The 57,671-nt window shown below is 59.9% G+C and carries 30 protein-coding genes, 19 pseudogenes and 1 other annotated feature (2 of these 50 only partly in view); of the genes and pseudogenes, 26 read left to right on the top strand and 23 right to left on the bottom strand.

The window, feature by feature from the left end:
• The 4 genes and pseudogenes from HU230_RS40435 to HU230_RS40420 all read left to right on the top strand — a co-directional run.
• On the top strand, positions 1-162 hold the end of the coding sequence (locus tag HU230_RS40435) for an acyl-CoA dehydrogenase family protein (protein ID WP_176396267.1). 1,428 nt of this gene lie to the left of the window's left edge; the window shows 162 of its 1,590 coding nt (coding positions 1,429-1,590); its start codon lies beyond the left edge, outside the window; it ends in the stop codon at positions 160-162.
• A 212-nt stretch (positions 163-374) separates the two neighbouring features.
• Positions 375-1,064, top strand: coding sequence for a hypothetical protein (locus tag HU230_RS40430; RefSeq protein WP_176533552.1), 690 nt, complete (start codon positions 375-377; stop codon positions 1,062-1,064).
• 1 nt (position 1,065) lies between these two features.
• The gene (locus HU230_RS40425) at positions 1,066-1,950 is read left to right on the top strand and encodes a hypothetical protein (protein ID WP_176533553.1); all 885 of its coding nucleotides are present in this window, start codon (positions 1,066-1,068) and stop codon (positions 1,948-1,950) included.
• A 125-nt stretch (positions 1,951-2,075) separates the two neighbouring features.
• Positions 2,076-2,491 (top strand): annotated as a pseudogene (locus tag HU230_RS40420) (IS110 family transposase); the annotation flags it as partial.
• On the opposite strand, the pseudogene HU230_RS40415 reads toward HU230_RS40420, so the two are convergent.
• A pseudogene (locus tag HU230_RS40415) lies at positions 2,474-3,378 on the bottom strand (IS3 family transposase); the annotation flags it as partial. The pseudogenes HU230_RS40420 and HU230_RS40415 sit on opposite strands and share 18 nt — an antisense overlap.
• Positions 2,977-3,094, bottom strand: a sequence feature (AL1L pseudoknot). (Overlaps the previous pseudogene by 118 nt.)
• A 529-nt stretch (positions 3,379-3,907) precedes the next feature.
• On the opposite strand from HU230_RS40415, the pseudogene HU230_RS40410 reads away from it, so the two are divergent.
• Positions 3,908-7,960 (top strand): annotated as a pseudogene (locus HU230_RS40410) (Ulp1 family isopeptidase).
• 59 nt (positions 7,961-8,019) lie between these two features.
• On the opposite strand, the gene HU230_RS40400 reads toward HU230_RS40410, so the two are convergent.
• From HU230_RS40400 to HU230_RS40385, 4 genes and pseudogenes are all read right to left on the bottom strand, one after another.
• Positions 8,020-8,322, bottom strand: coding sequence for a hypothetical protein (locus HU230_RS40400; RefSeq protein WP_173640789.1), 303 nt, complete (start codon positions 8,320-8,322; stop codon positions 8,020-8,022).
• 380 nt (positions 8,323-8,702) lie between these two features.
• Positions 8,703-9,467: pseudogene (locus tag HU230_RS40395) on the bottom strand (IS5 family transposase).
• 191 nt (positions 9,468-9,658) lie between these two features.
• A complete protein-coding gene (locus HU230_RS40390) occupies positions 9,659-9,835 on the bottom strand; it encodes a glycosyl hydrolase family 28 protein (RefSeq protein ID WP_234633846.1) in 177 nt (58 codons plus the stop codon).
• Between the two features lie 1,196 nt (positions 9,836-11,031).
• Positions 11,032-11,271: a hypothetical protein gene (locus tag HU230_RS40385; protein WP_221345255.1), complete on the bottom strand. Its 240-nt coding sequence runs from the start codon at positions 11,269-11,271 to the stop codon at positions 11,032-11,034.
• Between the two features lie 976 nt (positions 11,272-12,247).
• On the opposite strand from HU230_RS40385, the gene HU230_RS40380 reads away from it, so the two are divergent.
• Complete coding sequence (locus HU230_RS40380) at positions 12,248-13,096, top strand: radical SAM protein (RefSeq protein WP_176533554.1); 849 nt, start codon at positions 12,248-12,250, stop codon at positions 13,094-13,096.
• Positions 13,097-13,461: 365 nt separating this feature from the next.
• Here the strand turns inward: HU230_RS40380 and tnpC (HU230_RS40375) are convergent.
• A pseudogene (gene tnpC / locus HU230_RS40375) lies at positions 13,462-14,228 on the bottom strand (IS66 family transposase); the annotation flags it as partial.
• A 60-nt stretch (positions 14,229-14,288) separates the two neighbouring features.
• Between tnpC (HU230_RS40375) and HU230_RS40370 the strand changes: the two are divergent.
• Complete coding sequence (locus HU230_RS40370) at positions 14,289-15,293, top strand: IS110 family RNA-guided transposase (protein WP_176529064.1); 1,005 nt, start codon at positions 14,289-14,291, stop codon at positions 15,291-15,293.
• A gap of 229 nt (positions 15,294-15,522) precedes the next feature.
• Here HU230_RS40370 and tnpC (HU230_RS40365) read toward each other — a convergent pair.
• The 3 genes and pseudogenes from tnpC (HU230_RS40365) to HU230_RS40355 all read right to left on the bottom strand — a co-directional run.
• A pseudogene (gene tnpC, locus HU230_RS40365) lies at positions 15,523-16,350 on the bottom strand (IS66 family transposase); the annotation flags it as partial.
• Between the two features lie 43 nt (positions 16,351-16,393).
• Positions 16,394-16,741, bottom strand: coding sequence for an IS66 family insertion sequence element accessory protein TnpB (gene tnpB, locus HU230_RS40360; protein ID WP_050382259.1), 348 nt, complete (start codon positions 16,739-16,741; stop codon positions 16,394-16,396).
• A gap of 75 nt (positions 16,742-16,816) precedes the next feature.
• Positions 16,817-17,431, bottom strand: coding sequence for an IS4/Tn5 family transposase DNA-binding protein (locus HU230_RS40355; protein WP_215907628.1), 615 nt, complete (start codon positions 17,429-17,431; stop codon positions 16,817-16,819).
• Positions 17,432-17,453: 22 nt separating this feature from the next.
• Here HU230_RS40355 and HU230_RS40350 point away from each other — a divergent pair, with 22 nt between their 5' ends.
• Both HU230_RS40350 and HU230_RS40345 read left to right on the top strand, forming a co-directional pair.
• Positions 17,454-17,750: a hypothetical protein gene (locus tag HU230_RS40350; RefSeq protein ID WP_173640782.1), complete on the top strand. Its 297-nt coding sequence runs from the start codon at positions 17,454-17,456 to the stop codon at positions 17,748-17,750.
• An 8-nt stretch (positions 17,751-17,758) separates the two neighbouring features.
• On the top strand, positions 17,759-18,712 hold the full coding sequence (locus tag HU230_RS40345; RefSeq protein WP_173640781.1) for a class I SAM-dependent methyltransferase: 954 nt from the start codon (positions 17,759-17,761) through the stop codon (positions 18,710-18,712).
• Positions 18,713-18,825: 113 nt separating this feature from the next.
• On the opposite strand, the pseudogene HU230_RS40340 reads toward HU230_RS40345, so the two are convergent.
• A pseudogene (locus tag HU230_RS40340) lies at positions 18,826-19,323 on the bottom strand (transposase); the annotation flags it as partial.
• Positions 19,324-19,786: 463 nt separating this feature from the next.
• The gene (locus HU230_RS40335; RefSeq protein ID WP_166072413.1) at positions 19,787-20,236 is read right to left on the bottom strand and encodes an RICIN domain-containing protein; all 450 of its coding nucleotides are present in this window, start codon (positions 20,234-20,236) and stop codon (positions 19,787-19,789) included.
• Between the two features lie 925 nt (positions 20,237-21,161).
• Between HU230_RS40335 and HU230_RS40330 the strand changes: the two genes are divergently transcribed.
• A complete protein-coding gene (locus tag HU230_RS40330) occupies positions 21,162-22,514 on the top strand; it encodes an IS1380 family transposase (RefSeq protein ID WP_176533555.1) in 1,353 nt (450 codons plus the stop codon).
• A 611-nt stretch (positions 22,515-23,125) separates the two neighbouring features.
• Here HU230_RS40330 and HU230_RS44245 read toward each other — a convergent pair.
• Positions 23,126-23,344, bottom strand: a complete 219-nt coding sequence (locus tag HU230_RS44245; protein ID WP_420840919.1) for a DUF7694 domain-containing protein — start codon at positions 23,342-23,344, stop codon at positions 23,126-23,128.
• Positions 23,345-23,526: 182 nt separating this feature from the next.
• Positions 23,527-23,697, bottom strand: a complete 171-nt coding sequence (locus HU230_RS40325) for a hypothetical protein (RefSeq protein ID WP_176533556.1) — start codon at positions 23,695-23,697, stop codon at positions 23,527-23,529.
• A gap of 2,116 nt (positions 23,698-25,813) precedes the next feature.
• Between HU230_RS40325 and HU230_RS40320 the strand changes: the two genes are divergently transcribed.
• Positions 25,814-26,236, top strand: a complete 423-nt coding sequence (locus HU230_RS40320) for a transposase (RefSeq protein ID WP_224944044.1) — start codon at positions 25,814-25,816, stop codon at positions 26,234-26,236.
• Between the two features lie 40 nt (positions 26,237-26,276).
• A pseudogene (locus tag HU230_RS44425) lies at positions 26,277-26,652 on the top strand (DDE-type integrase/transposase/recombinase); the annotation flags it as partial.
• Positions 26,653-26,697: 45 nt separating this feature from the next.
• Here the strand turns inward: HU230_RS44425 and HU230_RS40310 are convergent.
• The 4 genes and pseudogenes from HU230_RS40310 to HU230_RS40295 all read right to left on the bottom strand — a co-directional run bounded on the left by HU230_RS40310 (position 26,698) and on the right by HU230_RS40295 (position 33,382).
• Positions 26,698-28,107: an integrase catalytic domain-containing protein gene (locus HU230_RS40310; RefSeq protein ID WP_176533558.1), complete on the bottom strand. Its 1,410-nt coding sequence runs from the start codon at positions 28,105-28,107 to the stop codon at positions 26,698-26,700.
• 449 nt (positions 28,108-28,556) lie between these two features.
• A pseudogene (gene istB, locus HU230_RS40305) lies at positions 28,557-29,279 on the bottom strand (IS21-like element helper ATPase IstB); the annotation flags it as partial.
• Positions 29,279-30,778: an IS21 family transposase gene (gene istA / locus HU230_RS40300; RefSeq protein ID WP_166309211.1), complete on the bottom strand. Its 1,500-nt coding sequence runs from the start codon at positions 30,776-30,778 to the stop codon at positions 29,279-29,281. The gene istA and the pseudogene istB, both read right to left, overlap by 1 nt.
• Before the next feature lie 1,321 nt (positions 30,779-32,099).
• Positions 32,100-33,382, bottom strand: a pseudogene (locus HU230_RS40295) (IS256 family transposase).
• Positions 33,383-33,528: 146 nt separating this feature from the next.
• Here HU230_RS40295 and tnpA point away from each other — a divergent pair.
• From tnpA to tnpC (HU230_RS40280), 3 genes and pseudogenes are all read left to right on the top strand, one after another.
• Positions 33,529-33,954 carry an IS66-like element accessory protein TnpA gene (gene tnpA / locus HU230_RS40290; protein ID WP_224944042.1) on the top strand — a complete coding sequence of 142 codons (426 nt, stop codon included), beginning with the start codon at positions 33,529-33,531 and terminating at the stop codon, positions 33,952-33,954.
• Positions 33,951-34,304 (top strand): annotated as a pseudogene (gene tnpB, locus HU230_RS40285) (IS66 family insertion sequence element accessory protein TnpB); the annotation flags it as partial. The gene tnpA and the pseudogene tnpB (HU230_RS40285), both read left to right, overlap by 4 nt.
• A gap of 124 nt (positions 34,305-34,428) precedes the next feature.
• Positions 34,429-35,342, top strand: a pseudogene (gene tnpC, locus HU230_RS40280) (IS66 family transposase); the annotation flags it as partial.
• A gap of 88 nt (positions 35,343-35,430) precedes the next feature.
• On the opposite strand, the gene ltrA reads toward tnpC (HU230_RS40280), so the two are convergent.
• A complete protein-coding gene (gene ltrA / locus HU230_RS40275) occupies positions 35,431-36,672 on the bottom strand; it encodes a group II intron reverse transcriptase/maturase (RefSeq protein WP_224924221.1) in 1,242 nt (413 codons plus the stop codon).
• 682 nt (positions 36,673-37,354) lie between these two features.
• On the opposite strand from ltrA, the pseudogene tnpC (HU230_RS40270) reads away from it, so the two are divergent.
• The 5 genes and pseudogenes from tnpC (HU230_RS40270) to HU230_RS40250 all read left to right on the top strand — a co-directional run.
• A pseudogene (gene tnpC, locus HU230_RS40270) lies at positions 37,355-37,900 on the top strand (IS66 family transposase); the annotation flags it as partial.
• A 473-nt stretch (positions 37,901-38,373) separates the two neighbouring features.
• Complete coding sequence (locus HU230_RS40265; RefSeq protein ID WP_166072492.1) at positions 38,374-38,601, top strand: hypothetical protein; 228 nt, start codon at positions 38,374-38,376, stop codon at positions 38,599-38,601.
• 377 nt (positions 38,602-38,978) lie between these two features.
• A complete protein-coding gene (gene trpD, locus HU230_RS40260; RefSeq protein WP_176533560.1) occupies positions 38,979-39,989 on the top strand; it encodes an anthranilate phosphoribosyltransferase in 1,011 nt (336 codons plus the stop codon).
• 234 nt (positions 39,990-40,223) lie between these two features.
• The gene (locus tag HU230_RS40255) at positions 40,224-40,409 is read left to right on the top strand and encodes a hypothetical protein (RefSeq protein ID WP_173640776.1); all 186 of its coding nucleotides are present in this window, start codon (positions 40,224-40,226) and stop codon (positions 40,407-40,409) included.
• A 1,931-nt stretch (positions 40,410-42,340) separates the two neighbouring features.
• Positions 42,341-43,386: pseudogene (locus HU230_RS40250) on the top strand (M20 family metallopeptidase); the annotation flags it as partial.
• A gap of 942 nt (positions 43,387-44,328) precedes the next feature.
• On the opposite strand, the gene HU230_RS40245 reads toward HU230_RS40250, so the two are convergent.
• The 4 genes and pseudogenes from HU230_RS40245 to HU230_RS40230 form a co-directional block, all read right to left on the bottom strand.
• A complete protein-coding gene (locus HU230_RS40245) occupies positions 44,329-45,282 on the bottom strand; it encodes an IS481 family transposase (protein WP_176533561.1) in 954 nt (317 codons plus the stop codon).
• Positions 45,283-45,424: 142 nt separating this feature from the next.
• Positions 45,425-46,389: pseudogene (locus HU230_RS40240) on the bottom strand (IS481 family transposase).
• Between the two features lie 1,213 nt (positions 46,390-47,602).
• Positions 47,603-48,885: pseudogene (locus HU230_RS40235) on the bottom strand (IS256 family transposase).
• 104 nt (positions 48,886-48,989) lie between these two features.
• Positions 48,990-49,476 (bottom strand): annotated as a pseudogene (locus tag HU230_RS40230) (IS66 family transposase); the annotation flags it as partial.
• Between the two features lie 20 nt (positions 49,477-49,496).
• Here HU230_RS40230 and HU230_RS40225 point away from each other — a divergent pair.
• The 6 genes and pseudogenes from HU230_RS40225 (at position 49,497) to HU230_RS40200 (ending at position 57,197) form a co-directional block, all read left to right on the top strand.
• A complete protein-coding gene (locus tag HU230_RS40225; RefSeq protein ID WP_166072566.1) occupies positions 49,497-49,796 on the top strand; it encodes a hypothetical protein in 300 nt (99 codons plus the stop codon).
• Between the two features lie 684 nt (positions 49,797-50,480).
• Complete coding sequence (locus HU230_RS40220) at positions 50,481-51,287, top strand: glycoside hydrolase family 12 protein (protein ID WP_173640774.1); 807 nt, start codon at positions 50,481-50,483, stop codon at positions 51,285-51,287.
• A 354-nt stretch (positions 51,288-51,641) separates the two neighbouring features.
• Positions 51,642-52,994: an IS1380 family transposase gene (locus HU230_RS40215; protein WP_176533562.1), complete on the top strand. Its 1,353-nt coding sequence runs from the start codon at positions 51,642-51,644 to the stop codon at positions 52,992-52,994.
• Positions 52,995-53,479: 485 nt separating this feature from the next.
• Positions 53,480-53,701, top strand: a complete 222-nt coding sequence (locus tag HU230_RS43920) for a hypothetical protein (protein WP_173640773.1) — start codon at positions 53,480-53,482, stop codon at positions 53,699-53,701.
• A gap of 185 nt (positions 53,702-53,886) precedes the next feature.
• Positions 53,887-54,588 (top strand): annotated as a pseudogene (locus HU230_RS40205) (IS5 family transposase).
• Between the two features lie 1,883 nt (positions 54,589-56,471).
• Positions 56,472-57,197 carry a LuxR family transcriptional regulator gene (locus HU230_RS40200; RefSeq protein ID WP_166106170.1) on the top strand — a complete coding sequence of 242 codons (726 nt, stop codon included), beginning with the start codon at positions 56,472-56,474 and terminating at the stop codon, positions 57,195-57,197.
• 328 nt (positions 57,198-57,525) lie between these two features.
• On the opposite strand, the pseudogene HU230_RS40195 reads toward HU230_RS40200, so the two are convergent.
• Positions 57,526-57,671: pseudogene (locus HU230_RS40195) on the bottom strand (IS481 family transposase); it runs 819 nt beyond the window's last position.

Here is a 57,671-nt window from a genome sequence, read left to right as displayed (position 1 = left end):
TCCGAACTAGCAACTCTCCGTACTCGCGCACCGGCACGGCTATCTTTCGAAGGCCGCGTTCGCGCTAGTCGGACACTGGATACCTTCCTTCAAGACGCAGCTTCTTCTATCCGCTCACCTGTCCTCACGAGCGATTACCTCAAGCTGGAGCAGTATGTCTGATCCCGTAGCTAACAAGGGGAGCGAGGAGGCCCGTCTTATAACTGCTGGCATTGTGAACGTCCCGATTCACGCTCGCTCTCCTCAGCGAACGCTTGGCGTCCGAAAGCCCGCTCGAAGAAAACGCTGAGCGCCTCAGCTTGCGTCCCGGCGGGGAGAGGACGGCGCCACGGTAGCCTCACTCATGGTACTTAAGGCTTCTCGTTGAAAACACATTGTGCGCGACGACGGGCTGGCATCGCAAGTATGAGGTGCGGGCGCTCCGGCGACGCGAGACGGTTGGACCGGGCCAGGTCGAGGCAACAAGAAAGCGAAGACGCAGATATGGCGCGACGATCAAGGACGCGCTGACGGCGCTGTGGGAGGCGTCGGATCGGGTGTGCGGCAAGCGGCTCAAAGTGATGATCCCGACCTTGCTGCCGGCCCTCGAGCAACATGGTCGATTGCAGCTTGGCCAGGCGGATCGTGACTGTGTTCTCTCGATCAGCCCCGCAACCATCGATCGCCTGGTCGTCGATGTGAAGATCGCGGCGAGCCGCGGCAGGCGGCGCCGTGCCGGATTCTATTCGGCAATCCGGCGCGAAGTCCTGATCCGCACGTTCAATGACTGGAACAGCCCGGTGCCCGGCTTCTGCGAGGTTGACATGGTCGCCCATGGCGGCACGTCGGTGGCAGGTTCGTTCATCCAAACTCTCACGATGGTCGATGTCGCCACCGGCTGGACAGAGTGCCTGCCGTTGCTGACGCGGGAAGGTTCGCTCGTCGTCGAGGCGATCAACCGCGCACAGAGCCTGTTCCCCTGGCTGTTGCGCGGCGTGGACTTCGACAACGACAGCGCCTTCATGAACGATGTCGTCGTGCCATGGTGTCGCGAAGCTCGAAGTCACTCGCTCGCGCGCCTATAAGATGAACGATCAGGCGTTTGTCGAGCAGACGAATGGTGCCGTCGTCCGCCGCCTCATGGGCTATGGCCGCTTCGATGGCGTCGAGACGGCGCGTATGATGGGCCGCCTCTATGCGGCGGCACGGCTCTACGTCAACTTCTTCCAGCCGTCGTTCAAGCTGAAGAAGAAGCGTCGCGAAGGGGCTAAAGTGATTAAGCGCTATCATCTCCCATCGACGCCCTATGAGCGTGCCTTGGCGCATCCCAAGGTGACCGCGGCCGTGAAGAAACGGCTACGCGATCAGTATCGCTCGCTCGATCCGGTCGCGCTGTTGGCGGAGATTCGCGCAACCCAAGAGGAATTAGGCATTCGTGTCGATCGTCGTGCCGGACAGGCGCGCGGCTTGCAACCCGCTCACACTAGCATCCTGCCGGCGACCGCGGCGACGTTCGCGAAGACGCTCGGCAAGACCGCGACGGTCGGCGAGCCGCGTGCCAGGCACCGGCGAACTCGTCGGCCCTATAAGACCAGAGTTCGAATGCCGTCCAAGCTAGACCCGCATATTGCCGCGATCGAAGCGTGGCTCGCAGAGCAGCCGCAGCCGACGGCGCTCGCAATTGTCGGCCAGCTGCGCGAGAAATACCCTGAGGAGTTCGGAAAGAGACAGCATTCGATTGTGCAACGTCTGCTGAGGGCGCTCAGACGGAGGGCTGCCGAACGGTTGGTCGCCCAGGGCCCGCTCGACGACGCCACAACCGCTGCCCCATTGCCCGGGGTTCTGGACGGCTCGGGCTATGTAGGGCCCGACCCGCCCACAGCCCCTCTCGTCGAGCAAACCGGGAAAGCCATCTGGCGCGACCGATTAATCGACATCGGATCGTCATCGGCAATGGCGCCATCAGGGTAACATTCGCAGATGCGGCAATACGGGGGTCAATATTGCAGACGATGACGTAATTGCGGTCAGCGCTCGTGACACGAAAGCTCCATTAGAATCGAGCTCTCGCAATCAACCGATTCGGAGAAGCTGTCATGAAGCAATATGTCGGACTCGATGTCTCGCAAAAAGAAACTTCAGTATGCGTGGTCAATGAAGCGGGCGAGGTCTTGTTCGAGGGGAAAGCCAAGCCCGACCCGGGGGCGCTCACGGCACTGCTTCGCAAGCGGGCGCCACAGGCGGAGCGCATCGGCTTTGAGACCGGCGCAATGGCGAGTTGGCTGTGGCATGAACTTCGCAGGGTCGATCTTCCGGTGGTTTGCATCGACGCTCGGCATGCCCACGCGGCTTTGTCGGTACGCATGAACAAGAGCGATCAGAATGATGCTCGAGGTCTGGCCGAGCTGGTGCGGGTTGGCTGGTATCGAGAGGTCAAAGTCAAGAGCGAGGAAAGTCAGAGGATCCGCGCGATACTGTCGCGAGATCCCGGCTCGTGGCTAAGGTTCGAGATTCGGCGATAGCGCTTGTCGTGGAGATCTCGTGCCAGTAGAGCATGTATCAGCCGCGCCCGCGCCGTCTCCGCAACCACAATCCTGCGGGCATAGGCGTCGATGACAAAGGCGACGTAGACAAAACCCGTCCAGGTCGCGACATACGTGAAGTCGGAGAGCCAGAGAACGTTCGGCCTTGGCGCCTTGAACGGGCGATTGACGTGATCCAGCAGGCATGGCGCAGCCTTGTCGCTGATCGTGGTCTTGATGGGTTTGCCGTGGATCACCCTTGCAAACCCATGTTCCGCATAAGTCGCGACACCGTGCAACGGGCAACATCGAAGCCTTCGCGCTTGAGCTGGCACCAGACCTTGCGCACGCCGTAGAGGGAAAAGTTTTGATCGAAGGCGCGCCGAACCTCGATCTTCAGTGCGGCGTCCGGCTTGGCGCACGTCGACAGCCTGGCGGGATCGCGCCGTTTGGCCCCATGGGCGTGGTAGGTCGAGGGGGCGATCAGGCAACACCTGACAGATCGGCTCGACCCCATGCGCCCCACGATGATCGTCAATGAAGGCGATCATGGCTTGGACCGGCGGTCGAGCTCCGCCATCGCAAAATAAGCGCTCGCCTTGCGCAGGATCTCGTTGGCCTGTCGAAGCTCACGGTTCTCCCGTTCCAGGGCCTTCAGCTTCTCGGCCATCTCCGTCGGAACGCCGGTCCGCTGCCCGCTGTCGATCTCGACCTTCTTGACCCAGTCATGTAGCGTCTGCGGTGTGCAGCCAATCTTGGCGGCAATCGATCTCACCGCCGCCCACCGCGAAGGGTGCTCGCTGGCGTGATCCGGAACCATCCGAACCGCACGGGCCCGAACCTCGGGTGAAAACTTGTTCGTCGTCTTGCTCGTCATGGCTCCATCCTCTCGGGAGTTGGAGCCTCCGGCAAACCCGGGGCGGTTCAGACTGCAACAAAAGTGAGTCAGAGCCAATTTTTTACGTCGTCCCACAGCGCTCGTCAGGTACTCGACAGCTTCCTCTCATAGCAAAAATTGTGGGGAAGAACATCCGAGTGTCCGACTGCCTGCGGCGCGGACGGTTCGGACCCACGGTGGTTTGTTGCTGGATCCAACGTTGAGAGCTCATTCTGTGCCGCGGATTTGGTCGCCGCGCTGCCGTCTCGATTGCCCCGCGCATGAGATCCAAACCGAGCTCTGATGCGCCTGTATCTTCGAAAGTGAGAACGGATGGATTTCACCTCAACTAGCCGACTGCAGCAACAATCGAACAGCGCCGGCCAGCAAGAGACTGCACCGGTGTCCCCGTCGACAGACGCGGCGGCCTTTGAGCGGCAGCTAAGCGAGATCACCCGTCCAGGTGATCGTGTGCTGATGCAGCCCCCCCCATCAAGTCGCCGCATCGCCATCGGAGGCGCAGCCCATCATGCAAGCGAGCGGGCGCGAATGCCCTCCAGCGTCGCAGGATGGAGGCGGCGGGCCGATGCCAGGCGCCTCGGCGCTGCAGCCTGGCCAGTCAGCAGAGGTTTACGGTACCCGCAGGCGTCCTCTTTATTCCCAAGATGCTGACCTTATTTTGGGGCTTGAGGAGGCCCTCATCAAAGGGGGGCTGTCAAACGCACTGCCAAGGAGAATGTAGGTCATCTTCTTAGATTGGGCCGCTGGCTCTTTGAAAACAAAAAGCAGGCCATTGCTGCTCGGCTCGACGACGAGTCGTTGACCGTTGATGCGTGCGAGTTCTTCGGAAAGGGTAATCCCACGAGACTCCTTACGGCAATAGGTCATCTCCGGACCTCGCAGTCGACGGGCGGAATCGTGCCGATCGCAGACCGCGCTAAGCTGAATCCTTATCCCCAGGACGCGGCTCTCATCGAAGAGTACAAAAACGAAGCAACGACAGGTACCGCCAGTACCTATGCATTTGCCCTTAGCAGTTTCAGTGACTACCTGCGTGAAAACAACAAGAAGGGCATTGCTGCTCGGCTTTCCGGCAAGGCGTTGGATGGAGATGTCGGAGACTATAAGAAGGACGCCGGTGGTAATAGGCGGATCGGTGCCGCACTGGCTCATCTCCGAAAATCGCGGGCCGGCGCTAAAGCGATGGAGCTCGAGCGCCATATTTCTCCCGGTCCTGATCCCGAACGCGCGGCCCTGATGGAGCCGAGGCGGGTCAGCGACGCCGCTGCGGAGCACCGCGCGTCGCAGGAAGCTGGCAGTTGGCCAGAGAAGCTTCCTGCAGAAGGCTACGATCAGGATTTGGTTTTGGGGCTGATGGACGAACCCGGTCCGTCGCACTCGGCGCTGCAGCCGGCTCAGTCAACTGGAGTTTTGAGAAGGCAGAGGAAGCAGCCACTTTATTCCGAGGATGGTCCCCTTATTTCGGGGCTTGAGAAGGCCCTCATCAAGGGCGGGGCCACCGAAATCAGCGCCAAGGCCAATGTATATTCTCTTCGCAGCTTTGGCCGCTGGCTTGTCGCAAATAACAAAGAGTCCATTGCTGCTCGGCTCGACGACGAGTCGTTGACCATTGATGCGCGCGAGTTCTTCGGAAAGGGTAATCCCACGAGACTCCTTACGGCAATAGATCATCTCCGGACCTCGCAGTCGACGGGCGGAATCGTGCCGATCGCAGACCGCGCTAAGCTGAATCCGTATCCCAAGGACGCGGCTCTCATCAAAGAGTACAAAAACGAAGCAACGACAGGTACCGCCAGTACCTATGCAGTTGTTCTTAACAGTTTCAGTGACTACCTGCGTGAAAACAACAAGAAGGGCATTGCTGCTCGGCTTTCCGGCAAGGCGTTGGATGGAGATGTCGAGAGCTATAGGAAAGACGCCGCCGGGGGTAATCGGAATATCGGTGCCGCACTGACCCATCTCCGAAAATCGTCGGCCGGCGCTAAGGCGATGGAGCTCGAGCGCCATATTTCCCCCTTTCCTGATCCCGAAGACGCGGCCCTGATGGAGACGAGGCGGGTCGGCGACGCCGCTGCGCGGCACAACGCGTCGCAGCGAGCTTTCAGTTGGCCAGAGAAGCTTCCTGCGGAAGCCCACGATCAGGATTTGGTTTTGGGGCTGATGGACGAACCCGGCCCGTCGTCCTCGGCGCTGCAGCCGGCTCGATCAACTGGGGTTCGCAGCAAGCAGCCTCTTTATTCCGAGGACGCTCCCCTTATTTCGGGGCTTGAGGAGGCCCTCATCAAGGGCGGGGCCGCTGAAGCCACCGCTAAGGATTATGCAGGTTCTCTTCGCAGGTTTGGCCGCTGGCTCTTCGCAAATGACAAAAAGGGCATTGCTGCTCGGCTCGACGACGAGTCGTTGACCATTGATGCGCGCGAGTTCATCGGAAAGGGTGATCCCGCGAAACTCCTTACGGCAATTGGTCATCTCCGGACCTCGCAGTCGACGGGCGGGATCGTGCCGATCGCAGGCCGCGCTAAGCTGAATCCTTATCCCCAGGACGTGGCTCTCATCAAAGAGTACAAAAACAAAGCTGCGACAGGTACCGTACGTACCTATGCAGTTGTTCTTAACAGTTTCAGTGACTACCTGCGTGAAAATAACAAGAAGGGCATTGCTGCTCGGCTTTCCGGCAAGGCGTTGGATGGAGATGTCGAGGATTATAAGGACGCTGGTGGTAATCGGAAGATCGGTGCCGCACTGGCCCATCTCCGAAAATCGCCGGCCGGTAAGGCGATGGAGCTCGATCGCCATATTTCCCCCATTCCTGATCCCGAAGACGCGGCTCTGATGGAGTCGAGGCGGGTCGGCGACGCCGCTGCGCGGCACAGCGCGTCGCAGCAAGCTTTCAGCAGGCGAGAGGAGCTTCCTGCGGAAGGCTACGATCAGGATTTGGTTTTGGGGCTGATGGACGCCCCCGGCCCGTCGTCGTCTCTTGAGCCAGCCGCGTGCCATGACCAGGCACCGGATCCCGGAGAGTCCGACCGCCAGCAGTTCCCGGACGAGCCGATCGGTGCACTTGCCAAGAGCAACCTCCTGCCAAGCGAGGAGGTCGTCATCAACGATGAGCATGACACAGCTGAATTGAGGCCAGCGAAGAGGCCGAGGACCCTAGACAATCTGCACGGCGTTGCCATTGAGCGGCAACTGAGCGAGATCGCCAATTCAGGCGGTCGCCTGCTGACGTCGGCCCCCACCCATCAACTGGGTGCATCGCCATGGCAGGCGCAGCCGACGATGCAGGGGAGTGGGTACCAAGATGCCACGGCGCTGCAGCGAGCTGTCAGTCGGCCATTGGTCCTCCCGGAAGGTTATAATCAGGATCTGCGTTTGATGGTGGAAGACGGCCCACCGTGGCCCGGGGTTCCCCCGGAGCAGGCGCAGGACATAGTCCAAGCTGGACAGCAGGAACCTGCCTGGTCCGCCTCAACCTGGTCGCCGCAGATGCCGCTCAACTTTGATTGGAGTATGTGGCCGGTCCTGGAAGCATCGCCAGCGCACTCTGCCAGGGTTCACTCAGACACCTATGGCGGTCTTGAAGCAGCGGTTAATCCGAATTCGCCCGCATCATTTGAGTTGCGTGACAACGCTTGGAGCCCGCCGCCCGACTTTGCGCCGCCGTTTGCCAGGCCGGTACCGGGTCATCACCATGGCGCTCGACAGCTCGGCTCGCCGCAGCGGCTTTCTCCGATGCCAGCCTCCTCGGACGATGAAGCTTTGGCGTGGTTGAGCGAGGAGTTGTCGCGGCGGAAGATGCAAGCACCGGCGTCACCATCAACTGCCAGGGCTCGCTCAAGCACCTACGGCGGTCCTCCATTGGTTGATCTGACTGCGGCCACGCCGTCTGAATCACGCGACGATGTTAATTCTGTGCCGGCGTTTCCGAGCACCTCCCACGATGCTCAGATCGGGGCTTTAGGTCCGACAGCCTCGTCTCACGGCCGCGGGCTGGTGCTCGAGGACACGGAATGGCTGGGCGACGAGCATGTCCTGAGAGATTACCAGCTCCTGGCGCAAGAGTTGGGGGGGGGACAATCCGAATCTCGCCGCCCGGACGCGGTTCGTGGATCCTCTCATAACCCTTGTTAGCCTGCGCTTGGGCACCGAGAGCGAAATGCTACGCGCATTCCAGCGCATCGTCCATGATCAGAATGGTGACGACACAGCCGACTTCCTGTTCCTGCCAGTGAACAATGCCCGTGCTACGAATCTCCCCGGCACCCATTGGTCGTTGCTGTTTGTTGATCGCCGCGACCGCGAAAGGCCGGTTGCCTATCGCTACGACTCCATGGGGGAATACAACAACACGCCCGCAGCAGAGCTCGCAGCAAGGCTGGGCGCCCGCCTGGAGTCACGCGGCATGACCCAGCAGCTGAACACTTACGATTGCGGCGTCTTCGTGGTCGACGGCACGCGGGCGCTGGTTAGGCAATTGGAGCAAGGACGAGCACCACACCTGCTGAACCTCAGCAGCCTCGTTGCCAATCGGCAGGCGCTGCAGAACCGACTCGGGGGCTGATGTCGCTCAATCCGCCATCGCAACCGGTAGAGGGCAATGACGTCAGCAGCCGTGAAGTCCTAGCCCTTGAGCGAGGTCGCCAGGATTACCCAATCAGCGGCCTCAAGCGTTTGCCTGGAGAGTTGATGGCCTCCCTTCTGGGCTGTCTTGCGTGCCTTGCGTCGCGCCTCCGCGGCCGCATGCGCCGGCTTTTTGACCGCGACCAAGCGCACAGCAAGCGGTTGCGCGCCGGACTTGCGCTCTATCCAGATCGGTCGATCGATCATGCCGCCTGCCAAGGCCTTGCGCAGCTCTGCGATGAGACCGACAAGGTTGCCGTTGCGATCCAGCCAACGCGCGCTCTTCCAGCCCGCGCGGATCACGAAGTCCGCGCCGGCATCGACGCACTGTGGATACGCCACACTGCGTTGTTTTGCCCGCCCTCGGTCCCGCTTTGGGGACCGTCGTGGCATCAACGATGCGGATCAGCCGACCGCGGCTTGCCTTCGGCGCACCACTCGCAAGTGCCTGACCTATCAGTTGCGCCAGCCAATCTCCGGACTGACGCAAGCGATACAACAAAGCCACGTTGGAGATGCCGACAAGGCCCACCGACGTCGCCCACGCCGCCGTCAGCCGCAGACCCCGCGTGCCCAGACAATACGCAAGTATCAGCCGCAGCAAATCAACCCCATTGGTGATCTCGCGCGGACGAACAAACGCCTTCGTCTCGCGCGCGCCAACCTCTAGGTCGTGTGGACACTTACCGCATCCAAAGAACGATGGCTGCGAGAGTGACGACGGCTAGGTAATTTCGGGCGGTCTTTTCGAAGCGGGTTGCGACGCGGCGGAACTGCTTGAGCTTTGAGAAGCAGCATTCGACGAGGTGACGCTGGGCATAGAGGTGCTTGTCCAGCGGGTATTTGAGTGCGCGTGACGGGTTGTTGGGGATGACGGCGAGCGCGCCCTTGGCGGCGATGGCTTGGCGCAAATGATCGGCGTCATAGGCCGTATCGGCCATGACGACCTCGGCAGGTAGTCCCTCGATCAATGCGGCAGCTTGCGGTGCATCGCCCTTCTGGCCTGCGGTCAGCGCGAACCGTACGGGACATCCCAAGCCACGAACGGCCATATGTATCTTGGTGCTCAGCCCCCCGCGCGAGCGGCCGATCGCCTGATCTTCAGCCCCCCTTTTTTGGCGCCGGCGGCGTGCTGATGCGCCCGGACGATGGTCGAATCGACGATCAGATATTCGAAGTCCGGATCATCGGACATCGCCTCGAAGATCCGCCACCAGACGCCCTTGATGCTCCATCGACTGAAGCGCCGGAACACGCTGTTCCAATCCCCCGAACGCCTCCGGGAGATCACGCCAGGGAGAGCCCGTGCGAACAATCCAAAGTACACCTTCCACGAACATCCGATTGTCGCGCCCAGTGGAGCCCTTCTGGTCGGGGCGACCTATAATCAGCGGTGCCATCCGCTCCCAAGCCGCGTCGCTCAATACCAAACGGTCCATCACACCCAAGACTGCCTCCCCAAAAGCAGTCTTGAATCTGATTTGCGCCTAAAAGGAAATCCCTAGAGTCCAAACCACCTAGAGCCTCAGCCCCACCAAGCCGAGCAACAACACGCGCAAAGTCTTCGTTCACAAGCGATTCGTGTCTCATCCCCTCTTGGAATCACATACAAATTCAACACGCAATCCTATTTTAGCGCCTATGGGCCTGCGCCAGGGTCGATGCCGTCGGTGTTGCGGGCCTCGGCCGGCGCACCGATCGTGAGCCCCCAAAAGGTGGCACCTCCGACCCTGTTCATCCCGACGTGGAAATTGGGCGCATTGCGTAGCGTGACACCATAGAACGTGATGTTCTGCGCCTGATCGATCTGGATCAAACGCGGGGCGTTCTGATTGCCGCTCTCAGTCTGAGCGCGGCGGCGCGAGACGTGAACCTTGCAACCCGGCGACAGCACCTTGCTTGTGAGCGAACAAAGATGAGCCGGTCAAAACGGCTGATCCCAACACTTGTCACGCGCGTGAGCGTTCGTGGCTTGGCTTCTCGCCACTTGCACTTGTGCGCGAATTCTTGCGCTCTACGCCGCTCAGCCATTGCACCAAGCCAAGCCCCTGTTGCGAAGACCCGGTTGGCAGCCTACTTCCAGCTGTCGCTCGGTCGGACGCTGCCCCCAGCATCCGCTCGCAGGTTAGCGGGATCCAAGACAGGCTCCAATTGACGTGGTCGCACGTTATGCTCTCCGACCTCCTGCGCACGTGCGCTGAAGTGTCCCAGAGCAGATCGATGAGCCGTCTTCACGCTTCGGCGTTTGCTCGAGCTCTGTCAATTCTGCTTGGTACCTGGCCACATCCGATCGCGCGCGAAGGAGCTTGACTTTGATCTCGTCTCGTCGCCTCGATTCCTCTTCAAGCCGCCAATTATCCTCGATCGGCTCAATGGTCATTTACGTACGGTCTCCGATCTGCAGATGACTACAATCCTCAAAGCCTCGGACTGTCGATCTCCGGCGCAGGTGGACCTTTGCCAGAACGACTTGAGGCACTGTTCACAGCAAGTTGCTCGAATTGTGCGTAGCACGTTTAGGATCACCATTCGTCGATACCGTACAGAGCAATCTCATCCTCGGCGCAGGACCGAAGCCGCACCGGAAGATAGAGAGCTTGCCAGGCGAGGCTGCGTCTCCGATGCAGCTCGCTGACCGCTTGAAATGAACGAGCAAGTTTCATCTGACTCACAGATCAGGTGCCGCGAGATCGCAATAGTCGCCGCAGCGGATGCTCGGCACATCGAGCAACCGACGTGCCAGTGACGCCGACCGCCGTTTTTGACGAATCGCGGCACCTCTCGGCGCGCTGTCTGGATACCGACGTCGGGCTTCGGACAACCGACGTCTTCGATCACTGGGCTGAAATGGCTCATACTGCAAGTGGTCTGGGCGGACTTACCAAGCACACACCATCGAGTGCGCAGATCTCGGATCAATGCTATTCTACCTCGGCGCAACTTTGCAAATGAGAGCTGAGCGAATATCGTGGCGCTCGATCAGCTGTCATCGTGGGACAGCCTCTGTGCGGCTCAACTGAAAACGGCGCCGGCAGGCGGCTTGCCGTCGGCGAAGTCAGCTGCCGCCTTGGCGTGCAGCTTGGCCGAATCGAACAGCGACAGCTGTGTATGCTCCGGCCCGATCAGCAGGCCGATCTCGGTGCAGCCGAGGATGACCGCATCGGCGCCTCTTGCGCGACCGCGCGCGATGATTTCAATAAAGTCCTGCTGATCCGAAATGACAACCGCCGCAAAGTTCATTGAAAACAACATTGTGGATCCGGCTCCGATCCTTCTCGTCGGGCACGATCGGCGAAAGATCGAACCGCTCACGCAGTCGGTCACAATGGAACGGCTGCTCCATTGTGTAGAGCGTGGCCAGCAACAGCGCCCGCTTGATGCTCGCAGTGACGAGAGCTGCTCCGGTCACATCGATGATGTGGATGAGCGGCACGCATAGGTTCACCGTGACGAACGTGTCTCCATGGCGGCAAGAACATCTCTTGGAGAGGATCACATGGTAGCTGGCATCGAGAAGTTCCGGGGTTTTTCGCGGGACATGAGGACCACTACGTGATCATCGGCGTCACAGCATGCGGCCTGCTGTTCGACGCCGTTGGTCTTCCAACGCCCCCACCGCTTCCGGTTGCAGCTCTCCCGACGTGACTTGCGCTGCTTTCAGTTGCTCGGCTATCGCGTCTGCGACACATGATGCTCGACCGACGGGGTGCTGCGCTCGCAGTCAAGTTGTTGAATAGAATGAACGACGGCTTTTCGGGGTCTCTTCCCCCACAGTTGGCACGACTCTTGAGTGTCTCTCGTTGCCCGGCGGCACGAGTTGCCGACGGCCATCACTGATTCTTCCTCTCATTGAGAAGGGAAGCAACAATGAAGATCGATATGTCAGCTTAAGGTGTGACCAAAATTAACTGCTGAAGAAGCATCTGCAACTTCAGGAGGCCGGTTTTGGCTCCTCATAGGAGCAGTGGGCGGAATTCTCGGGGTGCAGCCGGTGTAGTTATATCTGCGGGCGTCTGGTTTCCTAAATATAAGCCGTACGGCTAGACTGGTCTCTTACACGTAAGCCGCACGGCTAGACCCGATGAACACAAGTGACGAAAACGCCGTACGGACTACAGATTAGCAGCTTCCATGGAAGCTGCTAATCACCACAAGCCATGAACTTGTGGGCTTCGGCGAACGACGGCGTTCAGGCATTCACCGGGTTTGGCAATCAATAGGTTAGGTCATGAATTGTCTGGACTTTCTTCGGACGAGCATAGCGAAAAAGGAGCTGCCGACCTACGTCTATGGCTATCCTTCCAAGCGAGCTTATCGGGTTTTTCCGCAGCCACTTCGCATAACTGATGTCGTTGAGCAGGCTAGCCGTTCTAAGCACATCAACATCTATATCCATATACCGTTCTGCCGCTACCGGTGCACCTACTGCACGCTCTTCCTGACAACGCGTCAAAACCCGGCGACGGGGGAGTCTTATGTTGCTCGATTGGCGGAGCACATCGCGCGATATGGAGAATACTTCGGAGATCGAGAGGTTGTAAGTATCTATTTCGGCAGCGGCACGCCAACTCTGCTGACTCAGCATCAATTCCGCGAGCTTTTCGCCGCCCTTGAGGCTGCATTTCCAAAACGAAGCCGGAAACGTGAGATTACGGTCGAGAGCGCGCCAGACACTTTCGACAACAACCTTCTGGATTGCCTGAAGGCCTTTGGCGTCAACCGAATGAGCATGGGCATCCAGACCATGGTACCCGGCGAGCTTGCGCACTCAGGTAGACCATATTCGGTCGAGACTGCAGAAGCGGGAATCAAAGCGCTGACGGAACGGTTTTCCCACGTCAATCTTGATCTGATCTACGGCCTGCGTGGTCAAACTCGCGACTCCTGGAACTTTTCGCTTGGCCGCGCGCTCGACTACGAGTCGCAGACCCTCTCCCTTTACCCCGTTGTTGTTCGTCCGATGACAAACATCATGACCTCAAAGGCGCACGCCCCCGAATTATTCTTCTCTGATGCGGATAAGTATGAGGTCTACGACCAGAATGTTGCTCTGATGGCGTCCAAGGGTTACCGCTAGGAATCCTTTACGCGTTTCACCAAGATCGCTGGCGATCGTGCCTACCGGCAGGAGAACTCGGATTTCGAGGGAACGCCCCTGCTAGGATTAGGAGCTGGCGCCAGAAGCTATTTCGGGCAATATCACTACGGCTCGGACTATGCCGTCGATTCGAGCGCGGCTTCGTCAATCATCCACGCTTTCTCGGCCCGCTCCTTCGTTCCTGAGGCGATAGCATCGCACGGGATCACACTGACGCCGAACGATCTTGCGCGTCGCTACGTCCTGCTTGGCCTCACGTTGTCAGCCCTGAGCAGAAGGAGCTACGCTTCAGTAGTACGCATCCGGTCAGCACCCCGGGCAGGCGCGCCAGTCAGCCGTGGCGGTCAGGCGGCAGCCGCTCTGGACTGTTGGGTCGCCTTCCAATTCCACGGGAGCAGGTCGGCGACTTTGTTGACGGGGTGATCTGGAAGCCTGGCCAACACATCCGCGAGCCAAGCTTGCGGATCAACGTCGTTCATCTTGCAGGTTTCGATCAGGGTATAGACGGCGGCGGCGCGATGGCCGCCGGCATCAGAACCGGCGAAGGTCCAATTTCGTCTTCCGACAGCCACACCGCGTAAGGCTCGTTCGGCAGCGTTGTTCGAGAGGCAGACGCGACCATCGTCCAGGAAGCGGGTGAACGCCGCCCAACGGTTGAGCAGGTAGTTGATCGCCTTTGCAGTATCGTTGCCTGATGAGAGCAAGGTTCGCTGCTGACGCATCCAGATTTCGAGATCGGCGACGATCGGCCTCGACTTATCACGACGTACCGCAAGCCGCTGTTCCGGCGTTTTGCCGTTGATGGTGCGCGCTCGATCTCGAACAGGATATCGATGCGTCGCACGGCCTCGCTGGCAATCGGCGCCTCTCCAGATTTCGCCAGGTCGAAGAACTTTCTGCGGCCGTGGCTCCAACAGGCCGCTTCAAGGATCGGAGCTGGCTTCCTTTGGGCCTTGTAGAGCTGGTTATACCCATCGAAGGCATCGGCCTGCATGAGGCCGACATAGCCGGCAAGATGGCTTTGCGGGTGTTCTCCAGCCCGGTTGCGTGAGTAGTAGAACAGGGCCGCCGGCGGATCCGTGCCGCCAAACGGCCGGTCATCGCGAACGTAATGAGATGGACGGTCCCCGCCCTGATAAGCTCGAAAGAGCACCCAGAAGGAGGACAAGCTATGGCTATGATGACAATTGGGCTCGATATCTCGAAGAGCTGGTTTCAAATCCATTGGATTACGGCGGATGGAGAAATCGTCCGCAAGAAGCTCGCCCGCGGGAAGGTTCTCGATTTCTTTTCACGGCTTCCAAGTTGTCTCGTTGGTCTTGAGGCTTGCGGCAGCGCACATCATTGGGCTCGTGAACTGATGAAGCTTGGACACAAAGCACGTCTTATGCCGGCCCGCTACGTACGAGCCTACGTGAAGACAAACAAGCATGATGCTGCTGATGCGGAGGCGTGCTGGGAGGCCGTCCAACGACCTGGCATGCGCTTTGTCCCTGTAAAAACCGTCGAGCAGCAGGGAATTTTAATGCTACATCGCACGCGCGATTTGCTTATTCGACAACGCACAGGCGCGATAAATGCTCTGCGCGGTCATTTGGGCGAGTTAGGGATCGTGACCGGAAAGGGAAAAGCAAACGCGAGAGAGCTCATGGCACTCGTGGACGTTGACGAGCGTATTCCACAGAGCGCGCGTAGCGCCCTTTCAATCCTTGTCGATCAGATCGAAGACCTTGAGCTACACATTGAAAGCTACGAAAAGATGATCCTTGCAACTGCCAAAGACAATGAAGTCTGTCGGCGTCTCATGAAGGTGGCGGGCATCGGCCCATTTGCCGCCACTGCCCTAGCGGCGTCTGTCGACCATCCACAACAGTTCGCGTCGGCAAGGCATTTCGCTGCCTGGCTTGGACTAGTACCAAAGCAGCATTCGACCGGGGGAAAAGAGCGGTTGGGTGGTATCAGCAAGCGCGGCGACGGCTACATTCGTAAGTTGCTGATACATGGCGCCCGAGCGGCCGTTCATCGCGTCCGTATCCATCAGGTCCCCAATACTTGGATAAGAGAGCTGCTCGACAGGCGTCCCTTCAATGTCGTGACGGTAGCGCTTGCTCACAAAACTGCACGGATCGCTTGGGCCATCATGGCCAATGGTGAAGAGTACCGCCCGCAAGTATAAATCGGGCGTGGTTCCGTTTGCGAGGGCAAAAGCAGAGTGATGGCAACCGGTCGGACCGGGGTCGGCTAAGCCCGTTGGACCTATCGAGCTTCAGAGCTCGCCAACGTAGTTGGGCGCCGATCCGCGGATCTCATCAAGGCTCGTGGCATTGCCATAAAGCCGGATAGATAGCTGCAAACGATCGTTAGCCGAAACAAAGCAAATGGCCTTGCAAGGCGGGGACCGTCCATAGATAGGTCCAGATCCGGCCGGTAACCGTCTTGAGCTTGGCCAGCACCGGCACCGTCGTATCGTCGGCGTGGATGCGTTCCGCGCTCATGACGTGGATCCGGATCGCCTCAATGATGGGATCGAGTGCGACCACGCAGGCGCCGATCCGATCCGCCAGGGTCGAGACGTCGATCTCGATCCCTTCGCGGGCATAGGTCTTGCTCTGTCGGTTCAACGGCTGGTGCAGCAGGAACTTGTTGACCAGCACCATCGCCAGCAGGCTCGGCCCGGCAAAGCCTCGCGGGATCGGATGGGAGGGCGCCGGCGCCTCGGTGATTGCCTCACAATCCCGGCAGGAGAACTTTTCGCGGACATGCTCGATAATCTTCCAGCGCCGCGGCTCACATTCCAGGGTCTTCGATACCACCTCGCCGAGCTTGTGCAGTCGCTCGCTGCCGCACTTGCCACATACGCAAGGAGCGGGTTCGACGATGCGTTCGATCGGCAGATTGTCCGGCAACGGACGTCGCGGCGGCCGTGGATTTTGCACGCGCTGCTGTTTGGCGGCTTCCGGCGCTGCGAGCTCGGCCTTGGTTTCCTGCTCAGCCTGGGTCTCTTCAAGATCCTCGATGGCGAGTTCGAGCTGCTCGACCAGCAGCTTGCCGCGCTCAGAAGATTGCCCGAACTGTTCTCGCCGTGCCTTGGCCAGCATCAGCTTCAGCCGCTCGATCTCCAGCCGGCCGACGGTCACCTCGCTCTTCGCCAGCGTCAGCTGCTCGCGCTGCGCAATGATCATCGCGTGTGCTGCGGCAAGGTCGGTGGGAAGCGGATCGGCGGGCGTCGTCACGAGGACGAATCAACCATATTCGTCGCAAAAAATCCCGCTCGATTTAACCGGAAGCCTGTGGACGCCAGGTTGCCTGCGGCATCCGCCAATCAATTCCGGAGAGGAGATAGGATAGCTGCGCAACGCTGATCGTCACAACGCCGTCCGCCATTGATGGCCACAAAAAGCGGCCTCGCTCCAGCCGCTTCGTGAACAGACACGCGCCTTGGCCATCATGCCAGATGATCTTGATCAGGTCGCCGCGGCGGCCTCTAAAAACATAGAGATCACCGGCATGCGGATCACGCTTCAAACTCTCCTGGACCAGACGCGCGAGGCTCGGGAAGCCGCGGCGCATATCGGTGTGGCCGGTCGCAAGCCACACCCGCACATTACCCGGTATGGCAATCATCGGCGCTCAAGTACCTCGAGGACCCGCGCCAGCGCTTCTGGATCGACGTGCGAATCCACTCGGATCCGTCGCCGGTTACCGAGGTCGATCTCGATCAATCCAATACGCGCGGCCAATGGGGATCCGTGTCAGGTTGACCTCGCGCCTGAGCGCAGCGACCCCTCTGAATTTCTTTCTGGTCCAGAACTTCACAGCGCTGAGCCCCAGTGGAAGCCCCTCGAGGGTCACCGCAAGGCTCGAATGCATCAATATTCCGCATGTCGTGTACGTTTGGGGTTTCCCGTCCAATCTTCGAGAGTTGCTTTTGGGGATGCGCTTAATCATCCCGATCAGATCCGGGCGCTCCCTTTGATAGGTGAATTCGGTCGTATCATGCAGGACAAGAACAGGCCCCTTCGCAGCCGCGATACGTTCCCGCGTCGCTTTAAAATGACCAGACAGGATATCGGCCTCGCCTACTCGTTCATTGGAGAAGAAACGATAGGCCGCCTTGGTATTCGCCCAGTCTTGGCAAACCATCGGGATGCTCTGTCCGATGTCTCCACCAATCTGCTTCAGCAGCATACGAAATCTCTCGCCAAGTCGAGCGTCCTGGAATTCGCAAAGCGCAGCTTCACGGTCAAACCAAGTCACAACGTCAGACGCCAACCGATGCGCCTTCTCATCCCGGGCGCGTGAAGTGTGTCCCATAGAGCACCTCTTCTCGAATCAGGTGCCCATCAAAGAATCACAAGCGATTCTGGCGACTCAAGTTTTTCGGCTCAGCGCACCTCAAAAGATGTGGGTAATCGTAAGGCCCGCCGGATGCGTACCTTCAGTATTCGGTCGCGAACTGACGGTCGATTTCAGCGAAGAGCTCAAAGCGCTCGAATGTCTGCAACTCGTCGACTTGGCCGACGGTGATACTTATCAACTGACTCACGCGGGATTCAAATATTCTAGCATCGTGGCGAGAGCGTTTTACTCGGACACGATCGTGGCTCTCGAAGAGCAATATAAGGTAGCGTGAGGTGCAGTATGCAAGAGGTCGCGAAGCATTCACCATTCTGGTGGAACTCTGGCTACGCCGAAGCCAACGTATCGTGTATGGGTGGTCCCAGTCCCGAAATCTTCGAGATAGCACCAGCTCTCCGCACGAAGAGCGTGGTTGTGGAGCTGGGTTGCGGGGAAGGCCGCAATGCCCTCTATTTGGCCCATTTTGATCATCAGGTGATCGCGACCGACATCTCCGAAACCGCTATCTCCAAGCTGAACCGGCTCGCAGGTGATCTTGGCGTGAACATAGCGAGTGGGGTCGCTCGCGTTGAAGACTTCCGGCCGCCTGCTTGCCTGGACGTCTTTATAGCGCATTGCGTATTGCATTTCACGGAACGGGGAGTCTGGAAGCCGCTCGTCACGGCCTTAATGAATCGAACGCGGCCTGGTGGATTTCATTGCTTCACAAACACGCTCGATCAACCAGACCATCCTATTTCGAAGGAGGCTTTGGCATCTGGTCACAAAAACTCGTTCCAGCGCGGCGAGCTCGAGGCCATCTATACAGAAGCGGGCTGGGCGATCTTGCGCTCCGATCATTACATCAAATGGGACTCGCACCCTGGCATTCCAATCCATTCACACTGCCTCGAGAAAGTTGTGGTTCGTAAGCCAATTGGATCTGAAGATCTCCCGCGAATGAGAGCCGAGCCCATCAAGGTAGCCGGGATGATTCCTGTCAAACAATTTGATACCTTGAAATTGGGCACACCACGCGATGCCATAGTTGAAATGCTCGGCTCGCCGCCAGCCAGCCATGGGTTGAAGACTACCCGGAAGACAGTTGGCGGCAACAATCAAGTGGCCATAGCGGACGGCTACGTGCGTGAGGATATGATCTATGGCGATCACGGCCTCCAGTTCGTCAATGGAACGCTTACCGGCAAATATCGATACCTCACGCCCCCGAAGCGCTTGCTCATTCAAAATAAGTGATGCTCGAACGGTTTCTCATTGGCCGCCTTGGCCCGTCGAAAAGGTCTTGGGTCACGTCCGGGATGTCCCGATCAGTGTTGAACTACGTCGGGCCGACGTTGCCGGAATGAATGTTACGCGGCCCTCGAGACGTGGGCAACGGGCTTGATCGTCATGCGATCGTGGCGAGCTTGAAGGGCCGCACGCAGAACCGACAATTGCTTATGCGCCTTCAATCGTCGGAAGCCCTTGTTGGCCTCGATCATGCCGGCCGCGACCCATCGCAAGGCCATACCGGCATCGCGCCAGCGTTTGATGTTGCGCGTGACGCCGCGAATGGTGCCCATCATGTTCTCGGCGATGTTGGTACAGGCGAGCGATCGACGAAGCTCCTTCGGCAGCTTCAGCCGGACGACAGTCAGGATTTCGTCGAGGCCTTCGAGGATGCTCGCCGCTACACCGGGCCATTGCTCGTCGAGTCGACGGGCGAGATTGCGGATCAATTTTTCAGCCTTGTCGGCGTCATTGAGCTCCCAGGCCTGGCGCAGCACCCGACGGGTGGCCGCATGATGCTCTTTCGGCAGGCGTTCCATGATGTTGCGTGCCTTGTGGATCTGGCAACGTACCGTCGCCCATATTGAGGCGACGATGCTCGGCCTCGACATCCGTTTCGTCGTCACCAGCCTCGATGTCGGCTCGGGGAACTGGTCAGTGCAAGCCTCACACCCCGGGCTTTGAGGGTTTGGAGCGCCTCGCAGATGGAAAGAGCTCGGGGACATTAGTCCAATCGAGAGGTGTGGTGTGCCACCAAACCACTGAACGCGCCGCCGATGGCAGCACAAGAAGCCAACTTTATCCAGAAGCCTCGTCAGTCAAGGGACTCCGACCTGAGCCCGGGCGGAGAATAGGTCAATGAGTTGGTGAGCGCAGACCGACACAATTGGTGACCAAGCGAACGGCCGACCTTACGGTTGAGTTGCACGGCTGCGCAACGTCCGGTTCTGTGGCGGCGAATATTCACAACCGGAATGCTCGCCGCCGCATTGTCGCGTACCGCTACCCGTCGCCATTGAGGAGCCGAGCGGCCGAACGGCGTCAGGCCGCATTCTCCGCAACTTCCAAGGCCCGCAGGTTCATCAAGGGAACGAAGTTCCATTGCTGCGCGGGCGAGCCGTTGAACTTGAACAGCCAAACCGGGTTGCCGTCACTCGTGCCACGAGTCTTATTATCGATACACAGACTGTTATCCGGGAGGCTAAGGATGAAGCCGGGGCTCTTGAGAAATTCCCACCGCTGACTTTGGATGGCTGGGTTATACACTTTGAGCGAGAGGAGAGCCTCCGGCGCGACGCGATCGGTGCCGACCGCGAGATTGCCCCCGCTCGAGTTCAGTGTAATCGCTCCAGTATCGAAGTTGAGGTCCCAGAGAACGTAACGGAGAGGCGTATCTTTCTTCCGCAGCACGACCGCCGCACCGTCTTGCTGATCCTTCACGCCGAGCACGAAGTTTCGGTCTTGTTTGTACTCGATAAGGTAAAGACCCATATTTTCCTCCTGTTGGTTTGCTAAGCTTGCGAAGGCGAGTCCTATCCAGCACGCAGAGGGGGCTGGGCGTTTGAGCCTTCGTTGTGATCTAAGCAAATGACATGCCACGGCTGCGTTGTGCTCTGGGAAGAGGCTACTCGAGCAACGCTTGCGCTGTTCTCGATCACGGCATTCAAGACCACGTACTTTGGCTATCCTCAAAATAAAGATGGACGTCGCGAGTTCAGGTTCAATGGAATAGCTCTTCGACAACCGCACGCACGAGCGCGCCATCACGGCTGCATCTCGCCCTTGTACGCACGCAGGCAATAGAGAGCGGAATGCTATGAAAGGCCTTTCTGTTTTGGTGGCTTTGGGGGCTCGGGTGGCGGAACAGTCTTGTGAAGCTCTACAATCGCGTCGAGCACGTCGCTAATCGAGATATTCCCCTCCGACCATTCTTTAAGCGCCGCTATCGCCTTTGTCAGAGCCTCTTCGCGGGTCACGGCATGATCCCCTGTGATGGATGGCTGAGACCGATCAACAGTAAAGACGCACGGACGGTGGGGTGGATCGCCGCCCGTGCGAGTTGGCGCTACGAAAGGGGCTTGATTGTCTCGTAAGCGTCACTAACGTAGAAGCACCCAAGCCGTCGATATCTCAGCAACTTGCGTGCCAGACGGTCATTGGATGTTCGCGGGAAAACGATGTGCTTTCACAGCGCCCGGAGGCTTCTCGCGGTCAATCAGTATCAGCTTTCGGACATGCCCGTCATCACGTGCAAGCAAATGAACGAAGTGGGGCAAAGAAACAAACGCGCTTAGCCCGTCTTATCCGTCAGAGGGCGCCTGAGAGGCTGGCGAGCGTGGTGTAAAGCGCTGATGCGGCGTAGGATTCGGTTGCAAAGCCAACCCCATCACCTTCAGCCGCGAACACCACGCCCGCCATGACCGATGATACGATTCTGCCCTTCTCGTTTCCAGCCGTTCACGCCAAGAAAGTCACAGCTGCCTTCGATGGCGGTCGGCTGACCTCGAACGGGGGCGTGATGCTTCTGGCGATGGCCGAGCGGCGTCTCGGCTTGGCCGACAATTTGGCCCGCGTGTTCCCGGATCGGCGCGATCCGACGCGGGTCGTGCACAGCCTTGTCGATATGTTCCGCGCGCGCATGTTCGCGATCTGCTGCGGCTACGAGGACGCCGACGACCTCGATCATCTGCGGTCCGATCCCGCATTCAAGCTGGCCTGCGGACGGCTGCCGGACACGGGTCGCGATCTGTGTTCCCAACCGACGCTGTCGCGGCTGGAGAATGCTCCGCGCCTGCGCGACGTGATCCGACTGACCTACACTTTGGTCGACGCATGGATGGATAGCTACCCGCGCGAGCCGGCATCCGTCACGCTCGACATCGATGATACCTGCGATGTCGTCCACGGCCATCAGCAGCTCTCGCTGTTCAACGCTCATTATGACGAACGCTGCTTCCTGCCGATCCACGTCTACGACACGGAGAAGAGCCGGCCCGTGGCGGTCGTGCTGCGGCCCGGCAAGACGCCGGGCGGCGTCGAGGTGCGTGCCCATCTGCGCCGCCTGATACGGCATATCCGGACGCGGTGGCACAACACGCGAATTACGTTCCGTAGCGACGGGCACTATGCCCGGCCGGAGGCACCGGAGGCAATGGCGTGGTGCGAGACCAACGGCATCGACTACATCTTCGGTCTGTCCGGCACCAAGCCGCTCGCCAGAAAAGTCGACGAGGCCGCCGACGACATCCGCACGCGACGCGCCATCGAGAACCTGCCGGTTCTGCGTGGCTATACCGAGACGCGCCACAAGGCAAAGTCCTGGGATCGCGAACGACGTACCGTCGCCCGTATTGAGGCGACGATGCTCGGCCTCGACATCCGTTTCGTCGTCACCAGCCTCGATGTCGGCTCGGCCGAGTGGATCTACGACAGCCTGTATTGCGCGCGCGGCCAAGCCGAGAATCTGATCAAGCTGCATAAGACGCAGCTCGCCTCCGATCGCACCAGCTGCCGTTCGGCGCTCGCCAATCAAGTCCGCCTCGTTCTCCACACCGCCGCTTATTGGCTGATGCTGACCGTGCGCGACGCGATTCCCAAAGCCCGGGAATTGGCCACAGCCGAGTTCGCGACGCTGCGTCTTCGTCTCTTGAAACTCGCTGCCCGTGTCGTCGAGACCACGAGCCGCATTCGCCTTGCGTTTGCCGCGGCCTGTCCCGAAGCCGACCTGATCCGCGGCTTGCCAGGCGCGCTGCTGCCGCTCGGTCCTTGACCGGCGAGGCGTCCGCCCCCGTTCGCCCAACCTACACCTCAAGCGCGTTGCAAAGTACCGGTCGTCAGGCGGTGAAAAGCCGAAGGCAATCCCGCGCGCCTCGTCAGAGCAGATGTGTGGCCACATCAAGCGGACTAAAAAAGCACTCTCACGAATAGGACGGGTTAGCCAAAGCTCCGCTCTCAGCTTCCGCTTGGGAAGCTGAAGTCGGCTGCCGCGGGCACAGAATCGGTCTCAAAGTGCTGAACCAAGGGCTGAAGCACTAATGCGGCCGCTCGCCGCGCGATATCGTTTGCGAATAGATCATGATGCGCTTGCCCCGCGAAGGCGGGTGGTCAGGCTGACTACGAGAGATGCGCAATGACCGACTTGCGGACCTGATAATCACTCCGACGGCGCGAATTATCGCCAAGAAGTCGTCGAAGCTCCCCCTGAGGCCAGCCGCGTGAGACATCCTCTCCACTGCCGCCTCTCGCTTGGCGGCAGTGATCCCGGGTTGACCTCCCGTCCGTCGCACACAGAAGAACACTTGCGACGTGAGCTGGTTGCACGGCCTTCCGGCGACGCCGAACCGATCTTTCTGCACCCGCTCTGCCTCGTCCTCTAAACCATCATACCGTCGCGCGAATCTTAGCAGACAACATTGCCGCTTCGGATGGTCCTAGCCCAACAATACCTACAAAGCTCGGCGGCGGCCTTGGGATGTGCCGATCAGTGGGTCTCCAGAGGTGAAGGCAGTACCGGCTGTTATTGACATACTGCGAATGCGGCGGATGCAATTGCATGACGCATTCCTCCTCATCCCAGAACAAGTCTTTGACAAAGCACATCTCTTGCCAGTTCGGACAACGCCGCGGCGTCGAAACGGCGACCTGCTCCCAGCCCGGACGGACAAAGCCACTGATTTTCAGTTCACTCCCGCAAGGGCCCTGCACCAAGAACAGCCCACCGGGGCCTGATCCTGGTACGCTGGCGAACTTGCCGGATCGTACGCGGCCGGCTTCCAGCTTCTCTATGATCTGCGCTCGCACGCACCCTCCTTTGCTTTACGGATCGCTTTGAAGTCGACGTAGATGACGTTGTTTGGCAACTCATGAGCCGGCGCAAGCTCCGTCAGCAGCGTAGCGGTCGAGCACCACTCTCCAGCGAACCATCTGCTGAGAAAGCCGCAGATGTCCATCATCACTTGTTCTCCCATTACTTAGTTCTCGGCAGCTCACATCCTCTTCAAGCACCCGACGAACGCCTTCACTGCACTCCCCGATTGCATGAAAGGCCGGCGATGCACGAAGTGCTCGATCCGATTCATCCGCGGAATTGACCTCCACACTCACGAACACCCGATGGGGTAACCAGCCCCGCCAGACAACTCGGTCACGAAGCGCGCTTTTGGCGACACATCTTACTTACCCATGCCCGCGGGCGCTGATCACCCGGCGCCGGACAGAGTGCGCTTCAGCAAGGTAAGATCCGCGCTCGATTTCCCGCACTTGCAAAACGAGTGTTCATTAGCCTTTCCGTTCAAGTCTCGAGGATGCATCTCGGCAATATGAAATTTGTCAATCGACGCGTATCACTTCATCCCTCCTGTTCTGATGTCGCATCCGATATCCGTTTGTGCACTCGATTATGGCTCGCCGAAACGACGTCACGCCGCACGGACTGACGCGACGCAAAAGCAATATCGGCTTTGGCCCGATGCGGCCTTGTGACGTGGCAGCACTTGAATCATTCGCAGCTCTCGCCGCTAGCGGAGCCTGAAACAATGCCAATACGTCATCTATGTGACCATGAAGAACTTGTCGGACCAAAAATTCGAACGGGCGCGTCTAGCTCGTGAATGTTTGGCACAATGTGTTTCGGATCGAGTTGATAGCATCCTACGGCTCCTCGCGAGGATGATCCGACATGACGAGTTAGTCCTTTGGACAGACCATCACTGCGACCATCCGCGGATCTTCAGGCGCGTCGATACAATGCAACAGCTGGCACATCGTTGCAGGTATGACGTCAGCAAACATTCACGCTTGCCTCACATTGCTGGCGTCGGCTTTCGGACATCGATGGTCGCGGCTCCAACAATCGTCGATTGGTCCACAGCGCCGCACTCTAGAGGCACGCATCTAACCCTTGTCGAGCGGTGCGGGCACTTCTCGATTACTGGCATACTGATTGCTGTAGTGTCGAAACAGGAAGGACACGCTATCCCGACATCAATTTGCATTGGACTCGTTGTTTGGTGTTTGGTTTTGACTTATGCATTGCCAAAGCACGTTTCGGACTTGCACGGCATCTCCCTGATCGATAATACGCGACCAAGTCGACAGGCCGCATACCTCACGTGCAACAAGCCGAATTCTGACACTCCGAGCTTTGGAAGACCAACTGATGGATAACACGAGGCGTCCGGACGCTAACCTTTTTCCCTGGACCAGTGGAGCATGCGAGGAATGACGCACTGGCGCGCACCAAAGCAGTCCATGGTGAAGCATTACGCTGCTGACCGCCGCTCTTGGCAGACGCAGAGGAGATGGAACCTGTCGCCGCTGGCCGGGCTTCTCTTTCATGCGCTGCTTTGGGCCAGTATATGTTGGATCATCGCAGCGTCCTTATGAGCGAAACGATGAGCCAGAGGAGATCTCAGTGGATGGGTGCTGGTATAGGAGGGCTTTTCGATGCCGTCGTATACCGCGGCCGCGGTCTTGCAATTGTTGAGTGGCTAGATATGGAAACCTCCGAGGTCAGACAGGCAGGTGAAGAAGTGTTGGATATCGCGGATTATCGGACTTATATGCCTGCAAGCTTGACTTGACCTGACGGCAGCTATTTTCCCATCCGGTATTCGGCACTACGCCCGACAAGTGCTTTACGTTTCTCGCGCAAGAACGGGACTAAGATCGGCGCGCCGGCTCGATAGTAGGCGGATTAGCTTTCGAGAAGCTGACGAAAAGAGTACGCTTGCGCCTATACAATCCCTTGTAGGTCGTTAAAGCGGCTCGCTGCGCTGAGGCGGCATGCTGACTGGGATTCGATTGGAACGATTTGTGCGAGAGAGGACCGTCTGGAGATTCTCGGCACGGCAGCCTCTGCAATGAATCGCCCACCCGAGTACCGAGCCAGATTGTTGCTCGCCGTTGGCATTCGTGGCGATCTGCCGATGGAGGTTCCATCGACACGCGAGACGCTACGACTCTTGGCCGGACCAAGTGCCCCGCTCGTTCTTGTGAAAATGGACCCCGATTTTGGGACCAGAGGTTAAGTTGGAAAAGGGCCGCTCCGTTTGATAGACGGAGGGCATGATGACGACGAAGACGAGACGCAAGATCGACGCGGCACTGAAGGCAAAGATTGCGCTGGAAGCCGTGCGGGAGCAGGCGACGGTGGCCGATCTGGCCCAGCGCTATGAGGTTCACCCGAACCAGATCTATGCCTGGAAGAAGCAACTGCTGGACCAGGCGGCGCGGGCCTTTGATGCGGGTGTCGGGCGCGAGAGCGAGGAAACGCGTGAACGCGAGATCGAGAAGCTGCACGCCAAGATTGGACAACTGACGGTCGAGCGCGATTTTTTAGCGCGGGAAGATGAGCACGCCGGACCGTCGAGGAATGCTCGATCGCGCCGACAAGGCGCTGTCGATCCCGTCGGCAATGCCTGTTGCTTGGCATCGCGCGCTCCGGGGTCTACCGGCCGCCCCGGCCGGCCAACGACAACGACCTTGCCCTGATGCGGCGGATCGACGAGCTGTTCATCGCCTGGCCGTTCGCAAGCGCGTGCAGCGGTTGATGCGCAAGATGGGCATCGCGGCGCTGGGACCGAAGCCGAACACGACGAAGCCGGCGCCGGGCCACAAGATCTATCCTTATCTGCTGCGCAACATGACGATCGACCGGCCGAACCAGGTGTGGGCCGCCGACATCACGTATCTGCCCATCGGCCGTGGCTTTTCTTTATCTCGTCGCCATCGTCGACTGGGCGAGCCGTGCGGTTCTGGCGTGGCGGTTATCGAACACGATCGACGTCTCGTTCTGCGTGGCGGCTCTGGAAGAGGCGCTGGCGAAGTACGGCAGGCCGGAGATTTTCAATACCGACCAAGGCAGCCAGTTCACCAGCGCGGCCTTCACCGGCGCGTTGGCGGGTGTCAATCGGCGTTCGACTGGGACCCCCGTATTGCCTCAGGAAGTAATGTTACCCGGGATGAAGGTCTACGAGCTGCCCCAGACCGGTCTCGAGCCGCGGCCAGCTCGGTGGAGAGGCTGTGGGCGGGGCGGAGTGCTCATCACACGCAGCGCCGTCCACAGCCTCGGGCCGTATTTCATCCACGGGCATGGATACGATGGCTGTCTCCGCCACCTTCCGCCGGAGGGACCGAAGCAGGCGCTGAACGATCGAATGCTGCTTGTAGCTGAACATCGAAGGATCGATCGTGGCGAGCCTGCCCACGATGGCCAGTGCAGTGAGCTGTGGCTCGACGGCGAGCCAGTTCTCGATGATCGCGAGATGGGGGTCGAGCTTCGAGGGCATGCGAATACGCTTTTTGTATCGCCGTTTCGGCCGGCGGTGCGTGCCCCGCACTTCGGCGGTTTTTGCCGCCGTGCCGAGCGATCGGGCAAACGAGAGCGGATCAGCCGGCGATACGGTGGGAACCTTCGCAAGACCGCGCTTGCCGATCCGTTCGCCGAGCTCTTCCTGCGCCGTGCGGATCGTGGCAAGCAATTGTATGGGATCGAGAGTCCGATACGTCTGGCGCAGACGGCGCTTGACCGCTGATGGGAGTTTCGGGTGCCCCAGTGCGCGTTCGTATGGTGTGGCAGGCGGATGATAGCGTTTGATGATCTTGGCACCCTCGCGGCGCTTCTCTTTGAGCTTGAATGACGGCTGGAAGAAGTTCACCAGCAGGCGCGCCGCCGCGTAGAGACGTGCCATCACGCGGGCCGTCTCGACCCCGTCGAAGCGACCGTATCCGACGAGCCGCCGGACCACCGCACCGTTCTTCTGCTCCACGAAAGCCTGATCGTTCTTTTTGTAGGCACGTGACCGCGTTACCTCGATCTTCTGTGCTCGGCACCATGGAACGACGACGTCGTTCATGAACGCGCTGTCGTTATCGAAGTCGGCGCCACAGATCACCCACGGGAACAGGCCCTGTGCTCGCGTCATCGCTTCCACGACGAGGCTGCCATCGCGTGTCACCAGGGGCAGGCATTCCGTCCATCCTGTTGCGATGTCCACCATGGTCAAAGTCTGGATAAACGAGCCGGCGACGCTGGTCCCACCGTGCGCGACCATGTCGATCTCGCAAAAGCCTGGCGGCGGGTTTGCCCAGTCATTGAAAGTGCGGATCGGCACCTCGCGTCGAATCGCCGAGTAGAATCCGACTCGCCGCCGGCGCCCCCCAGCAGCCGCAATTTTAACGTCGATCAACATCCGATCGATCGTCGCCGCGCTCAGAGTTGTCAGCAGCGCACGCTCTGCGCTCGTTGGCTTCAGCCGGCCATGCCGCTCGAGTGCGGGCAACAGCACTGGGATCATCGATACGAGGCGCTTACCGCAGACGCGATCGGAGGCTTCCCACAGCGCGATCAGCGCGTCGCGCACGCTGGCATATTTGCGTCGCCGACTTGTCGCTGGTTCGGTTGGGCTCGTTGCCCCTTCGTCCAGTGGTGGTCTGGGCCTGTCCCTTCCGGCAACCGACAGTGCTCGCACCGCGTGCTTGCGGTGCCAACCCGTCGTTGCTGTCAACTCGTCAAGGATCCGTCCCTTCTCCACTCGTCCAGCCGCACGGTAGCGCCTCGCCACCGCGGCCAACACCTCGCGCCTTGCGCCCATGCTGATCCCGCTCGCCATTGGCGCCACCGACCTGATTCGGTAACGCCGCCCCAGTCATCAGCGGAATTGTTCGGTAACATTTTCGATGAGGCAATGCGCCCCCTATCGGCATCCAAAAGGGACCCCTTTGATCGGCGTGCTCTGCTGGTAGCGCTCGGGTCGTCGGAGCTGGTCGGGGTTGCGGAGACGGCGCGAGCGCGGGTTGTTTGAACATCGTCGCGGCTTTTGAATCGCCAGCTGTCGTTGCCGGTCTCGACGATGTCGCAGTGATGGGTCAATCGGTCGAGTAGCGCGGTGGTCATTTTGGCATCACCGAACACACTGGGCCATTCGCCGAACGCAAGATTGGTGGTGACAATGATGGAGGTGCGCTCGTAGAGCCGGCTGATGAGATGGAACAGGAGCTGACCGCCGGATTGCGCGAACGGCAGATAGCCCAGCTCGTCGAGAACGATGAAGTCCATGCGGGTCAGATGCTCGGCGAGCCGTCCCTGCCGACCGTTGCGGGTCTCGGTCTCGAGCCGGTTGACGAGGTCGACGACGTTGTAGAAGCGTCCTCTGGCGCCATCGCGGATGCAACTTCTGGCGATGGCAATGGCCAGGTGGGTTTTGCCTGTACCGGTGCCGCCAACCAGCACGACGTTGCGTTGTTGGGCGATGAAGCCGCCGCCAGCGAGATCATTGACGAGAGTCTGATTGATCGGCGTGCCGTCGAACTGGAAGTCGGCGATGTCCTTGGCGAGCGGCAGCTTGGCAATGGTGAGCTGGTATTTGATCGACCTGGCTTGCTTCTCGTTGATCTCGGCGTTGAGCAGGTCGCCGACAATGCGTTGAGGCTCGTGCTGGCGCTTGACGGCAGTTGCCATGATCTCGTCGAAGGCAGCCTTCATGCCGTAGAGCTTAAGTTCGCCCATGAGGTCGAAGATTTGGGTTCGTTCCATCAGATGGTCCTCCGGAGGTTGTCGTAGCGGGCACAATCGGCGATCGGTGCATGACGGAGCGTCAGTGCGGCCGGCGTCATGATGTTGGCCGGTGGGGCGGGTTCACGTTGACGGGCCAGGATATTGAGAACGACATCGGCGGAATGGACGCTGTGACTGAGCGCTTCGGCACAAGCCGCTTCCACCGCGGACAGACCGTCAGTCAGCACCGCGGTGAGGATGTCGACCATCTGCCGATTGCCATCGTCGGTGCTGGCCAGCTTGCGCCGGATCCGCTCGATCGCGGCCGGCAGCACCCAGTCTTTGAAGGGAGCACCGTTGCGCAAGGCGCCGGGTTTGCGGGCGAGCACCGGCACATAATGCCAGGGGTCGTAGACGGTATCGCCGCGGCCAAAGGATCGCGGGTGCTCGGCAACGATACGTCCATCCTGACGGATCACGATGCGATCGGCATAGGCTTGAACCTCGACCGGTCGTCCGACTGCACTGGCTGCGACCGAGTACTTGTTGTTGTCGAAGCGCACCAGGCAGGTCTTCGAGACCGATGCTGTCACCGCATGGAAGCCGTCGAAGCGGCCGGCATAGGGAACGAGTTTGGGGCGTTCGGCTTCGAACACGTCCCAGATCGTCTGATCGACCAGCTCCGGATGGCGATGAGCCTTGGCGTAGGCGATGCACTTGTCGAGCAGCCAGGCGTTTAACTCGTCGAGGTTTTTGAACCGCAGCCGCGGCGTGAAGAAGCGCTCCCGGACCAGCCCGACCTGGTTCTCGACCTGCCCCTTCTCCCAGCCCGACGCTGGCGTACAGGCGACCGGATCGACCAGATAGTGGCTGCACATCTGCAGGAAGCGGCGATTGTAGAGACGGCCTTTACCGACAAAGATCGTCTCCACCGCGGTCTTCATGTTGTCGTAGATGCCGCGGGTGCAGGTGCCTTTGAACAGGGCGAATGCCCGGTCGTGGGCGTCGAACACCATCTCCTGCGTCTCCCGCGGATAGGCCCGCACGAACAGCATGCGACTGTGACAGAGCCGAACATGAGCAGCCTTCACCATCACCGTGGTGCCGCTCAGCAGGACCACCTCGTGGCTCCAGTCGAACTGGTAGGCTTCGCCTGGTGCAAAGCTCAGCGGCACATAAGCCGACGCTGTCGAGGTGCCGCGTTCCTTGGTCCACCGTCGGGCGTATCGACGAACCGCATCATAGCCGCCGGCATAACCCAGGCCGCGGAGTTCCTCGAATAGCCGGATCAGCGTCAGCCGTTCCCGCGCCGCCTTGCTCTCATTCCCTGCCAGCAACCGATCAAGCTCGGCACTCCAGGCACCCATCTTCGGGAGCGGCTGCGTCTCGCGCTCGTACCGGAACTCCGTCGCTTGAGAACGAATGACCTTGCGAACCACCTTCCGCGATACGCCAAGTTCTCGGCAGATCGCCTTGATCGGACGACCATCAACAAAGTAGGCGCGACGGATCTTACCAATCGTCTCCACCACCAGCATCCCAACCTCGGCTTCCATGACTCGATGGAAGCCACTGTGGACCCTTATCCCGGGGTCCCGATTGGATGCCGATCACCCCGAAACGGGGGTCCTTATTCCATGCCGAAACACACTTGGCTATCTTGAGAAGCCTATCTCTGGCTTTGCCGTACGCCAGCGCTTCCGCTTTCTCTCGCGTTGCTTCCGCACGGCCGCGCCAAAGGTCGGGATCGTAGAGTTTACTCTTCGGATTCATAGCGATGAACATGCAATTTGCAGATCAAACAAATGTGACAGTGGCGCTCCGTACAATTACGTAGCAGTGACGCTTGTGGCCCTGGGTTATCAGCGAGTAGACACCAACGGTGCGCGCAAACTCACACTTGCCCTGAGCGTGGTCATAGAGACGCCGCGGTTTACAAACACTCAGCGCGAGGTTTCGCCGGAGCACACTCGTCCTTCTGACGGACCCTGTAGATCCCAAGACGTATTCAGACGACAGGGCTTGAATCGCACGTGGCGTCAGATTGCACGATCCTAGACGAGTGAAGACTGTTTCGAACAATCCGGGCGTTTCCCGCCAAATCCCCAGAACTGCGAATGTTTCAAACACCCCAAGCTCAACCCGCGAGATTCAAAGCACACTTGTCTGCACCTTATTGGTGGCTGGTCCAATGAGAGGTAGAAACAATTGCGCTCTTCGAGACATGGACGGCCCCTTTCGATCATGGCATGCGCAGGGGAACGGACGCCCGGTACTGACGCCAACTCGATTGCCCCCGCTCTTGCGTCAAATGAAGTGGCACGCACGTTGCGGGACCGCGCCGCGCGTGACAGGGACACGCGCGATGACAGCTTTGCCTGCGCAGTCGAGTGCATCATTTGTCAATGGATTGAGCAGCCCTGCCTTGGGCGCTCCTCGCCGCCTTTCCTGGCCCGCGGTCACAAGTCCTGTTCGATCCCTGCGTCGGGACTACGATGGCCTCCTCCGTCGGTTGACTCGTCATTAGGCTGCGGCCGCACTTTAGACTCATGCAAAAGCCTCCCAATGCCTCACGAGATCGGGGCATGACCGCGGCCACCGCACGATCACCGAAAGCTTAACCGTGATCAAATTGTTCGGTCAGTGCAGCTCGGCGCCGGCAACGACAGATGCTGACAAGTCGCCGCGAAAATACCGACTCCCGGCCCGGATGGTTTCGCAAGAGAAAAAAACGGTCTCGCAGGCGCCCACCGTAAGCGCCGTTCAGCGGCCACCTTCCGGACCACGGGCGATCTGCGAGTCTGCGGTTTGTTTGAACCGTTAGGAGCTATCGCCAAATTTTGGTGACGGCGCGGCCGGTCAGGCGGCGGCGGTTATGGGCTGACGGTCAGTCGGTTTGGCGATGAGCTCGATCCCGTCGTTGAATGTCACACCGAGAACGAGTTTTGGCAACTGGTTGTGGCCATCGAGACGACGCCGGCTTTTCTGCGCGGCCTCAAGCAGTTTGAAGACCATCGCGGGCGCCGTTCTGTTGGACAGGCAGCCCTTCGATCGGATCGTGCGGTGGCGCACGGTAGCGAAGGTGCTTTCAATGGGATTGGTGGTCCGCAGGTGTTTCCAGTGTTCGGCCGGGAAGTCGTAGAACGCCAGTAGCGTGTCCCGATCCTTGCTCAGGCAGTCGGCCGCCTTCTCGTATTTGGGCGTATAGCTCTCGATGAAGGCGTCGAACGCCAGCTCGGCGGCGGCCTTGGTTTCGGCCATCCAGCTCTCCTGCAACGCGCGTTTGGCTTTAGGCTGCTGGCTCTTCGGCAACTTGGCGATCACGTTGGCGGTCTTGTGTACCCAGCAGCGCTGCTCGCGCGTTTTCGGCCAGACCTCGCCGGCGGCCTTCCAGAACCCGAGCGCGCCGTCGGCGATGGTGAGCCGCGGCGGCACGCCGAGCCCGCGCCGCTTCAGGTCGAGCAGCAGATCGCGCCAGTCCTGCGCGCTCTCGCGGGCGCCATCGGTGAAGCCGACCAGTTCCTTGCGGCCTTCCGGCGTCGCGCCGATCAGCACCAGGATGCACTGCTTTTCGTCTTCGAGGCGTGCTTGGAGATGGATGCCATCGGCCCAGATGTAGACGTAGCGCTTCGCCGACAGATCGCGCCTCTGCCACGCGGTGTGCTCGTCAAGCCAACCGTCCTTCAGACGGCCGATGGCGGATGCCGACAACCCGGCAGCATCCTTGCCGAGCAGCGCCGCCAGAGCCTCGGAGAAGTCGCCGGTGGAGATACCCTTCAGGTAAAGGATCGGCAGCAGCGTCTCGATCGATTTCGAGCGGCGCATGTAGGGCGGCAGGATCGACGGAGAGAACCGGATGCGGTCGGGATCGGTAGCCTCCGCCTCGCGATCGCGTACACGCGGCTGGCGGACGCCGACCGGACCGATACCATCCATCACCTCGCGTTCCGGCAGGTGACCGTGGCGCACGAGCGCTGGTGGCCGTCCGCAGTCTTCAAATCGGCATGCTTGCCGAGAAAGTCCGCGACCTCGGCCTCGACCGCCTGGGCCAACAGAGCACGCGCCCCATTGCGCAAGATTTCGGTGAGTTGATCGTCGACGTTTCCTGGCTGAATCAACTTGATGATGTTATCTTTGGACACGGCATATCGCTCCTTCGGTGGAGAAGTGGAGGCGTCAAGCACCCCCACGATATGCCGCCTTCCCGATTCCCGCCGTCACCAACTTTCAGCGATAGCTCACCGTTAGGCTTAGAATGGACACAGAGCATAGTGCTATCACGGAGCCGGTGCGGCGGCTTGAAGTCTTCACCGGAGCCGGCCGCCGGCGGAAGTGGAGCGATGAGGACAAGGTGCGGATCGTTGCGGAGATCGTGGCGAGCGGCGGCTCGGTCTGTTCGGTAGCGCGACGGCATGGATTGTCGCCGCAGCAGTTGTTTGGCTGGCGCCGTCAGTTGCGAGAAGCTGCGGGCGGTCATTCCGAAGTGGAAGAAGTACAGTTTGTGCCGGCGGTGGTGGATGCCGCGGTGCCGGCGTCCGCTGTTGATCGGGAGCGCAAAGCGGTGCGCTGCAAGGCCAAGGCGGATACCCGGGCTCGCCGTTGCGATGCCGGGATCATCGAGATCGAAGTCGACGGCATCACAATCCGGGCCGGTCGTGGTGCGGATACGACGATGATTGCGTCGATTGTCCAGGCACTGAAGGCGAGCCGGTGATCGGCCCGTCGGGTGCGGTCCGGGTGATGGTGGCGACCAAACCGGTGGACTTCCGCAAGGGGATGGAAGGGCTCGCGATCCTGGTGCGCGAGAGCATGCGGGCAGACCCATTCTCGGGAGCTGTCTATGTGTTTCGGGCCAAGCGGGCGGATCGGATCAAGCTGGTGTTCTGGGACGGAACGGGTCTGTGCCTGTTCGCCAAGAGGCTCGAGGATGGGATCTTCCGCTGGCCGACGATCGAGGACGGCGTGATGCGCCTGTCGGCGGCGCAATTGTCGGCGCTGCTGGAGGGGCTCGGCTGGCGGCTTGTGCATGAGGCGCGAGAGACGCCGGCGCCAACGCAAGCCGGATATTGTTGGCAGCGCTGCGGCGAAGTGAATCAGGAGCGTCGAACGCGTCGTCAGACAGCGGCGAATATGCTCTGAATTGGGTGTGAGCGACGCCCTGCCTGACGATCCCGAGACGCTGAAAGCGATGCTGCTTGCCGAGCGATGCGAGAGCGAACGGCTGCGTCAGATCATCAAGGAATTGCAGCGACATCGGTTTGGCCGGCGGGCAGAGACGCTGCCTGAAGATCAGATGCTGCTGGGCCTGGAAGACGTCGAGCAGGTCGCCGCATACAACGAGACGGCGCAGGACGTGAGCGCACCTGAAGGCCGTGAGGTGCAAGCCGGTAGGCGCCGCGTCAACCGTGGCGCCTTGCCGGCGCACCTGCCGCGGATCGAAGTCGTCGTCGACATCGAGGACAAGACCTGTCCCTGCTGCCAGGGCGAGTTACATCGGATCGGCGAGGATAGAAGCGAGCGGCTGGACCTGGTCCCGGCGCAGTTCCGGATCCTCGTGACCCGGCGTCCCAAATACGCCTGCCGCGCTTGCGAGGACGGTGTCATGCAGGCGCCGGCCCCGGCCCGGTTGATCGAGGGCGGACTGCCGACCGAAGCAACCGTCGCCCAGGTTCTGGTGTCCAAATATGCCGATCACCTGCCGCTCTATCGGCAGGCTCAGATTTACGCCCGCCAGGGCATTGAGCTCGATCGTTCGACGCTGGCGGACTGGGTGGGACAAGCAGCCTTCCACCTGCGTCCGTTGCATGAGCGCCTCCTCGGCAAGCTCAGGCGACGGCCAAAGCTGTTCGCCGACGAGACGACGATGCCGGTGCTCGATCCCGGCCGCGGGCGCACCAAGACCGGTCAGCTCTGGGCCTATGCAGCGGACGACCAGCCATGGGGCGGCGCCGATCCGCCGGGCGTTGCCATGGCTGTGCCCCCGATCGCAAAGCCGATCGGCTAATCGCCTATCTCGCAGGCTTCGAAGGGATCCTGCAGGTCGATGGCTATGCCGGCTATGGCAAGCTCGCCGAGCGTGGCGATGTCCAACTTGCATTCTGCCGAGTAGGCGGGGGTGTTGCCATCCCCGCCCCTCACAGACCCGGACGAGCGGATTACCCGCATCCGGTTCTTCACGCGCAAGCTTCGCTCACGAGACGGCATATTGGTGGACGATCTTGGCTGTTGGCAGTGGGTATCGCGCGAGCATGGCCCGGAAGCGCGTCCACGGCAGATTGCTGTGGCGGCCACGCCGTGCGAGCCATTTCCTCCATATCCGCGTGACTTGGTGGTGGTACCACCTGATGCGTCGGCCGTTTCCGGAGATGCCGTAGTAGGCGCAGTGCCCCCGGATTACCCGTGACAGATGGGTGTGCTGCTCCCTGAACGAACAGTGCAGGTTTTGCCGACACCATTCCATCACAGAAGCCAGCGCGCGTGCGTAACGGTCTTTTGCCGTTATCTGACGGACGACATTCTTGCCTCGCCTCGACAGACCCCACACGTGGGTGAAGCCAAGGAAGTTGAACGTGGTCCCCGCCGTCGCAGGATGACGCCCGCCTGGGCGTTTGAACCGGAAGTCTACGAAGCGAGTCTTGGTCGGATGGAGTTGAAGCCCATACCGATCAAGCCGCTTGGCCAATACGTTCAGCAATCGCTTGCCGGACAGGTGGTCCTCAAAGGCAATCACCGCATCATCAGCGTATCGAACCAGTTGGCACCGCCCCTTGAGCCGCGGTCGCGCCACCTGCTCGAACCATTCGTCCAGCACATAATGCAGGTAGATGTTTGCAAGCAGTGGCGAGATCACGCCGCCTTGGGGCGTTCCACCAGTCGTGCGGCGCAGGATGCCCTTTTCGAGCACCCCCGCCTTCAGCCATTTATCAATCATCCTCCGGACGACACCGTCCGTGACTCGCTGGTCGAGGAATCGGCGCAAGTGTGCGTGGTCGATGGTGTCGAAGTATTTCGAGATATCGACGTCCACCACCCAGCGCAGCCCTTGTTCCATGAACCCGGTACGTAGAGCGTGCAGGGCGTCATGGGCCGATCGTCCCGATCGGAACCCGTACGAGCACGGCAAGAAGTCCGTCTCGTAGATCGGCTCCAGCAGCAGGAGAATCGCCCGCTGCACCACCTTGTCTTCCAGTGTCGGGATGCCCAGCGGCCGTCCCGTGCCATCCGCCTTGGGGATGTAGTGCCGTCGCACCGGCGGCGCGATGTAACGGCCGGATTTGATGCGCGCCAGGAGATCATCAAGATTGACCTCCAAGTTCGCCTCATAGTCCGTCGCCATCATGCCGTCGACGCCGGGCGCGCCATCCTTGCGCGTCAGACGATAAGCCTCGAGCATCCATTCACGGTCGATCAGGTGATGCAGCGCGGTCAGCACCCGCTCGGGATGTTGCCTCGCCAGATCGGCTATCCATTGTCGTTTCGTGGACAGGTTTGCGGGACTCAGGGTTCCCTCCCGTGTTTCTCGTCAATGGGTCTTAACGCGTGACGGCTCCCTTCCCTCCAGCGGGTCCCGGTGAGCCCAGTTCCCCGCCTTCCTCGGTACTACGAAGCCGCTACGACTTCCCGCCGCGCATGTCCGTCAGCTTATGTCTTCGCCTCGGGATTCCACATGCCTTGGTGTTTCGTGTTCGCGTCTGCGCTCCCGATGTTCGCCAAGTCGGTCATCGGGCCCGGAGCATTGTTCAGGCCGGTGCTCCTGTCCGGCCGATTCATGTGGACACAAACGGGACATCTCAGGTTTCCTGGTGGCCCATCCCGTACCTTTGCCCTGCTCTGAGACCCCGGCCGAACCGGTAAGCCTGACCATAGCGACTTTCCCAGTGCTGCCCCCGGATCCAAAACGGCGAAGGCTTCAGCACGACCATGATTTCGAGGCTGCCACAGGGCTTCAGTACCCGCTGTCTACGCTTCACGAATGACGTTGCCGTCACCCATGCAAGACTCGCTTCCGGCTGGCGGGCTCCGCCTTTGCCGCGAGGGCGTCGAACCCTCTGGGTCGCGTTGAAAGGTTTCAGGTCACATTCTTCCTCCTTTCCAGGACTTATCCTGACGCAAGCTGGTCGCACATGCGACGTAACTTCTACGAACTTGCCACACCCGGTCCTGCGCCCATTGCGAGCGAGGCGCTCAAGCATATCGCCGAGTTCTATGCCATCGAGAAGGACATCCGTGGCTGCAGCGCCGAGGAGCGCCGTCTCGTTCGGCAACAGAAAGGCCAGCCGCTGGCGGAAGCCTTCGAGCGGTGGCTCCGCGCAAAGCTCGCGTTGATCAGTCAAAAGGGCAAGTTAGCCGACGCCATCCGCTATGCGCTCTCACGCTGGGAGGGCCTGACGCGCTTCATCAATGATGGCCGTATCGAGCTGGACAACAACGCCGTCGAGCGATTGATCCGTCCGATCACGCTGAACCGGAAAAATGCGCTGTTCGCAGGCTCCGACGGCGGTGCCCAGCACTGGGCCGTCATCGCCTCCTTGATCGAAACCTGTAAGCTGAATCGCATTGACCCGCTGGCCTATATCACCGATGTCCTCACCAGAATCGTCAACGGTCACCCGAACCGCCAGCTCGACAGTTTGTTGCCATGGAACTACGGAAACGGCTAGAATCCGGCCTGGGCGAAGAAAATCGACGAACCAACATTCTTGAGGCGCGCCGGTGAGCGACAAGAACATCTTGTGGCAACAGGACGGGGTCGATCCCGGTTGGTTTACAGCCGAACACATCGGATCGATCAGGAGCAGCACGAGTTACCGCCCGGGCGGTTGGTGGTTCTTGCCTGCTTGGCTACCGGACACGCAAGAACACGACGTTGGTCCATCTAAAATCAAGACTGCAGCACTAGCTGAGGCGGACCGGCTGGCAGCCCTCCACAAACGAAAAACATAGAGGTCAGCTCACGTCTCGAACCCGTGTGTTCGGAACAGCGCTTACCGCCCACCTAACAATCCGGCATGTCTTCGGTCGGAAGGCCTGAAGAACATGCCGCAAACCAACCGACGCGAAGGAACACCATGATTCAAAACCAGCGGCTTCGTTTGGCTTCGCCCCTGAAGGCTGCCATCCCCTTGCTTTTGCAATGACCGCCCTCATCCCAGAGCGAGTAGACGCGCGCGATCACGCGCCGACCGTAGAGGAGAAAGAAGCCTGCATGGAGGACGTGTTCCGCCTGTGCAGCAGCCATATTCCGGATCGCGTCGCCATCATCGCTTGTCTCATATCCAAGCAATCGAGGCTCAGTCGTCTGAAATGTCGCTACATGATTTCCGCTGGTGACGCTGGCAAGAAGAGTAACGAACCGAAATGAGGGGATGGCGAGCCAGGTGGCTGCTCCTTCGCCTCAGGCTCAGAGATTGCCGACCGTGACCAGCAGGCCGTCACGCGATGGCGGGACAACAGGCACGGGCAATCGAGAGCGACGTCGATAACTTAGAACTGACGGACACGGTCGCCGATTACTTCTATCGGGCAGCTCAGCCTGGAGCGCTTGACCCTCACGTAGCGTCAGGTTGTAGCCTGACGAAGGAATCGCATTTAAGCGGCAGATACGCAAGCATCGAGGACGGTCTGCCGCGAGCGGGTGCTCGCACAACAATATCAATGCAATTGACGCCACGCCTCGTCGACGAAAAGTCCCCTATTGAACGAGGAGCCCGAGGATAGACAGGTAACGTGTGAAGTTCGATGGAAGCGCTTAGATCGATCATTGGCAAAGTTGCCAGCGGCACCACTCTGACAAGTGAGGAAAGTGAGTTCGCCTTCGACAGCATGATGTCGGGGCAAGCGAGCCCTTCACAGATCGGTGGCTTGTTGCTGGGAATGCGGGTCCGCGGCGAGACCGTCGAAGAGGTCACCGGCGCTGCCTCCGCGATCCGCAATAGAATGCCACGGGTCGATGCGCCATGCGATCCCATCGGTATTGCTAGCACGAATGATACCCCGTTTTGCTCAGTCAACGTGGAGACGTGCGCCTCCTTTATCGTCGCCGGGGCCGGCGTTCCTGTCGCCAAGCACACCGACCGCGCAGCGTCATCAAGCTCGAGCACCGCGAACATTTTGGCGCGCCTAGGCGTGAAGACCGATCTCACGCCTGAAGCCGTTGCTCGTTGTCTACAGGAAGCCGGCATCGGCTTTCTGTTTGCGTCGGCCCAGTATCCGGCCATGCAGCGTATTCGCCAGATCCGAACTGCACTTGGGACTCGCACGATTTTTAATCTAATCACACTTCTGTCCAACCCCGTGGGAGTTAAGCGGCAGATGGTCGGAGTGTTCTCTCGTGAATGGGTGCAGCCACTGGCCCTAGTGTTGAAGAACCTTGGCGCCGAATCGGTGTGGGTGGTGCACGGCTCAGACGGGCTCGATAAGATAACCCTTGCCGGCCCGACTTTTGTTGCCGCGCTCGAGGCGGGTGCAGTCCGCACCTTCGAGGTGACGCCAGAAGATGCTGGGCTCCCCCGCCACACCGAGGCGCTGGAGAGCGGCGATGTGGACGGCAATGCCGTCGCGCTGCAAAGCGTGCTCGGTGGCGCAGCAAGTCGATATCGCGATGCCGCCCTTTTGAACGCGGCGGCGGCATTGATCGTGGCCGGCCGGGCCTCCACGCTCCAGGAAGGCGTCGCACTTGGCCAGGAAGCGCTTGATCGCGGCGCCGCAGCCACCCGACTGGAGCGCCTGATCGCGGCTTCCAACGAATGACAACTGAGTCGGGCCCTGTTCAGTTGTGACCGCCAAGGCCAACATTCACGAATGCTCGCTGCTCCTGCGAGGCTTGCGAGCTTGCGCCGCTTGCCCAGGCATCAACGCAGTTGGCATCGAATAGGTGGCAAGAGCCGGCCTTCGTCGTCGGCGAGAGCCTGTTGCGGCGCACCGTTGCCGAGGTTTCAGAGCCCGCTACGTGGTGCTAACGCTGCCGGCCAAAGGAGATGATCGATGACGTTCGCACAAAAAACGGAAGCACTCGGATCCATCGCAACGATAGAACACATCATTCGCAAGTTTAGGGAATTGATTGATACGGACAGCTCGATCCCCCCGGAGCTGCGGGGCGCGCTGCACGCAATACTCGATGAGCATCTTATCGATGCAAAAAAGCGTGTTCTCTCACGGGGACATTAAGCGCGCCAATGCCCTGCATAAGGAGAAACAATTTGCCCTGGCCAGCGCCCGCCAATACTGCAATCGGCATGATCCTGTCCGCACGGCCAGTCGGCGACGTTCCAGCCATGCACCGATCGCGCCGACGGAATCCAGCAGCATGGCCGCCCCTTTCTGCCTAGCGGGGATAGGATTGAGCTCGACGAGATCGAGCTATTGCTCATTGGTCTACAGAGAAAGCCAAGCACATTATATCCATCGAGATGGTCCAGCTTCAGGCCCGTTCTCGCGCACGGCCGTCGGCCAAACCGTCGGCGATTGCCTTAGGCTGACTGCCGCGTTCGGCCTGCCGGTGAGCCATGCCGAGATTGCCACTTTCGGCAGAACCACGGCGCTGGTGATCGAGCGCCTTGCGGTGGACCGAGGATGGCCGCTTGTTCCGGCTGCCGCAGGAGGACTGCTGTCAGGCGCTGTCTGCTTGCCGCTACGCAAGTATCCGGGCGCGGCGGCCGGCAGGGTGGAGCTTCTTGATCTGCCAGAAAGACAGCGATGTCCCTTCCGAGGACCAGGCGATTCTGCTGAGGGCGCAGATTCTCTTTTGGCCGATCGGCGCAACGCATGCAGATGAAGCTTGTGACGTCGGTAGGGACATACAACTCCTACAGGATTGCCGGCGTACAGGGGCGGCATTTCGTGCAGACCCGCGAAACAGCGGGCGTAGCGAAAAGGCTCGTTCGAGATTCTATTGAAGCTATGGCAACTACCGCCAAAGCTGCTCTCGACAAGATCGAAAGCAAGCTGCACACGGGATTTCTCGGATCGATTCATACGTCGGTAAAAGCTGCCCGTCATGCAGCGCCTGGGTTCATTGAGAGTGCAATACCGGACAACCACGGTTGCTGCCGCCGGCCGACTAGGGGATGCCGCCGATGCCTTGTCACCTGCGCATTGTGGATCATGCGTTCCATGACGCACCGGCTCCCTCGTTCGGAAGTGAGTTGCCGTCACGCATTGCCGGACATCTCCTACACCGCTTGGTCTTTGCTATATCGCTGCGAATTGACGAAGCCGGCACGCCCGACATCACCAACACGGCCGTCGACTGAACGCTGCTGCAAACAAGAGCTGTCAACAGACAAAAAGCGAACCCGCGCATTTTCGGGACATGTGCCTTCACAAAGCCCGATGTGCCGAACCGAGCAGCCGGGGAACAGCGAGGCCTCCGGCAAACCCTCCCGGCCGAGCAGGAGGGTGCCTCCGCCTCTTCGATGCGCGCGGCCATACGCAGGAATGCGTGCGGCCAGACACCAAAGCGCGTGCAGCTACCTCGTGGAACGAGCAAAGATCGACAAGATTGTCTCTCAGGGTGTTGTAGAGCGCTGCGCTATCACGGCACGCGCGCGTGCGAGCCGGCACTCACGGCTTCTCCGATCACCGGCAAGCACATCCTCCCGGAATAAGACCACGAGCAGCGCATCGAATACGTGCACTTGAACGAGGAAGGCGGGCGGCCGGCTCCACAGGTGCATTCTGCGCTCCCGCCGAAGCCAAGCCGTGCCAGGGAGCGGCACGGCACGTTCTTGGATTGATGTCGTGGTTTTGCGCAACAGAAGGCAGGTCAGCAATGCGAGGACGGCCCATACCAGGGCGCGCTCCTGAGCTTCTACAATTGCGCCGACACCTACCAGCCCTGGTAGCTCAGTTACTATCGATAGCCGCGTAGCATCATTGCCGCGGCAAGACCGGCTTCACAAGACCAGGCTTCAGAAGGCACAGGTGCCCCACAACAATTGCGCATCTTAAGACCTTCGCGCGAGATCATGATAGAATTACCGTGGGTCTTATCCTGATCTTGTATGAGCGATGAGAGGCGAGTTCACAGGCGTCAGGCGACGTCCAGCGATCCGTTTCGAGCAACGGCAATCCTCGAGGGTATCTGACGTTGGGTTGAGATCGAGTCTCCAACGGAGCGGCCGGATCAAGTCAACAAGCTCGTCGACCTCGTCGCCGCAGGCTATGGCGACTTGCCGGCAACTGTGGAACGTGTCGCGGGACGCGACGGCCGAGGGGATCACCTGATCGCACGCTCGTCCTGGGGCCAGGAGGCACCGGGCGTCCTGGCGCTGAGCCATCTCGATACCGTACACCCGATGGGCTTCATCGAGCGCCTGCCGTTCCGGATCGACGGCGACAGCGCGTTCGGTCCCGGCATCTACGACATGAAGGGCGGCGCGTATCTTGCGTATGATGCCTTCCGGCGGATCTGCGCCGATGATGCGCGCTCGCCGCTCGGCATCACCCCTCTCTACTCATCGGACGAGGAGATCGGCAGCCCGACCTCGCGGGCGCTGATCGAGGCCGAGGGCCGCAAGGTGTGCTGGTGAACGAGCCGGCGCGCGACGGCGGCAAGATCGTCACCGGACGCAAGGGCGTCGCGCGCTTCGACTTGCATATCAAGGGCGCACCGGCGCATGCCAGCACGCGCCCCGAGCACGGCCGCGGCGCGATCCGGGAACTCGGCCATGTGATCCTGGCGCTGGAGGCGATGAACGATCTCAAGCGCGGCATCACCGTCAATGTCGGCGTCGTCCGCGGCGGCACCAAGCCGAACGTGATCGCCGAGGAGGCCTATGCGGAAGTCGATCTGCGCGTGCCGACCATCGCCGACGCCGACGAGCTGGTGCCGAAGATGCTCGGAATCACCGCGCGCACCGAGGGCGTCACCGTGAAGGTGACCGGCGAACTGAACCGTCCGCCCTACGAGAAGAGCAACGCCGGCGCAGCACTTTACGAACACGCCGGGGAGCTTGCCGCCGAACTCGGCTTCGAGCTGCTCGATGTATTCACCGGCGGCGGCTCCGACGGCAATTTCACAGCGCCGCATACCGCGACCCTCGACGGCGTCGACGGCAAGGGCGCGCATACCCATTACCAACTCTACATCTCCTCGATTGAGCCGCGCGCCCGACTCCTCTATCGCCTTATCAGCCACTGCAATAATTTCGACCAGCCGCCGGCCGCGACCGCGGCGTACGCCGGATCGGGGACACGCTCCGATATTCGCGCGGCACGCCTCGAATGGCGCAATGGGTCACATAAATCCCTTCCTGTCAGGCCGACCTGATCGAACACCATCCGGATCTCGCATTGGGCACTGAGGCTTCGGTGCCCATCCGACTGATTTCATGACTACCGCACGGCCGGATGTCCGGCCGCGAAATTGACTGCGACTAGAGCGGGTAGCTGCCGCGCAGGCACGAACCTTTCCGGCCGGAGCTCGTCCGCCCGAACCTTGTTGTCAACTGGGGTGGCATTGTGACGCACATCGAGACACAGAATGATTCAGCAACAACACTGTACGCGGCGTTTTGCGAGCAGACCTTGGCGCTTAGGCACGTGCATACAGGCTGCCAAGAGAACTTGAACCGGACGTAGCGTTAAATTGTACAATCTTAGGAAGGCACGGGTCTTCATCTGCCGTCCGGACTGTGAAGGATTTCGAATGTCTCACATGGGCATAGCCACGCCGCAATGCTTGGGCGAGATCCTGGTCCGCGACAGCCGACCGCTCGAGATGTCTATGCGTTGCGTGTTGATCGCGGCGCCGCGGCTAGCAGGCGGTTGTGAAGGGGCTGCCATCCCACAGCGATACCGTTCAGCTGTCCTAAGCCGCATCACCGCAGAGTGGCCGAGATCAGAGAAGATCAACTTAGACCTCACTTCAAAGACAATCAAAGCGGCGAGCCAGCTTCTCGCACCGCCTACAGCGCTTTTGGGCGGTCCCAGCGCGCAAGCGTGCGACAGTGCGCGCGACTACGGCGACCTGCAAAGCTCTTGCGTTGCAACGCCTCGCTCGGTGTAACCGGCGCGACATCAGAAGAGATAGCCTGGCATTCAGGAGCAGCAAGTTGAACGAGCCCGATGACGTCAAAAGGTTCTGTTAGTTGTGGAATCTCAACAGGTCGTCCATCGGAAGGCCGAGGCGGCTGATGGGCGGTTTGGCTTGCAGACTACCGTGGGGGCGATGCCAGTTGTAGTGATGAAGCCAGATTGGCAGGTTTTTGGCCCGCAGGTCTGAGGTGTCGTAGGCGCGAACGTAGGCCCACTCGCGGAGCGCGGTCTGGATGAAGCGTTCAGCCTTGCCGTTGGTTTGCGGTCTGTAGGGTCTGGTGAAGATGTGCTTGAGGCCGAGCTTCCTGCACGCTCTGGCGAAGGCCTTGGCGCGGTAGCAGGAGCCGTTGTCGGTCATGATGCCGGTGACCTTCATGCCGAGGCTGCGGTAGTAGGTGACAGCCTCCTTGAGGAAGGCGATGGCACTCTCCTTTTTCTGATCCCGCCGGATCTGGGAGAAGGCCAAGCGCGATGTATCGTCGATCGCTACGTGGACGAACTCGTGGCCGGCGCCGCGGCTTTCGCCCTTCTGGCGATCGTGGGTGATGCGGTGGCCTGGTCTTACGAACCTGCCGAGCTTCTTAATGTCGATATGGATGAGCTCGCCGGGCTGCTCGCGCTCATACCGGCGCACCGGCTCCGCAGGCTCCAGATCGCGTAGCCGGCTTAATCCCAAGCGACGAAGGATGCGGCTGACAGTGGCCGGCGACACCGCGACCTCGGCTGCGATCTGCTTGCCGGTGTGGCGCCGCCGGCGCAACGTCTCGACGGCGGCGCGCGTGGCAGGCGGGGTTTGGCTTGGCGATGAATGAGGTCGCGACGAGCGGTCGCGCAAACCATCGACACCTTCTGCGCGGAACCGCTTGACCCACTTGGCCACCGTTTTCGGTGTCGTGTTAAACTGATCCGCCGCGGCGGCCTGGCTCAACCCGCCCTCGACCACGCCCCGCACCATCGCCTCTCGACCTTTGGGCGTCAAAGGCGCATTCTTGTGGACGTTCATCCGGTCTCTCCTTGAAACGCTGAAGCTTCGCAACCTCAGCTTCCTCGGTTCAGACCAGATGGACAACCTCCTGAGACACCAAAGCTAGTCGACCACATTGAAGGCCAATGCCGGGCCTTTATCGGCTTCAAAGATGAAGACCCTAGGTGTTTAGTCCCGGCATTTGCTGGAGCGGATTGAGGGTGAATCGTTCGGGCTCTTTTGTCCAGGCTTTGCAGATATATTCGTAGGGCGTGAGGCCCTTCAGGGTCTTCAGCCGCCGAGCCTAGTTGTAGGCGGTGATGAAGTCGGTAAGGTGAGCTTCGAGCTGATCGTGTCGATCGTAATGATAGCGTTGGACGGTCGCTTCCTTGATCGTGCGGTTCATGCGCTCGACCTGCCCATTGGTCCAGGGATGCTTGATCTTGGTCAGCCGATGTTCGATGCCATTCTCTTGGCAGCGCATATCGAACATATGTGTCACGTATCTTGCCGTCGGGCCGTCCGCGTAGCGCGGCAAGAAGGTGAACTGGATCCCATTGTCGGTGAGAACCGTATGGATCTTGTAGGGGACAGCCGCGATCAGAGCTTCGAGGAAGGCCGAGGCGGAGGTCCTTCCCGTCTTCCTAGCCAGTTGTACGAAGGCGAACTTGCTGGTGCGACCGATTGCGACGTAGAGGTAGAGCTTGCCTTCGGCGGTCTGGAGCTCAGCGATGTCGATGTGGAAATAGCCGATCGGATAAGCCTTGAACTTTTTCTTCGAAGGCTTGCCGCCTTCAACCTACGGCAATCGGCTGATGCCGTGGCGTTGGAGGCAGCGATGCAGGGACGACCGCGTCAGATGCGGGATGGTCGGCTGCAGGGCATAGAGGCAACCGTCGAGCGGCAGCAGTGTATGCCGCCGGAAAGCGACGATGACCGCCTCCTCCTCGATGGAAAGGACTGTCGAGTTGGCTTCCTTGGGGCCTGTCGAACGATCGGCGACGTCTCGCGCTGCTTCCACTTCGCGACAGTCTTCTGGTTGATCCCGTAGCGCTTGGCGAGTGCTCTCAGGCTCTCTTGACTATTTTGTATTGCTCGACGGACTGCCTCCGTCGTGGTGGCGCAGCCGTGTAAAACTTGTCCCATAGCGCATCCTTCGAATCGTGCGACAAGAATGCACCATCAAAGCTTGGGACTAAACACCTAGAGCGGCCTTTATGTGCGGCGAGCCCGTATACCAAAGACCGGGCAGGAAACCGTCATCGTGGTGCGCCTATCACCACCGCCAGATGCACGCAAGCGCTGTCGAGCAGAACCGAGCAGGTGATCGCGTGCCTGAGATCTCTCAGGCAATATCCATTGTTCCCACTCCATGACAACCATCGAGAATAGCGTTGTCCTGCTGAGTCCGCATGATCATACCCGCAAAGGCCACGCGAAGCATGTCATCGAGGGTTAGACGTTTCCGACCTCCCACTGAACTGCATCGGGACACGCGCATGCGCCGACCGAACCACACGGAGATGCACCTCGTCTGCAAAATAATGAGCCTATCAATAAGCGACGTGCGTGGCTCTATCCAGTTGTTTGATCGCACCGGTGACATTAGACGCCGCGAGGCAGATTAGATGATTTTTAAGTCCATGACCGCAAGAAGAACTGACCCATCTCCGGCCGGAAGAACGTTGGTGCCTCGGATCCTAATCATGAATGCTGGTACGGCTCAAATGTCGGGCGCTGATCTGACAGCAGCTCAACTTTCGCTCGCCGCCAACCCGGCTTGCCGTTCAGCGTGGTTTGCTCAGGAGGGAGACCTCTAGTTTCCCCGGTAGCTATCCCAGCCGATCTGCTATCCTTCATCGGCGCGACGCTCAATATCGACGCCTCGAGCCTGTCGCAGCTTGTGCCTGGAGGCGCTCGCAAAGCACCGGTCCTTGATGATTGCACTCTGCTGTCCGAAGCGCTCGTAAAGCGAATTAGCAACTCCGCATTCGTCAGAAATCCTCTTGGAGAATCTATCCCTGCTACTTCAGTGAAGGTTTGCACGCTTGGCGGATGTGCTATGTGTCGCGCAGCCGGGAGACGACTTCGCTCTGCAGCGCGGTCCTGATCTATTGAATCGCAAGAGCCACTTCCGACAATTGGCGACGTGTGTTGGCCTTCTGTTGCCCAACGGACGCGTCACGACGAACCCAGACGAACTATTCAGAGCGGTCACCTCCCTGAGCTCTGAGACCGGCAGCGTAATTGTTAAGTTGGACAATGGAACCGGTGGGTTTAGAAATGTCATCTTGACCGGCGAGGAGAGCAGTCCACTACCTAGGGAGCTATCGCCAAATTTTGGTGACGGCGCGGCCGGTCAGGCGGCGGCGGTTATGGGCTGACGGTCAGTCGGTTTGGCGATGACCTCGATCCCGTCGTTGAATGTCACACCGAGAACGAGTTTTGGCAACTGGTTGTGGCCATCGAGACGACGCCGGCTTTTCTGCGCGGCCTCAAGCAGTTTGAAGACCATCGCGAGCGCCGTTCTGTTGGACAGGCAGCCCTTCGATCGGATCGTGCGGTGGCGCACGGTAGCGAAGGTGCTTTCAATGGGATTGGTGGTCCGCAGGTGTTTCCAGTGTTCGGCCGGGAAGTCGTAGAACGCCAGTAGCGTGTCCCGATCCTTGCTCAGGCAGTCGGCCGCCTTCTCGTATTTGGGCGTATAGCTCTCGATGAAGGCGTCGAACGCCAGCTCGGCGGCGGCCTTGGTTTCGGCCATCCAGCTCTCCTGCAACGCGCGTTTGGCTTTAGGCTGCTGGCTCTTCGGCAACTTGGCGATCACGTTGGCGGTCTTGTGTACCCAGCAGCGCTGCTCGCGCGTTTTCGGCCAGACCTCGCCGGCGGCCTTCCAGAACCCGAGCGCGCCGTCGGCGGTCGGCGATGGTGAGCCGCGGCGGCACGCCGAGCCCGCGCCGCTTCAGGTCGAGCAGCAGATCGCGCCAGTCCTGCGCGCTCTCGCGGGCGCCATCGGTGAAGCCGACCAGTTCCTTGCGGCCTTCCGGCGTCGCGCCGATCAGCACCAGGATGCACTGCTTTTCGTCTTCGAGGCGTGCTTGGAGATGGATGCCATCGGCCCAGATGTAGACGTAGCGCTTCGCCGACAGATCGCGCCTCTGCCACGCGGTGTGTTCGTCAAGCCAACCGTCCTTCAGACGGCCGATGCCGACAACCCGGCAGCATCCTTGCCGAGCAGCGCCGCCAGAGCCTCGGAGAAGTCGCCGGTGGAGATACCCTTCAGGTAAAGGATCGGCAGCAGCGTCTCGATCGATTTCGAGCGGCGCATGTAGGGCGGCAGGATCGACGGAGAGAACCGGATGCGGTCGGGATCGGTAGCCTCCGCCTCGCGATCGCGTACACGCGGCTGGCGGACGCCGACCGGACCGATACCATCCATCACCTCGCGTTCCGGCAGGTGACCGTGGCGCACGAGCGCTGGTGGCCGTCCGCAGTCTTCAAATCGGCATGCTTGCCGAGAAAGTCCGCGACCTCGGCCTCGACCGCCTGGGCCAACAGAGCACGCGCCCCATTGCGCAAGATTTCGGTGAGTTGATCGTCGACGTTTCCTGGCTGAATCAACTTGATGATGTTATCTTTGGACACGGCATATCGCTCCTTCGGTGGAGAAGTGGAGGCGTCAAGCACCCCCACGATATGCCGCCTTCCCGATTCCCGCCGTCACCAACTTTCAGCGATAGCTCGGGCCGGGCCTGGATCACGCCGTCCTCCTTCTTGAAGGCACGTAGCGATCACACGGAACTTCACCGGCACCACATCCAGACGCTCTGACACGTTCTCGCCGATCAGCACCTTCTGCTTGACGGCATGCTCAGCCAGCTCTTCCGGCTCAATGACCGTTTCGATCCGTTCCAGATAGGGCGCAAGGCCCTGGCGCCGACGCGGTACGCTTGTCATCCGCTTGCTCACGGCCCTCGTTGACCTGGGCCTTGATCGCACCGATGCCGGTCTCGATTTCCTCGAAGACAAAGGTCTGCTGTTCATCGTCACCGTTCGCAGAGCCGAGCTTTTCTGGTTCGTCGGCCGAACCGGGCGCGGTCGAGGGACCTTCAGGATCTGCGTCAGCCGCTCGATACGCGCATCGGCATAGGCGGTGCGCGCCCTGATCGTAAGCGGGGCTGCGAGGCCCATCAGATTGTTTGTGCGTAGACCTGTGAGCGCCGTTAGAAGAGTCATCTTCTGCAAGGGTGCTCACAATGGACGACCATTCGGACGACATAAGACGACCGTTGTCACCGCGCATAGAAGTGTACGCCGGCGGCGGCCGGAAACAGTGGCCAGATGATTTGAAGGCGCAGATTGTCGCGGACACCTGGCGCGTTGACGCTCGGGCCGAGCGGCATTATCGCTCGCGGCACTCGAGTTGCGAGGTTGTGGTGGCGTCTGTGGAAGGCGCAGTGATCGAGATTGCCAAAGGCGAGGTAGTCGTGCGTGCCGGCGTGGATATCGACGAAGCGTACTTGCAGCGGGTGATCCGCGCGGCCCGTTCGGCATGATCCCCTCTGGTGTGAAGGTGTTCCTCGCCAGCCATCCAGTCGACTTCCGCAAGGGTATCAATGGCCTTGTTGCGCTTGTGCGCGATGCCGGCTCAGATCCGTTCGACCGTGCGCTTGCCAAACGGCTGGCCGAGCAGCGAAATCGATGCGCTTATGCCATGGAACGCGGCCGCCTGACGGCCTCACCTTGCCGCGTACTTTCGGTCAGTTCGCATTCAGGGTAGAGGCAGCGTAGACGAAAGCCGTCGCCCGCCACGGACGAACAACTGACTGCGCGCCAGCGCTGGTTAGACCGTCTGGCTATGAGATATAAGAGTCCCCCCATGAACGAACCAGACGAATCCGACCTTTAGAAGGAGTCACGGCATTACCCATAAATTTGCGAACTTCGGTAAGTCGAACGAGAGCACCACACTCTTTGTTGGACGTTCGCTCTAAGTATGTTCGAACTAGGCTCGTCATCCAGTGGATCGTTGCCACTGTCTCAGCAGGCTGTTGTCATCCGAAAGACGGCAAACCCGGGCGTGGCTCCGCCTTTCTCCTTGAGCTCGTCAGCTTCTCGAAAGCCAACCTTCCTAGCATTCGCACCCGGTCTCTAGATGCCAATGCCGCCTATGCTGAACTAGGGTCCCCGCTGGGCGGATCTGCAGGAGACTTTGTTATTATAATCGAAAGGAGAGCTTTATGGATTCCAATCGGATAAGCGGTGGCGGCGCGCAAGGGTCCCCACCGGGGTACGTCCGGACACAGGAGGATCATGATCTATTTAGGCAGGCCGCGAATGAAGCCGGGTCATTATCATCTGCCGCGCTTGTATCGGCGCAGGCTCCGATTTGGAGTTCGAGCGCTCCATACGGAAGCTTTTCACGCGATGGCTACTCTTGGAACAACGACGTATGGGGTCCGCGCCCTGGGCCTCAGACGATTTCGGTGAGTGGCGTCAACCGGTGGAGCGTATGGTCGAACCAGCCTAATACGCCGGGCATCAAGAGCTATCCGCACGAGGCTTTTAGTATCGGGAAACCGCTCAGTTCAATCAACACTCTGAGCTCGAGCTTCAATCAGGAGGTTCCTACTGGCGGCGCCTGGGATGTCGCCTACGATATCTGGGACAGCTCAAACCAGCATGAGGTAATGCTCTGGACAAACTACACCGGAAACTCGGACGGGAGCGGCAACGTTAAGCCCATTTCATATCATTATGCCCCTTCCGGTGCGGCGATTCCGGTCTACAGCAATGTCAATGTAGGCGGAGCGACTTGGAACGTGTTTGAAGGTGAAGGCCCCGACGGTCACAAGGTCATCTCATTGCTGCGCACTTCGAAGACCAACAGCGGGACAGTGGACATCAAGAGTATCCTGCAGTGGATCAAATCGAAGGGGTACTTTGGCGACATAAACGTCGGTAGCGTCCAATACGGCGTCGAGATTACCTCGTCCCCGGGGGGAAAGAACTTCAATTTCAACAACTGGTCTGTGACCTCGAAGTGAAGATCCGTGTGCGGGCGGCAAGGTGAGCTGCGCTTATGCCAATGAGCCACGCTGGCTGACGGCCTAGCTTGCGCTTACCGTCTCGCTCGCGGCCGTAATGGACACATTCCCGCCGCACCAGCCTCTGATGAAATGTCGCGGACGTTCTGTACGCGTTCGGTGATGGCTTCGCTGGAAGGATCACTCGCGTCGACTGCTTGACGGCCGGCCCTCGCGGTCAAGGCCTCTAAAGCCCGTCTTATTCGTCAGAGGGCGCCTGAGAGGCTGGCGAGCGTGGTGTAAAGCGCTGATGCGGCGTAGGATTCGGTTGCAAAGCCAACCCCATCACCTTCAGCCGCGAACACCACGCCCGCCATGACCGATGATACGATTCTGCCCTTCTCGTTTCCAGCCGTTCACGCCAAGAAAGTCACAGCTGCCTTCGATGGCGGTCGGCTGACCTCGAACGGGGGCGTGATGCTTCTGGCGATGGCCGAGCGGCGTCTCGGCTTGGCCGACAATTTGGCCCGCGTGTTCCCGGATCGGCGCGATCCGACGCGGGTCGTGCACAGCCTTGTCGATATGTTCCGCGCGCGCATGTTCGCGATCTGCTGCGGCTACGAGGACGCCGACGACCTCGATCATCTGCGGTCCGATCCCGCATTCAAGCTGGCCTGCGGACGGCTGCCGGACACGGGTCGCGATCTGTGTTCCCAACCGACGCTGTCGCGGCTGGAGAATGCTCCGCGCCTGCGCGACGTGATCCGACTGACCTACACTTTGGTCGACGCATGGATGGATAGCTACCCGCGCGAGCCGGCATCCGTCACGCTCGACATCGATGATACCTGCGATGTCGTCCACGGCCATCAGCAGCTCTCGCTGTTCAACGCTCATTATGACGAACGCTGCTTCCTGCCGATCCACGTCTACGACACGGAGAAGAGCCGGCCCGTGGCGGTCGTGCTGCGGCCCGGCAAGACGCCGGGCGGCGTCGAGGTGCGTGCCCATCTGCGCCGCCTGATACGGCATATCCGGACGCGGTGGCACAACACGCGAATTACGTTCCGTAGCGACGGGCACTATGCCCGGCCGGAGGCACCGGAGGCAATGGCGTGGTGCGAGACCAACGGCATCGACTACATCTTCGGTCTGTCCGGCACCAAGCCGCTCGCCAGAAAAGTCGACGAGGCCGCCGACGACATCCGCACGCGACGCGCCATCGAGAACCTGCCGGTTCTGCGTGGCTATACCGAGACGCGCCACAAGGCAAAGTCCTGGGATCGCGAACGACGTACCGTCGCCCGTATTGAGGCGACGATGCTCGGCCTCGACATCCGTTTCGTCGTCACCAGCCTCGATGTCGGCTCGGCCGAGTGGATCTACGACAGCCTGTATTGCGCGCGCGGCCAAGCCGAGAATCTGAACAAGCTGCATAAGACGCAGCTCGCCTCCGATCGCACCAGCTGCCGTTCGGCGCTCGCCAATCAAGTCCGCCTCGTTCTCGACACCGCCGCTTATTGGCTGATGCTGACCGTGCGCGACGCGATTCCCAAAGCCCGGGAATTGGCCACAGCCGAGTTCGCGACGCTGCGTCTTCGTCTCTTGAAACTCGCTGCCCGTGTCGTCGAGACCACGAGCCGCATTCGCCTTGCGTTTGCCGCGGCATGTCCCGAAGCCGACCTGATCCGCGGCTTGCCAGGCGCGCTGCTGCCGCTCGGTCCTTGACCGGCGAGGCGTCCGCCCCCGTTCGCCCAACCTACACCTCAAGCGCGTTGCAAAGTACCGGTCGTCAGGCGGTGAAAAGCCGAAGACAATCCCGCGCGCCTCGTCAGAGCAGATGTGCGGCCACATCAATCGGACTAAAAACGCACTCTCACGAATAGGACCGGCTAAACAGCCTAATCGGGCAAACTTTCGAGAAGCTGACGAGGTCTGCGATCCCGGAAGGCGTGGACCTAATTTTCTGCGTCCCATTGCGCTGCCGCCCTCCGCGCTCGGACCCGAGTTCGACCTGGTCGATTCCAAGCGGCACGATCATGTTACCCCCAGCGGCAACACGCAGCGTTTTCGGTTCAGCCGCTATCTGCGAAGGTGATGCGATGTATCGCCTTCGTCCGATTCGGACCCGAGCCGTCGCGAAGCAGCCGTTGTCTGCGGAGAGCGTAGTCGCAACAGTGTTGATGTCGATAATGCAAATCTGGATAGTGCGAATGCTTGTGGCGAAGCGGCGCGTGGAGATGCCGGTGCGAATGCGGCTCCGCTGCCGCGGCTTCAGCATGCAAATGCTGGTGGTGTTTGCGGCGGGTCAAGCGAAGTCACCCGATCCGGTGATGTCGATCCGGAAAGCCGGCCCCAAGCGTCAGTTCAGCGCCACTCCGGGCTTCCGCGCGGAAGAGTTCATTCCCGATATCTGCAAGGGATACTCTTCCTGAGCGGTGATGGAATTCGATGACAAGCGTCGGAACCGCTAAGACTTCATCGCGCGGAAAGGTGCCGCACGATGTTTTCATCGCGTCTTGTTTTTGAACGTGCAACCCTAGGCGGTGTGGACTCTAGGGATTCCTTTTAAGGAGCAAATCAGATTCAAAGCTGCTTTTGGGAGGCAGTCTTGGGTGTGATGCAGTGGTTGGTTTTGAGCGATGCGGCGTGGGAGCGGATGGCGCCGCTAATCATCGGTCGGCTTGACCAGAAGGGCTCAACGGGACGCGACAACCGGATGTTTGTGGAGGGCGTACTTTGGATCGTGCGCACAGGCCCTCCCTGGCGTGACCTTCCGGAGGCGTTCGGCGACTGGAACAGCGTGTTCCGGCGCTTTAGCCGGTGGAGCATCAAGCGAGTTTGGGCACGGATTTTCGAGGCGATGTCGGACGATCCGGACTTCGAATATCTGATCGTCGACTCCACCGTCGTCCGAGCGCATCAGCACGCCGCCGGAGCGAAAAAAGGGGTCTGAAGATCAAGCGCTCGGACGCTCGCGCGGCGGCCTGAGCACCAAGATACTCTGGCCGTCCGAGGCCTGGGATGCCCGGTGCGATTCACGCTGACCGCAGGCCAGAAGGGCGACGCGCCGCAAGCTGCCGAACTGATCGAAGGATTGCCTGCCGAGGTCGTTATAGCTGATACGGCCGCCGATCATTTGCGCCAAGCCATCGCAGCCAAAGGGGCACTCGCCGTCATCCCCAACAACCCGTCGCGGGCACTCTAACATCCGCTCGACAAGCATCTCTATGCCCAGCGCCACCTCGTGGAATGCTGCTTCAGCAAACTCAAGCAGTTCCGTCGCGTCGCAACCCGCTTCGAAAAGACCGCCCGAAATTAGCTTGCCGTCGTCACTCTCGCAGCCATCGTTCTATGGATGCGACAAGTGTCCACGCCATCTAGTCTGAATGTGTCGATGAGCGAGCTGCCGGCCGGCAAGCCAATCTGGGCTTTTGGGAGTGCCGAATAGGAGCTCCTCCTAGAGAGAAGGGCTGAACGTATATCTTTTTAACCACAATGTCCACGCGGTAGCCAGCGGCGGGAATCTGGAAGTGCAACTTGGCGAGGCGAGTTGCCTCTCGCCGCTTATGCTCACCATGCTCGGCATCTCACCTCAAGATGCCCAGCATGCGTTTCGTTCGACGTCTGGCGAGCCATGAACAAGAAGCTGCTTGTGCGACGAAGACCCCAATAGAGAATTGTACAACCCGACGCTACGTCTGATACAAGTTTCTGCGAGCGCGCATGAAAACAATTCGGACTGGAGGTCAAAGCAATCGACGAGCCTCAATTCCGCCACGCTGCTTGTCTCATTGCCACAAGCATCATCACGGATGTACTGATGATGTTGGGGCGGACCCGGCGCACTTCCAACCCCGGCAAAGTGCGTCGGGGCGCCTTGGTTCGACGGCGTCTCGCCCTCGCCGAATTCGGGCAGAATGATCTGTCGAGTCCCTCTATGTTGCGGCGCGAATTGCGAGCTGTCGCCGTGCCCCCGATCACTTTGAACTATCGACAGGATCGATTTCGCCAAACTCGAGCAGATCGATGGCTCTGCATAGGTACAATGAGGACCTTCGAGCCAATCGCGCATGAGTTTCGCGCCCTTCAAGACAAGCGGGTGGTGTTCCTCGCGGATGCTGGATGCGATGGAGGCCGTTCAAGCGTATAATGCGTGAGCAGCAGCGCGAGCAGCTCGCTCCAGCGCAGAGAGCTGCAATTGGGCTGACTGATCTCGATTGATTCGTGCTGCGCCATTGTCGCGTTTCCTCCCGATGTCGCGATCGCTTCAATGTGCCTAAGGCGCGCGAACGCGTCGTCCGTCTTTCAAGCCATTGATTAGACGGATGGTTTCGCGTGGCCGGCAATTGGTCCGACGCTTGCTGTTCAGATGCCACGTCCTCTCCTTTCTGGAGATCTGTATGCAAAGTGTCGTCTGCATCAAGCGAGCCTCGCGCCTCCGCGCATGCAAAGTTGCACCGCCGTCGCGGCCAACATTTGCGGGCACAACCCCTTCGCGCAGGACCTGCCCGACCTTCCCCGTCCGGCACGGGGCACTGATACTAGGCGGCTACCTTCTGCCTCGGGTAGTACCCCGTAAAGCTCATCGATCACCTCTTCGAGGCCGTCGAAAGGAGAGGACCAGTCACGGGCTAAGGGCGCCAGTTCGCTGGATTGGGAGAAAGAATAAGGTTGCTGTCGTTGTCACTGGCACGCAGAAGATCGATGGCAACACCGCGACGTTCGATCCTGGCGCCGCCAAACCGATCGGTGTGCTCTATCTCGCCTGGATCGCGCGGCGAAGCTTCATTCGGCAGGACATCGCTTTCATACGGCCCAGTCTGAGCAGAGCCGACGTTTTAGCCGCGGGCCTGCCCCCTCAACCCAGGGCGAGCTGGGCAATCGTCAGTGTGCCCATGCTTCACCAGATGAGCCGGACAGAACATATTGAGGGGGCATCGGCGCGGCGGTTGCCGCATGCGGTTCAACCTTTGATCAAGAATAGCGGCGGCACCTCGCAATGTTTGAAGGATGCGTCACGCGACCACAGCGGACGGGAGGGTGACAAGTTCGGCAATGGCAGATCTGGCGCAGCATCCGAGCGCTCCGGCCTTGACGAAGAGCAACCCAAGAGTTCAGGTCATGGAATGAAACTTGGCTCCGCCTGAAACAAGCGCAATCGAACACACCAACACCGATGGTGATGGGCGTCCTGAGGCGCCTATGGATCTTTTTAGCTTCACTGAATGCGCAAACCGGACACATTCTCTCAGAGCCCTGTTCGACCTTCTTGTAAGCTGTGCGAGCCAGGAGGGTTTTACTGAAGTTTCCTATGGATCTCTCAACTTCGTCGAGCCACTTCGGCTGGCGGACTACCCACCCCCGACCGTAGCCGTGAAATGGCCAATAGACTGGTGCGACCGCTATTTTAAACGCAAGTACCATACCATCGATCCGGTGGTCCGGCGCACTCCGCTGCTTTCGCGGCCTTATCTATGGGATCAGCTCGGCCAACAATATCAACTTCAGCCGGACGAAAGACGGGTGCTTGACGAGGCTAGAGAGGCAGGTCTGAAGCATGGTATGAGCGTGCCATTGTTTGGTCCGCTGGGCCGGGTATCTGTCGCCTCGTTTGCGTCTCCATCAGAGAATATTGATCCTCAGCATTGCATCAGTCACCTCAACGCTCTGGCTTGGCAATTTCACACTGCCTATGGTGAAATCGCGCGCCGCGCGGATGCTGACTGCGACAAGAAAGTTGCGCTGTCACAGCGGGAAACCAGCTGCATACGATGGGTGGCCGAGGGTAAATCGTCGTGGGAAATCGGAATGATCTTGCAAATCAGCGAGAATACTGTGAACTTTCATATTAAGAATGTGATGCGAAAGCTGGGCGCGACGAGTCGGATCCAGGCCGCCATCATGGCCGTTCGACTCAATGTCCTTTGATACCGGCTGAGAGCAAACGCCGGCTGTTTCACAACTTTCAATATGGCGCTTGCCACCGAAACTGCCGCGCAACGATCGATCGGGAAAAAGCGCATTGAAATCTGACGCTGCGTCAACTTCGGATCCGCTACGTTGCCAATATGTCGGATGAAAAGGCCCTTGAAAAGGTAATGCGTGCGGAACTGATGAGATCCCCAGACCCGCGGGGCGAGTACAGAAGCGGCTCGTCCAACGCTCCGCCTTTGAGACATCGCCGCATCGTATTGGTCGTGATGCCGACGCCCCCAACAACAACGTGTCGCTCGATGCATCACTCCAATGAGATCGCCTAGGTTTTTAGTCCCGGCATTTGCTGGAGCGGATTGAGGGTGAATCGTTCGGGCTCTTTTGTCCAGGCTTTGCAGATATATTCGTAGGGCGTGAGGCCCTTCAGGGTCTTCAGCCGCCGAGCCTAGTTGTAGGCGGTGATGAAGT

This window comes from Bradyrhizobium quebecense (genome assembly GCF_013373795.3).
In the GTDB taxonomy this organism is placed as follows: domain Bacteria; phylum Pseudomonadota; class Alphaproteobacteria; order Rhizobiales; family Xanthobacteraceae; genus Bradyrhizobium; species Bradyrhizobium quebecense.
This window is presented reverse-complemented; position numbering and strand designations above follow the sequence as displayed.

Coding starts and splice junctions, on each gene's coding strand:
- tnpB (WP_050382259.1), bottom strand. CDS start 16,741: ATGATTGCCATACCGGGTAATGTGCGGGTGTGGCTTGCGACCGGCCAC.
- trpD (WP_176533560.1), top strand. CDS start 38,979: ATGGAAGCGCTTAGATCGATCATTGGCAAAGTTGCCAGCGGCACCACT.
- HU230_RS40425 (WP_176533553.1), top strand. CDS start 1,066: ATGAACGATCAGGCGTTTGTCGAGCAGACGAATGGTGCCGTCGTCCGC.
- HU230_RS40225 (WP_166072566.1), top strand. CDS start 49,497: ATGGACGACCATTCGGACGACATAAGACGACCGTTGTCACCGCGCATA.
- HU230_RS40330 (WP_176533555.1), top strand. CDS start 21,162: ATGACCGATGATACGATTCTGCCCTTCTCGTTTCCAGCCGTTCACGCC.
- HU230_RS44245 (WP_420840919.1), bottom strand. CDS start 23,344: ATGTGCTTTGTCAAAGACTTGTTCTGGGATGAGGAGGAATGCGTCATG.
- HU230_RS40335 (WP_166072413.1), bottom strand. CDS start 20,236: ATGGGTCTTTACCTTATCGAGTACAAACAAGACCGAAACTTCGTGCTC.
- HU230_RS40325 (WP_176533556.1), bottom strand. CDS start 23,697: ATGATGGACATCTGCGGCTTTCTCAGCAGATGGTTCGCTGGAGAGTGG.
- istA (WP_166309211.1), bottom strand. CDS start 30,778: ATGCTGGTGGTGGAGACGATTGGTAAGATCCGTCGCGCCTACTTTGTT.
- HU230_RS40255 (WP_173640776.1), top strand. CDS start 40,224: ATGACGTTCGCACAAAAAACGGAAGCACTCGGATCCATCGCAACGATA.
- HU230_RS40200 (WP_166106170.1), top strand. CDS start 56,472: ATGGATCTTTTTAGCTTCACTGAATGCGCAAACCGGACACATTCTCTC.
- HU230_RS40215 (WP_176533562.1), top strand. CDS start 51,642: ATGACCGATGATACGATTCTGCCCTTCTCGTTTCCAGCCGTTCACGCC.
- HU230_RS43920 (WP_173640773.1), top strand. CDS start 53,480: ATGCTTGTGGCGAAGCGGCGCGTGGAGATGCCGGTGCGAATGCGGCTC.
- HU230_RS40385 (WP_221345255.1), bottom strand. CDS start 11,271: ATGTTGTTTTCAATGAACTTTGCGGCGGTTGTCATTTCGGATCAGCAG.
- HU230_RS40355 (WP_215907628.1), bottom strand. CDS start 17,431: ATGGGACACACTTCACGCGCCCGGGATGAGAAGGCGCATCGGTTGGCG.
- HU230_RS40265 (WP_166072492.1), top strand. CDS start 38,374: ATGACCGCCCTCATCCCAGAGCGAGTAGACGCGCGCGATCACGCGCCG.
- HU230_RS40380 (WP_176533554.1), top strand. CDS start 12,248: ATGAATTGTCTGGACTTTCTTCGGACGAGCATAGCGAAAAAGGAGCTG.
- HU230_RS40320 (WP_224944044.1), top strand. CDS start 25,814: ATGACGACGAAGACGAGACGCAAGATCGACGCGGCACTGAAGGCAAAG.
- HU230_RS40245 (WP_176533561.1), bottom strand. CDS start 45,282: ATGAACGTCCACAAGAATGCGCCTTTGACGCCCAAAGGTCGAGAGGCG.
- HU230_RS40370 (WP_176529064.1), top strand. CDS start 14,289: ATGGCTATGATGACAATTGGGCTCGATATCTCGAAGAGCTGGTTTCAA.
- HU230_RS40220 (WP_173640774.1), top strand. CDS start 50,481: ATGGATTCCAATCGGATAAGCGGTGGCGGCGCGCAAGGGTCCCCACCG.
- HU230_RS40345 (WP_173640781.1), top strand. CDS start 17,759: ATGCAAGAGGTCGCGAAGCATTCACCATTCTGGTGGAACTCTGGCTAC.